This is a genomic window from Rhabdaerophilum calidifontis (genome assembly GCF_008641065.1).
GTDB lineage: Bacteria > Pseudomonadota > Alphaproteobacteria > Rhizobiales > Beijerinckiaceae > Rhabdaerophilum > Rhabdaerophilum calidifontis.
In genome coordinates this window covers 721956-776985 of record NZ_VTRS01000001.1, presented here as the reverse complement: position 1 = coordinate 776985, position 55030 = coordinate 721956, and the positions used below count along the sequence as shown (strand labels likewise).

The 55030-nt window shown below is 68.2% G+C and carries 56 protein-coding genes and 1 tRNA gene (2 of these 57 only partly in view); 27 read left to right on the top strand and 30 right to left on the bottom strand.

Annotated features, from left to right (window positions below; genetic code table 11):
- Window positions 1-702: the 5' end (the start) of an efflux RND transporter permease subunit gene (locus FWJ24_RS03790; protein ID WP_150286420.1), read on the bottom strand. The gene continues 2442 nt to the left of window position 1, outside the view; only the first 702 of its 3144 coding nucleotides appear in the window; the start codon lies at window positions 700-702; its stop codon lies off the left edge, out of view.
- 14 nt (window positions 703-716) lie between these two features.
- Window positions 717-1934 carry an efflux RND transporter periplasmic adaptor subunit gene (locus tag FWJ24_RS03785; RefSeq protein WP_150286419.1) on the bottom strand — a complete coding sequence of 406 codons (1218 nt, stop codon included), beginning with the start codon at window positions 1932-1934 and terminating at the stop codon, window positions 717-719.
- Window positions 1935-2123: 189 nt separating this feature from the next.
- Here FWJ24_RS03785 and FWJ24_RS03780 point away from each other — a divergent pair, with 189 nt between their 5' ends.
- Both FWJ24_RS03780 and FWJ24_RS03775 read left to right on the top strand, forming a co-directional pair.
- Window positions 2124-3536 carry a protein adenylyltransferase SelO family protein gene (locus FWJ24_RS03780; RefSeq protein ID WP_150286418.1) on the top strand — a complete coding sequence of 471 codons (1413 nt, stop codon included), beginning with the start codon at window positions 2124-2126 and terminating at the stop codon, window positions 3534-3536.
- A gap of 81 nt (window positions 3537-3617) precedes the next feature.
- A complete protein-coding gene (locus tag FWJ24_RS03775; protein WP_150286417.1) occupies window positions 3618-4070 on the top strand; it encodes an OsmC family protein in 453 nt (150 codons plus the stop codon).
- A gap of 3 nt (window positions 4071-4073) precedes the next feature.
- On the opposite strand, the gene FWJ24_RS03770 is transcribed toward FWJ24_RS03775, so the two are convergent.
- Window positions 4074-4149: transfer RNA gene (locus FWJ24_RS03770), tRNA-Ile, on the bottom strand.
- Between the two features lie 229 nt (window positions 4150-4378).
- Between FWJ24_RS03770 and FWJ24_RS14900 the strand changes: the two genes are divergently transcribed.
- Together FWJ24_RS14900 and FWJ24_RS03760 are read left to right on the top strand one after the other, a co-directional pair.
- Complete coding sequence (locus FWJ24_RS14900) at window positions 4379-4879, top strand: septal ring lytic transglycosylase RlpA family protein (protein ID WP_150286416.1); 501 nt, start codon at window positions 4379-4381, stop codon at window positions 4877-4879.
- Between the two features lie 74 nt (window positions 4880-4953).
- Window positions 4954-5565, top strand: a complete 612-nt coding sequence (locus tag FWJ24_RS03760; protein ID WP_150286415.1) for a TIGR02466 family protein — start codon at window positions 4954-4956, stop codon at window positions 5563-5565.
- A 50-nt stretch (window positions 5566-5615) separates the two neighbouring features.
- On the opposite strand, the gene FWJ24_RS03755 is transcribed toward FWJ24_RS03760, so the two are convergent.
- Together FWJ24_RS03755 and FWJ24_RS03750 are read right to left on the bottom strand one after the other, a co-directional pair.
- Window positions 5616-6011: an acyl-CoA thioesterase gene (locus FWJ24_RS03755; RefSeq protein WP_150286414.1), complete on the bottom strand. Its 396-nt coding sequence runs from the start codon at window positions 6009-6011 to the stop codon at window positions 5616-5618.
- Window positions 6012-6077: 66 nt separating this feature from the next.
- Window positions 6078-6464: a hypothetical protein gene (locus FWJ24_RS03750; protein ID WP_150286413.1), complete on the bottom strand. Its 387-nt coding sequence runs from the start codon at window positions 6462-6464 to the stop codon at window positions 6078-6080.
- A gap of 218 nt (window positions 6465-6682) precedes the next feature.
- Here FWJ24_RS03750 and FWJ24_RS03745 point away from each other — a divergent pair, with 218 nt between their 5' ends.
- Together FWJ24_RS03745 and FWJ24_RS03740 are read left to right on the top strand one after the other, a co-directional pair.
- Entirely contained in the window at window positions 6683-7324 is a 642-nt protein-coding gene (locus FWJ24_RS03745) for a TetR/AcrR family transcriptional regulator (RefSeq protein WP_150286412.1), read from the top strand.
- Between the two features lie 125 nt (window positions 7325-7449).
- Window positions 7450-7923: a DUF2852 domain-containing protein gene (locus FWJ24_RS03740; RefSeq protein ID WP_206110773.1), complete on the top strand. Its 474-nt coding sequence runs from the start codon at window positions 7450-7452 to the stop codon at window positions 7921-7923.
- Between the two features lie 60 nt (window positions 7924-7983).
- On the opposite strand, the gene FWJ24_RS03735 is transcribed toward FWJ24_RS03740, so the two are convergent.
- The 6 genes from FWJ24_RS03735 to FWJ24_RS03710 all read right to left on the bottom strand — a co-directional run bounded on the left by FWJ24_RS03735 (window position 7984) and on the right by FWJ24_RS03710 (window position 15233).
- Window positions 7984-8595 carry a LysE family translocator gene (locus FWJ24_RS03735; RefSeq protein ID WP_150286411.1) on the bottom strand — a complete coding sequence of 204 codons (612 nt, stop codon included), beginning with the start codon at window positions 8593-8595 and terminating at the stop codon, window positions 7984-7986.
- 144 nt (window positions 8596-8739) lie between these two features.
- Complete coding sequence (locus tag FWJ24_RS03730; protein ID WP_150286410.1) at window positions 8740-9885, bottom strand: glycerophosphodiester phosphodiesterase; 1146 nt, start codon at window positions 9883-9885, stop codon at window positions 8740-8742.
- The gene (locus tag FWJ24_RS03725) at window positions 9882-10538 is read right to left on the bottom strand and encodes a GNAT family N-acetyltransferase (RefSeq protein WP_150286409.1); all 657 of its coding nucleotides are present in this window, start codon (window positions 10536-10538) and stop codon (window positions 9882-9884) included. The genes FWJ24_RS03730 and FWJ24_RS03725 overlap by 4 nt, the downstream gene beginning before the upstream one ends.
- 16 nt (window positions 10539-10554) lie before the next feature.
- The gene (gene rpoD / locus FWJ24_RS03720; RefSeq protein WP_150286408.1) at window positions 10555-12558 is read right to left on the bottom strand and encodes an RNA polymerase sigma factor RpoD; all 2004 of its coding nucleotides are present in this window, start codon (window positions 12556-12558) and stop codon (window positions 10555-10557) included.
- A 190-nt stretch (window positions 12559-12748) separates the two neighbouring features.
- Entirely contained in the window at window positions 12749-14626 is a 1878-nt protein-coding gene (gene dnaG / locus FWJ24_RS03715; RefSeq protein ID WP_150286407.1) for a DNA primase, read from the bottom strand.
- Between the two features lie 154 nt (window positions 14627-14780).
- Complete coding sequence (locus FWJ24_RS03710) at window positions 14781-15233, bottom strand: GatB/YqeY domain-containing protein (RefSeq protein ID WP_150286406.1); 453 nt, start codon at window positions 15231-15233, stop codon at window positions 14781-14783.
- A gap of 155 nt (window positions 15234-15388) precedes the next feature.
- On the opposite strand from FWJ24_RS03710, the gene carA reads away from it, so the two are divergent.
- The 3 genes from carA (at window position 15389) to FWJ24_RS03695 (ending at window position 17742) form a co-directional block, all read left to right on the top strand.
- On the top strand, window positions 15389-16600 hold the full coding sequence (gene carA / locus FWJ24_RS03705; protein WP_150286405.1) for a glutamine-hydrolyzing carbamoyl-phosphate synthase small subunit: 1212 nt from the start codon (window positions 15389-15391) through the stop codon (window positions 16598-16600).
- A 56-nt stretch (window positions 16601-16656) separates the two neighbouring features.
- Window positions 16657-16983, top strand: coding sequence for a c-type cytochrome (locus FWJ24_RS03700; RefSeq protein WP_150286404.1), 327 nt, complete (start codon window positions 16657-16659; stop codon window positions 16981-16983).
- A 66-nt stretch (window positions 16984-17049) separates the two neighbouring features.
- Window positions 17050-17742: a class I SAM-dependent methyltransferase gene (locus tag FWJ24_RS03695; RefSeq protein WP_150286403.1), complete on the top strand. Its 693-nt coding sequence runs from the start codon at window positions 17050-17052 to the stop codon at window positions 17740-17742.
- Window positions 17743-17747: 5 nt separating this feature from the next.
- Here FWJ24_RS03695 and FWJ24_RS03690 read toward each other — a convergent pair whose 3' ends face one another.
- The 4 genes from FWJ24_RS03690 to FWJ24_RS03675 are packed head-to-tail and all read right to left on the bottom strand — an operon-like array spanning window position 17748 to window position 20815.
- On the bottom strand, window positions 17748-18191 hold the full coding sequence (locus tag FWJ24_RS03690) for a GtrA family protein (RefSeq protein ID WP_246155495.1): 444 nt from the start codon (window positions 18189-18191) through the stop codon (window positions 17748-17750).
- Window positions 18188-19240 carry a M48 family metallopeptidase gene (locus FWJ24_RS03685; protein WP_150286402.1) on the bottom strand — a complete coding sequence of 351 codons (1053 nt, stop codon included), beginning with the start codon at window positions 19238-19240 and terminating at the stop codon, window positions 18188-18190. Before FWJ24_RS03685 ends, FWJ24_RS03690 begins: the two co-directional genes overlap by 4 nt.
- A gap of 22 nt (window positions 19241-19262) precedes the next feature.
- Window positions 19263-19823, bottom strand: coding sequence for a LemA family protein (locus FWJ24_RS03680; protein ID WP_150286401.1), 561 nt, complete (start codon window positions 19821-19823; stop codon window positions 19263-19265).
- A 29-nt stretch (window positions 19824-19852) separates the two neighbouring features.
- Window positions 19853-20815, bottom strand: coding sequence for an OmpA family protein (locus FWJ24_RS03675; RefSeq protein ID WP_150286400.1), 963 nt, complete (start codon window positions 20813-20815; stop codon window positions 19853-19855).
- A 235-nt stretch (window positions 20816-21050) separates the two neighbouring features.
- Between FWJ24_RS03675 and carB the strand changes: the two genes are divergently transcribed.
- Entirely contained in the window at window positions 21051-24389 is a 3339-nt protein-coding gene (carB, locus tag FWJ24_RS03670) for a carbamoyl-phosphate synthase large subunit (RefSeq protein WP_150286399.1), read from the top strand.
- Between the two features lie 133 nt (window positions 24390-24522).
- Window positions 24523-24996: a transcription elongation factor GreA gene (gene greA / locus FWJ24_RS03665; protein WP_150286398.1), complete on the top strand. Its 474-nt coding sequence runs from the start codon at window positions 24523-24525 to the stop codon at window positions 24994-24996.
- 93 nt (window positions 24997-25089) lie between these two features.
- On the opposite strand, the gene FWJ24_RS03660 is transcribed toward greA, so the two are convergent.
- Complete coding sequence (locus FWJ24_RS03660; protein WP_150286397.1) at window positions 25090-25593, bottom strand: Lrp/AsnC family transcriptional regulator; 504 nt, start codon at window positions 25591-25593, stop codon at window positions 25090-25092.
- Between the two features lie 125 nt (window positions 25594-25718).
- On the opposite strand from FWJ24_RS03660, the gene FWJ24_RS03655 reads away from it, so the two are divergent.
- A complete protein-coding gene (locus FWJ24_RS03655; protein ID WP_246155494.1) occupies window positions 25719-26780 on the top strand; it encodes a mitochondrial fission ELM1 family protein in 1062 nt (353 codons plus the stop codon).
- Complete coding sequence (trxB, locus tag FWJ24_RS03650) at window positions 26777-27742, top strand: thioredoxin-disulfide reductase (RefSeq protein ID WP_425468889.1); 966 nt, start codon at window positions 26777-26779, stop codon at window positions 27740-27742. Before FWJ24_RS03655 ends, trxB begins: the two co-directional genes overlap by 4 nt.
- Window positions 27743-27760: 18 nt before the next feature.
- Here the strand turns inward: trxB and FWJ24_RS03645 are convergent, their stop codons facing one another.
- Complete coding sequence (locus FWJ24_RS03645; RefSeq protein WP_150286396.1) at window positions 27761-28576, bottom strand: RMD1 family protein; 816 nt, start codon at window positions 28574-28576, stop codon at window positions 27761-27763.
- A 145-nt stretch (window positions 28577-28721) separates the two neighbouring features.
- Between FWJ24_RS03645 and FWJ24_RS03640 the strand changes: the two genes are divergently transcribed.
- Window positions 28722-29612, top strand: coding sequence for a LysR family transcriptional regulator (locus FWJ24_RS03640; protein WP_150286395.1), 891 nt, complete (start codon window positions 28722-28724; stop codon window positions 29610-29612).
- A gap of 13 nt (window positions 29613-29625) precedes the next feature.
- Here FWJ24_RS03640 and msrP read toward each other — a convergent pair whose 3' ends face one another.
- The 6 genes from msrP to FWJ24_RS03610 form a co-directional block, all read right to left on the bottom strand.
- Complete coding sequence (gene msrP / locus FWJ24_RS03635; protein WP_150286394.1) at window positions 29626-30597, bottom strand: protein-methionine-sulfoxide reductase catalytic subunit MsrP; 972 nt, start codon at window positions 30595-30597, stop codon at window positions 29626-29628.
- Window positions 30598-30673: 76 nt separating this feature from the next.
- Complete coding sequence (locus tag FWJ24_RS03630; RefSeq protein ID WP_150286393.1) at window positions 30674-32359, bottom strand: AMP-binding protein; 1686 nt, start codon at window positions 32357-32359, stop codon at window positions 30674-30676.
- A gap of 147 nt (window positions 32360-32506) precedes the next feature.
- Window positions 32507-32752: an Ada metal-binding domain-containing protein gene (locus FWJ24_RS03625; RefSeq protein WP_150286392.1), complete on the bottom strand. Its 246-nt coding sequence runs from the start codon at window positions 32750-32752 to the stop codon at window positions 32507-32509.
- A complete protein-coding gene (locus FWJ24_RS03620; protein WP_150286650.1) occupies window positions 32745-33653 on the bottom strand; it encodes a DMT family transporter in 909 nt (302 codons plus the stop codon). Before FWJ24_RS03620 ends, FWJ24_RS03625 begins: the two co-directional genes overlap by 8 nt.
- A 96-nt stretch (window positions 33654-33749) precedes the next feature.
- On the bottom strand, window positions 33750-34649 hold the full coding sequence (locus tag FWJ24_RS03615) for a YcbK family protein (protein ID WP_150286391.1): 900 nt from the start codon (window positions 34647-34649) through the stop codon (window positions 33750-33752).
- Between the two features lie 30 nt (window positions 34650-34679).
- Window positions 34680-35882: a pyridoxal phosphate-dependent aminotransferase gene (locus FWJ24_RS03610; protein WP_150286390.1), complete on the bottom strand. Its 1203-nt coding sequence runs from the start codon at window positions 35880-35882 to the stop codon at window positions 34680-34682.
- 186 nt (window positions 35883-36068) lie between these two features.
- Here FWJ24_RS03610 and FWJ24_RS03605 point away from each other — a divergent pair, with 186 nt between their 5' ends.
- Both FWJ24_RS03605 and FWJ24_RS03600 read left to right on the top strand, forming a co-directional pair.
- Complete coding sequence (locus tag FWJ24_RS03605) at window positions 36069-37043, top strand: Bug family tripartite tricarboxylate transporter substrate binding protein (protein ID WP_150286389.1); 975 nt, start codon at window positions 36069-36071, stop codon at window positions 37041-37043.
- A gap of 99 nt (window positions 37044-37142) precedes the next feature.
- Window positions 37143-38297 carry a PQQ-dependent sugar dehydrogenase gene (locus FWJ24_RS03600; RefSeq protein ID WP_150286388.1) on the top strand — a complete coding sequence of 385 codons (1155 nt, stop codon included), beginning with the start codon at window positions 37143-37145 and terminating at the stop codon, window positions 38295-38297.
- A gap of 8 nt (window positions 38298-38305) precedes the next feature.
- Here FWJ24_RS03600 and FWJ24_RS14695 read toward each other — a convergent pair whose 3' ends face one another.
- Entirely contained in the window at window positions 38306-38569 is a 264-nt protein-coding gene (locus tag FWJ24_RS14695) for a SemiSWEET transporter (RefSeq protein ID WP_342788593.1), read from the bottom strand.
- 343 nt (window positions 38570-38912) lie between these two features.
- On the opposite strand from FWJ24_RS14695, the gene FWJ24_RS03590 reads away from it, so the two are divergent.
- A complete protein-coding gene (locus FWJ24_RS03590; RefSeq protein WP_150286386.1) occupies window positions 38913-40985 on the top strand; it encodes a methyl-accepting chemotaxis protein in 2073 nt (690 codons plus the stop codon).
- Between the two features lie 80 nt (window positions 40986-41065).
- The gene (uvrB, locus tag FWJ24_RS03585) at window positions 41066-43780 is read left to right on the top strand and encodes an excinuclease ABC subunit UvrB (RefSeq protein WP_150286385.1); all 2715 of its coding nucleotides are present in this window, start codon (window positions 41066-41068) and stop codon (window positions 43778-43780) included.
- A 24-nt stretch (window positions 43781-43804) separates the two neighbouring features.
- On the opposite strand, the gene FWJ24_RS14690 is transcribed toward uvrB, so the two are convergent.
- Complete coding sequence (locus tag FWJ24_RS14690) at window positions 43805-44983, bottom strand: extensin-like domain-containing protein (protein WP_206110772.1); 1179 nt, start codon at window positions 44981-44983, stop codon at window positions 43805-43807.
- A gap of 146 nt (window positions 44984-45129) precedes the next feature.
- On the opposite strand from FWJ24_RS14690, the gene FWJ24_RS03575 reads away from it, so the two are divergent.
- Both FWJ24_RS03575 and FWJ24_RS03570 read left to right on the top strand, forming a co-directional pair.
- Window positions 45130-45366: a DUF2798 domain-containing protein gene (locus FWJ24_RS03575; RefSeq protein WP_150286384.1), complete on the top strand. Its 237-nt coding sequence runs from the start codon at window positions 45130-45132 to the stop codon at window positions 45364-45366.
- Window positions 45366-46625 (top strand): amidase, encoded by a 1260-nt coding sequence (locus tag FWJ24_RS03570; RefSeq protein ID WP_150286383.1) that lies wholly within the window; start codon window positions 45366-45368, stop codon window positions 46623-46625. Before FWJ24_RS03575 ends, FWJ24_RS03570 begins: the two co-directional genes overlap by 1 nt.
- Window positions 46626-46969: 344 nt before the next feature.
- On the opposite strand, the gene FWJ24_RS03565 is transcribed toward FWJ24_RS03570, so the two are convergent.
- A complete protein-coding gene (locus FWJ24_RS03565) occupies window positions 46970-47293 on the bottom strand; it encodes a hypothetical protein (protein WP_150286382.1) in 324 nt (107 codons plus the stop codon).
- Between the two features lie 157 nt (window positions 47294-47450).
- Here FWJ24_RS03565 and FWJ24_RS03560 point away from each other — a divergent pair, with 157 nt between their 5' ends.
- The 5 genes from FWJ24_RS03560 (at window position 47451) to FWJ24_RS03540 (ending at window position 50573) form a co-directional block, all read left to right on the top strand.
- The gene (locus FWJ24_RS03560; protein WP_166443574.1) at window positions 47451-47738 is read left to right on the top strand and encodes a PepSY domain-containing protein; all 288 of its coding nucleotides are present in this window, start codon (window positions 47451-47453) and stop codon (window positions 47736-47738) included.
- A gap of 199 nt (window positions 47739-47937) precedes the next feature.
- Window positions 47938-48387, top strand: a complete 450-nt coding sequence (locus FWJ24_RS03555) for a hypothetical protein (RefSeq protein WP_150286380.1) — start codon at window positions 47938-47940, stop codon at window positions 48385-48387.
- The gene (locus tag FWJ24_RS03550) at window positions 48387-49046 is read left to right on the top strand and encodes a ribonuclease T2 family protein (RefSeq protein WP_150286379.1); all 660 of its coding nucleotides are present in this window, start codon (window positions 48387-48389) and stop codon (window positions 49044-49046) included. Before FWJ24_RS03555 ends, FWJ24_RS03550 begins: the two co-directional genes overlap by 1 nt.
- A gap of 9 nt (window positions 49047-49055) precedes the next feature.
- The gene (locus tag FWJ24_RS03545) at window positions 49056-49895 is read left to right on the top strand and encodes a 23S rRNA (adenine(2030)-N(6))-methyltransferase RlmJ (protein WP_150286378.1); all 840 of its coding nucleotides are present in this window, start codon (window positions 49056-49058) and stop codon (window positions 49893-49895) included.
- A 69-nt stretch (window positions 49896-49964) separates the two neighbouring features.
- On the top strand, window positions 49965-50573 hold the full coding sequence (locus FWJ24_RS03540) for a glutathione S-transferase N-terminal domain-containing protein (protein WP_150286377.1): 609 nt from the start codon (window positions 49965-49967) through the stop codon (window positions 50571-50573).
- 117 nt (window positions 50574-50690) lie between these two features.
- Here the strand turns inward: FWJ24_RS03540 and FWJ24_RS03535 are convergent, their stop codons facing one another.
- Together FWJ24_RS03535 and FWJ24_RS03530 are read right to left on the bottom strand one after the other, a co-directional pair.
- Window positions 50691-51338: an outer membrane protein gene (locus FWJ24_RS03535; RefSeq protein ID WP_246155492.1), complete on the bottom strand. Its 648-nt coding sequence runs from the start codon at window positions 51336-51338 to the stop codon at window positions 50691-50693.
- 235 nt (window positions 51339-51573) lie between these two features.
- Window positions 51574-52209 (bottom strand): outer membrane protein, encoded by a 636-nt coding sequence (locus tag FWJ24_RS03530; protein WP_150286376.1) that lies wholly within the window; start codon window positions 52207-52209, stop codon window positions 51574-51576.
- A gap of 256 nt (window positions 52210-52465) precedes the next feature.
- Here FWJ24_RS03530 and FWJ24_RS03525 point away from each other — a divergent pair, with 256 nt between their 5' ends.
- Together FWJ24_RS03525 and FWJ24_RS03520 are read left to right on the top strand one after the other, a co-directional pair.
- Window positions 52466-53266 carry a glycosyltransferase family 2 protein gene (locus tag FWJ24_RS03525; RefSeq protein ID WP_150286375.1) on the top strand — a complete coding sequence of 267 codons (801 nt, stop codon included), beginning with the start codon at window positions 52466-52468 and terminating at the stop codon, window positions 53264-53266.
- Window positions 53263-54021 carry an SDR family oxidoreductase gene (locus FWJ24_RS03520; RefSeq protein ID WP_150286374.1) on the top strand — a complete coding sequence of 253 codons (759 nt, stop codon included), beginning with the start codon at window positions 53263-53265 and terminating at the stop codon, window positions 54019-54021. The genes FWJ24_RS03525 and FWJ24_RS03520 overlap by 4 nt, the downstream gene beginning before the upstream one ends.
- A 32-nt stretch (window positions 54022-54053) precedes the next feature.
- Here FWJ24_RS03520 and pgeF read toward each other — a convergent pair whose 3' ends face one another.
- A complete protein-coding gene (gene pgeF, locus FWJ24_RS03515) occupies window positions 54054-54821 on the bottom strand; it encodes a peptidoglycan editing factor PgeF (RefSeq protein ID WP_425468888.1) in 768 nt (255 codons plus the stop codon).
- Between the two features lie 22 nt (window positions 54822-54843).
- Window positions 54844-55030 carry the 3' end of a class I SAM-dependent methyltransferase gene (locus FWJ24_RS03510; RefSeq protein WP_150286373.1) on the bottom strand. It continues 905 nt past the right edge of the window, so only the last 187 of its 1092 coding nucleotides appear in the window; its start codon lies beyond the right edge, outside the window; the stop codon is at window positions 54844-54846.

The following is a 55030-nucleotide window of genomic DNA, read 5'->3' as shown; positions in this document are numbered from 1 at the left end:
GAGCTTCGAATCGGTCTTGATCGTCAGCTCGCGCTGGTTCGATGTCAGCCGCCCGCCCGGGAGATCGACATTCTGCCGCCTGATCGCCTGCTCGACCTCCAGCACCGTGACGCCGCGCGCCGCGAGTGCGGTGCGGTCGATCTGGATGCGCATGGCGAAGCGGCGCTCGCCGCCGATATTGACGCTCGCAACCCCGGGCACCGTCGCCAGCCGGTCGACCACCACGCGACGCAGGAAATCCGTCAATTCGAGCGCGTCGAGATTGTTCGAGGTGACGCCGATCCACATGATCGCCTGGGCGTTGGAATCGATGCGCTGGATGACCGGCGCGTCGGCTCCGTCCGGTAGCCGCGCCAGCACCCGGCCGACGCGGTCGCGCACATCGGCCGCCGCCGCATCGGGATCGCGCCCGACATCGAACTCCACCGAAATCGAGGAACGGTCGTTCTGCGAGAAGGACGAGATGTTGGTGATGCCCTCGATCCCGGCGACGGCGCGCTCGATCACCTCGGTGACGCGGCTTTCGATCACCTCGTTCGAGGCGCCCTTGTAAGCGGTCGAGATCGAGACGACCGGAGGGTCCACGGCCGGATATTCGCGCACCGGCAGCGCGGAAAGCCCCGCGAGCCCCGCCACGCAGAGCAGCAGGCTGATGACGCTCGCAAAGACGGGGCGCTGGATGGTGAGGTCCGAAACCTGCATGGCTGCCTCCCGCCTTACGCCTTGCGATCCGGCCCGGGCGGCGGCACGCTCCCCGCCGCCGGCGCCGAACCGGGCGGCCCGAAGGCCGGCCGGGTCTGCACCGGAACGCCCTGGCGCACGCGCTGCACGCCGCGAACGACGATCACGTCGCCGGCGGCGAGGCCGTCGAGAATCTCGACCTTGCCGTCCTGCCGCTGGCCGATCGTCACGACACGGCGCTCGACCCGGCCGTCGCGGACCCGGAACGCGATCTGCCGCGGCCCCTCGGCGACGATCGCCTCCTCCGGCGCAAGCACGGCGTTCTCGCGCGTTGCGACGCGCAGCCGCACGGTCATGAACATGCCGGGCTTGAGCGCCTGGTCCGGATTGGGGATCACCGCCGTCACCCGCGCCGCGCGCGTCACGGTATCGATGCGGGTATCGATCACCGAAACCGTGCCGGAGAAGGCACGGCCGGGGAAGGCGACCGATTCCGCCGCGACCGGACTGCCGACCGCGATCCGGGCGATCAGGGTCTCCGGCACCGCGAAATCGAGCCGCATGCGGGAGATGTCGTCGAGCGTGGTGATGGTGACCTTGCTATCCACCGCCGCACCGAGCGAAACCTGCCGCAGGCCGACGCGCCCCTCGAAGGGCGCGCGCAGGATGAGATCGTCGAGCCGCGCGGCGGCAGAACGCTCCCGCGCCTCGGCAGCGACGACATCGGTCTCCGCCGTCTTGACCTGCGCCGTCAGGTCGGCGACCTGCGCTTCCGTTCCCGCCCCGGTCTGGCGCAGGGCGAGCGCGCGCTGGAGCTTCTGCATCGTCTCCTCGCGCTTGGCGCGGGCGGTGGCGATCGCGGCGCGCGCGGCTTCGAGATCGGCGCGACGCTCGGCGACATCGAGGCGGACGAGTTCATCGCCCGCCTTGACCGATTGGCCTTCCTCGAAGCTGATCCGATCGACAATGCCGGAAACCTTGGCGGTCAGCGCCACCGATTCATAGGCGCGGATCGTGCCGACGGCCTCGGTCGTCTCGACGATGGCGCCGGTCGCGAGCGTGGCAACCTCGACGAGCACCGGCCCGCCGCCGCCCGGCTGGCCCTGCCTCGACCCGGTCGACGGCTTTGCAGCCAGAAATCCGAACCCCGGCACCTGCGCCAGAACCGGCGCGACGCGGGTCCATTGAGACCAGCCGAGCGCCGCCGCGCCGCCGACAAGGGCGAGCACGGCGATCTGAGAACCAAGCCGCATAAAGCTCTCCTGACATGGCGCGGGCCTCGCCCCCCGGCGACCCCGCGCGCATTGCCATTCCTGGCGTTCCCGTCCGCATTTTCATCTAGAGCGGACGGGCGGCAAAGGAAACCAAAATCCGGTGCTTTTGTCCGATGGATCAGACATGCGCGCCTCACCCGGCCGCAGCCATGCGCTATATGGTCAGGCATGACAGAGAATGCCGCCTTTCGCCCTGAAACGATCCACGCTGCGCTCGGCCCGGATTTCTACGATATCGTCGCCCCGGCGCCTTTCCCGGCCGCGATTCTGCGCTTCCGCAACACACGCTGGGCGGCGCGCTGCGGGCTCGGCGCGCTCGATGAAGCGCGCTGGATCGCGCATTTCGCGCGCTTCGAGCCCTTGCCCGGCAGCTTCGCGGCGCCGCTGGCGCTGCGCTATCACGGCCATCAGTTCCGCGCCTACAATCCCGAACTCGGCGACGGGCGCGGCTTCCTGTTCGCACAGCTCCGCGACGATCGCGGCCGGCTGCTCGATCTCGGCACCAAGGGGTCCGGCCAGACGCCCTATTCCCGCCGCGGCGATGGCCGGCTCACGCTCAAGGGCGGCGTGCGCGAGGTGCTCGCCACCGCGATGCTGGAGGCGCTCGGCGTCGAGACCTCGAAGAGCATGTCGCTGATCGAGACCGGAGAGGCGCTGCTGCGGAACGACGAGCCCTCGCCTACGCGCGCCGCGGTGCTGGTGCGGCTCTCGCATTCGCATCTGCGGATCGGCACCTTCCAGCGCCTGCTGGCGCAGAACGATTCCGAGGGCATGGCGCGGCTCCTCGCGCATGCGGTGACGCATTACCTGCCGGAAGCCCGCCGCGGCACGATGGCCGAGGAGGCCGCGGCCTTTCTGGAGGCAGTCGCCGCGCGCGTGGCGCGGATGACGGCGCAATGGTTCGCCGCCGGATTCGTCCATGGCGTGCTCAACACCGACAACATCAACATCACCGGCGAGAGCTTCGATTACGGCCCCTTTCGCTTCCTGCCGCATTACGAGCCCGGCTTCACCGCCGCCTATTTCGACGAAACCGGGCTCTATGCCTTCGGCCGCCAGGCGGAAGCGATGGCCTGGAACCTCGCGCGGCTCGCGGAATGCCTGCTGCTCCTCGCTCCGATCGCGGCGCTGGAACCGGCGCTCGCGCGGTTCCCGGACCTGTTCCGGGCCGCTCTGCGCACGGCGCTGTGCCGGCGGCTCGCGCTCGCCCCGGCTGGCGATACAGCGGATGAGGCGCTGATCCGGGCGCTGTTCGCCTTCCTACATGCGACGAAGGCACCGTTCGAGGGGGTGATGTTCGATCTCTATGGCGGCGCCACCCGCCTGCCCAAGGCGCTGGCCGGGCCGCGCGCCGCCTTCTATGCGCATGCCGGCTTCGCCGCGTTGCGTGCCGCGCTCGAAAACCATGCCGCCTTGCCGGCGGAGGCCCCCTATTTCGAGCGCGACGCGCCGATCACCCTGCTCTACGACGAGATCGAGGCGCTCTGGGCGCCGATCGCCGCGCAGGACGATTGGAGCGCCTTCTCGGAGAGGCTCTCCGCCATCGAGACATTGCGTCAGGCCTATCGCCTTGCGGATTGACGCGTTTTTCGCGGCGTTCGCGGCTTCCCTTCCGCCATGCCGCCGGGCTAGCCTCGCCCGGCGAAATGGAGGGAGACCGGCATGAAGGCACGGGCGAAGCTCATCGAGGGCATGACCTTTCTCGGCGAGGCCGGCAGCGGCCATGGCCTCGTGATGGACGGGGCGCCCGAATATGGCGGCCGCAATCTCGGCTTCAGGCCGATGGAGCTGCTGCTCGTCGGCCTCGCCGGCTGCACCGCCTTCGATGTCGTGCTCATCCTGCGCAAGGGCCGCGAGGTGGTGGCGGATTGCGTGGTCGAGGTTTCGGCCGAACGCGCCGCCGAGGACCCGAAGGTGTTCACGCGGATCCATCTCAGCTACCGCGTCGCCGGCCACGGCCTCACCGAGGCCAAGGTGAAGCGCGCGATCGAGCTTTCGAAGGAGAAATACTGCTCGGCCTCGATCATGCTCGGTGCGACCGCGGCGCTGACGCATGAATTTACGATCGAACCCGCCTCTGACGGCGCCGGATCGGCCCCGGCCGGAAAACCGTGAAGCTGGTGGGCCCGGCAGGACTCGAACCTGCAACCAGACCGTTATGAGCGGCCGGCTCTAACCATTGAGCTACAGGCCCGGCGCGGCGGCGCACCGCCGCGCGGAATGCGCGTTTGTCGCGTGAAGCGCCGGCGCGCGCAAGAGCCCGGCGCGAGATCGCCTCCCGGAAGACCGGACGCGCCCCATATAAGGCCGGACGCGCCCCATTGAAGTCGAGATCCCGCCCCATTCGACCGGCAAACGCGCCCCCCCGCCGGCGGCCCAGCGAATCAGCGCCCCGGCCAAACGCGAAAGAGGGGGTTTCAGCAATGAAACGAATCGCGCTTGCGGCCCTGGCCGCCCTTTCCGCCGGCGCTGCCCGCGCCGAGACCATCGGCCATGCCAGCTATTACGGCCGCGAACTCGCCGGCCGCAAGACCGCCTCCGGCGAACGCTTCGATCCCGGCGCGATGACCGCGGCGCATCGCAGCCTGCCCTTCGGAACCCGGCTCCGGCTGACCCATCTCCGGACCGGCCGGACCACGATCGTGCGCGTCAACGACCGTGGCCCCTTCGTGCGCGGTCGCGTGCTCGATGTCTCGCATGGCGCGGCGCGCGCCCTCGGCTTCGCCGGGCAGGGCACGGCGCTGCTGCGCATCGAGCCGCTCGGCCGCGGCTTCACGGCCCGCGCCGAGGATCCCGCCCCCGCCCCGCGCGCAGAGACGGGCCTGGCGGAGGCGGCTGAGCACGCGCCCGGACCGGGCTCCGGCGCCGACAACAACCCCCGCCGGCTCGATGCCGCGCGGCTGATGGCGCCTTCGGCGAAATAGCCGAGAGCGGGCCGCAACACCGGGCCGAGAAGCCGGGCGATGACGCCCCGGCATCGCCATGCTATCGGGCGGGGATGAGCGAGATCCTGTCCCTCTTCCCCACCCGCCTCTACCGTGCCGAACTCGACGCCCCGGCCCTGATCGCCGAGCTGGAGGATGCTGCCCGCGCCCTGGCGCTCGACGATGAAGCCGGCCGCAAATGGTGCCGCAAGAACGGCTATCCCGGCTATACCTCCTATGCCTCGCTTGATGATCTCCCCTGGCGCTTTCCCGCCTTCAAGACGCTGGCGAAGAGCCTTGACCGGCATGTCGCGGCCTTCGCGAAGCACCTCGAATTCGATCTCGGCGGCGGCAAACTGGCGCTCGACGCGCTCTGGGTGAACATCCTGCCGGAGGGCGGCTTCCATGCGGCGCATATCCACCCGCTGAGCGTGATCTCGGGCACCGTCTACGTCGCCTTGCCCGCAGGCGCGGCGGCGCTGCGCCTCGAGGACCCGCGCCACGCGATGATGATGGCCGCCCCGCCGCGCAAGGCGAAGGCCGCGCTCGAGAACCGCGCCTTCGTCTCCGTCGATCCCCGACCCGGCACATTGCTGCTCTGGGAAAGCTGGCTGCGCCACGATGTGCCGGTCAACCGCGCCGCCGAGGAGCGGATCTCGGTCAGCTTCAACTACAACTGGGTCTGAAGCCGCAGGCCGGGCGTGGGGCGGCGGCCGGCACGCGCGCCCCCGGCGGTCTAGCCGCCGTCTTGCGGCACCGGGCGCGGCCGGCCCGCATCATCCACCGCGACGAAGGTGAAATCGGCATCCGTCACCAGTTCCATCGCCGTGGTCATGAAGCGCTGCGCCCAGGCCTCGATATGGATCTTCATGGAGGAGCGGCCGATGGCGCCGATCTCGGTATAGACACAGAGCACGTCGCCCACCTTCATCGGCTTCAGGAAGGTCATGGAATCGACCTTCACCGTCACCACCCGGCCGCGCGTGCGCTCGACCCCGGCAATGCCGCCGGCCTGGTCCATCCGCGCCATCACCCAGCCGCCGAAAATATCGCCATTGGCGTTGGTATCGGCCGGCATCGCGATCATGCGCAGCGTCAGCGTGCCACGCGGCGTCTTCGATGTCTCCTGCATGCCACCCCCCGATCCTCCCGATGGCCGAGGCTTGGACGAGCGCAGCCCCGGGGTCAAGCGGCCGGATCAGGCCGGCGGGCGGCGGACGATCCCGTCCTTGATAAAGACCCGGAACGGCGTGATGCCGGAGGCGGATCCATCCTTCGCGCGCCAGCGGCCGTTGATGCAGAGCACGCCGCCGCCAGTGATCGGCACCGCGTCGAACTCCACCTCGTTGCGAAGCGGCTCGGAGCCGGGAGCCGGCAGGCGCACGGTGAAATCGGTCCGGCACAGCACCCCGTCCACCACCGGGTGATAATCATCGATCATGACCCCGCCGCCGCCGGTCGATTCAAACGGGTTGGTCAGCACCGGCCATTGCGTGTAATCCTCGGCGGGGCGCGCGACCGCGGCGAGGAGCGCCGTCCCCATCGCGAAGGCTGCGGGCGCCGTGACAAACCAGAATCGTCCCATGTGAACCTCCCTGGCCCAGCGCGCGGGATGCCGTGATGCGCGATCTGCAAGCCTCTACGACGCAGAACCACGGCCGGGCTGCGGCGGATGTGCGACCTCACACCTTCGTGATGATGCGGTGGCGATCCGGACCGCGCGGCAGCGCGCGCCATTGCGCCGGGGCGCCGAATTGCCGATAAGCAAGGCTTGATCCGGGCACCGCCCTCAAGCGAACATCCATGAACTGGGACCAGACCAACCCCAAGTCGCGGCGCGGCTATCACCACGGCAATCTGCGCGAGGCGCTGATCGAGGCGGCGATGCGGCTGATCGGCGAGAAGGGCGCTGCCGGCTTCACCATCGCCGAAGCCGCGCGCGCCGCCGGCGTCTCTCCCGCCGCGCCCTACCGCCATTTCCGCGACCGCGACGAATTGATGGCCGACATCGCCCGGCGCGGCTTCGAGAGCTTCGCCGCCGCGCTGCGCGCTGCCTGGGATCGCGGCCGCCCGACCCCGCGTGAGGCACTGATGCGCCTCGGCGCCGCCTATCTCGCCTTCGCGCGCACGGAACCGGCAACCTATGTCGCCATGTTCGAATCCGGCCTCGCCATGAGTCGCCATCCCGGCCTGCACGCCGCCGCGGAAGACGCGTTCTCGGCGCTGCGCGAGGCCTGCGAGACGATCATCGCCGATATCCCGCCCCCGCGCCGCCCGCCGGCGCTGATGATGGCGCTGCATGTCTGGTCGTTGAGCCACGGCATCGCAAGCCTGTTCGCGCGCGGCGACGTGGCCCGGCGCCCGCTGCCGATGGCACCCGAGGAATTGCTGGAGGCGGGCGTTCTGGTCTATCTCGACGGCCTTGGCGTGCCGGAGCGGCGCTGAGCCCGAACCTTACCGCGATTTCATGCGGACGCCCTTGACGGAAGCCCGACGCGATGGCACATATGTAAATGTGATTTACATTCACATATCGGACGGCAGTGCCGCCCGCACGAAGGAGACGGTCCATGGTGGCCATCGTGGCGAAACTCGACGATTGGGGAAAGCCGGCCTGGATCGCCGCGATGATCCTCGGCTTCATCGTCTTCTGGCCGATCGGCCTGGCAATTCTCTTCTACATGATCTGGAGCGGACGCATGGGATGCGGTTATTCGGGTGCCTGGGGCGAGAGCCGGGCGGAACGCTGGGAACGCAAGATGCAGCGGATGCAGGAAAAGATGGCGCGCTGGCAGCAATTCCGCGAGCGCGCCTTCGGCAGCGGCGCGGGCTTTGCCTCCTCCGGCAACCGCGCATTCGACGAATATCGCACGGAGACGATCCGCCGGCTCGAGGATGAGGCGAAGGAATTCCGCGATTTCCTCGACCGGCTGCGCCATGCCCGCGACAAGGCCGAGTTCGATCAGTTCATGACCGATCGCCGCAACCGGCCGGCCTCCCCCGAGGAGCCGCGCGGCGACGACGAGTCCCCGCGCAACGGCTGACCCCTGCGGCTGGCGCGCGAGCGGCCGGGCGCCCCGCCCGGTCGCCTCCCCTCGGGCGGATTACCGCTCCGTGACCGCGAGCTTCGCGCCGAGCGCCACGAAGGCCGCAGCGAAGCTCCGCCGCAGCCACGCCATCACCGCCGGGCGGGTGACGACGTAATCGCGCATCGCCGCCGCGAACAGCCCGTAAAGCGCGAAGACCGCGAAGGTCACGCCCATGAAGGCGGCGCCGAGCGTCAGCATGTCGAGAAGCGGGTGAGCGGCCTTCTTGTCCATGAATTGCGGCAGGAAGGCCACGAAGAAGATCGAGAGCTTGGGGTTGAAGAGGTTGAGCGCCACCCCGTCCACCATCACCCGAAGCACGCTGCGCGGCCGCGCATCGGCGTCGATCCGCATCGCGCCCTGCTGGCGGATGGTCTGCCACGCCATGAAGAGCAGATAGGCGACGCCGGCATATTTCACGAGATCGAACAGCAGCGCGCTCGCATGCAGCAGCGCCGCAAGGCCCATCATCGCCGCGAGGAGATGGGGAATGATGCCGAGCGTTGAGGCGAAGGCCGCGATGACGCTCGGCCGGGCGCCGCGCCCGAGCCCGGTGGCGATCGTGTAGACCGCGCCGGTGTCGGGCGAGGCGACGACGATGAAAGTGGTGATCCAGAATTCCAAAGACATGGCCGGGATCCGAAACGGTGACGATTACGTCAGCATTCCAGCCCCCGGCCCTTTTGTCGAGCAGCCGGGCCGGGTGATGCGATTGAACGCGGCCGCCCGCCCCGGATTCCTTTTCGTCGCCCGCCCTGCGATCGACAAAAGGCTCTAGCGCGCCTTCACCGCATGGTCCGGATGGTCGGAGAACAGCCCGTCGACGCCGAGCGCGAAGAAGGTCTTGTATTCCGCCGCCGGATCGCCCTTGAAATTCGAGGCGAGGCGGCGCGGCTCGGAGCGGAAGGTCCAGGTATGGACGAAGAGCCCGGCGGCATGAGCGTTCTTCACGACATCGGTCGCCGGGTTGAGCACGCGGTCCTGCTCGTCGATCTTGCCGTCGCCGTTGAGATCCTTCGGCTTGCCGTCGGCGCCGATCTCCTGGCGGCCGGCGAGGATATAGACCTTCCACGGCCCGACACCATCGGCATAGGTCCGGATTTCCTTGAGCCCTTCCGGCGTGACGAGATCGGCGAAGGTCCGCTTGTCGCCCGTGACCACGAAATCATAGGGCCGGTCATAGGGCGCGGCGAGCACGACCTTGCCGTCCTTGTCCACATCATCGGCATCGACGAGCTGGACGAGGCGGACATTGGTCTTGCCGCGCAGGTATTTGAGGTTGGCGGTCTCGAAGCTCTGGATGATGACCGGCGCATTCTTCTCGGTCCAGCCGGCGGCCTTGAGCTGCTCGACGAGCCGATCCTCGAGCGGCAGACCAAGCGCCGCGTGCAGCGTCGGGTGCTTGGTCTCGGGATAGACGCCGATCGTGCGGCCGGTGCGCGCGCTCTCGGCCTTGGCGAGATCGATCACCTCCTGGAAGGTCGGGATCTGGAACTTGCCGTTATGCGCCTGGTCGCGCTCCTTGAGCGGCTGAACGGCGCGCAGCGTCTTGATCTCGGCGAGGGTGAAATCGAAGGCGAAGAAATCCTCGGTCTCGACGCCGTCGACCTTCACCTTGCGCTTGCGATTGGCGAATTCCGGCTTCGTGGCGACATCGGTCGTGCCGCCGAGCATGGGCTCGTGACGGGCGATCAGCACGCCGTCCTTGGTCGCGACGAGATCCGGCTCGATGAAATCCACGCCCAGTTCGATCGCCTTGCGATAGCCTTCGAGCGTATGATCCGGCAGATAGCCCGGCGCGCCGCGATGGCCGATGATGATCGGCGGCTTGCCGTCGAGCGTCTTCATCTGCGCGAGGCCGGGCGTCGCGGCGAGCGCCGCGAGCGCCACCGAGGCCAGGAGAGATTGACCGGATATCATGTTCTTCCTCCAGATCGGCGCGGCGAAACCCGCCGCGCGGGCCGGGCGGTTCTGGCGCCGTGATGTGACGGCAGGATGAAGGCCGGCAGGGGCGCGATCCGGATGGCCGGATGCGCCGCCTCAGGAGGCGGCAAGGTCACGCTCGCGGTAGAGGAGCGCGGCCCGGCTCCCCACAAGCCGCCAGAGCAGGGGCCGACGCATCCGGACCACGCGCAGCCCGTAGGCCTCATAGAGCCCTTGCGCCGCCGCCTCGTTCGGGTCCGTCGAGGTGTAGAGGCGCAGGAAGCGCCGCCCGCTCGCCCGCGCCTCGGCAGCGCGAGATCCATCAGCCGCCGCCCGAGGCCACAGCCGCGCCGCTCTGGCGCGACACAGAACCAGCCGAGCCAGTTCGCCTCGTGCCGGTCTGCCACCTGGGCGTAGAGCCCGACCATGCCGACGACCCGCTCCTCCGCCACCGCCAGCCAGAACCGCCCGTAGCGGGTGCCGTCCAGCCTGAGCAGCCATTCCCAGCGCGTCTGGAAGACGCGCAGGCTCAGGCGTTCCGTCGGGTCCTGCGCGGGGAAGACGCGGTCGACAAGCTCGATCGCCGCGCGACGGCGGGCTTCCGAGAACGGCTCGATGACGATCGCCCCGGCCGAACCCTGCCCGGACATGCCCCTTCCGCCGCGATCAATTGTCCAGGAAGCTGCGGAGCTTCCGCGAACGGCTCGGATGCTTCAGCTTGCGCAGCGCCTTGGCCTCGATCTGGCGGATGCGCTCGCGGGTGACCGAGAATTGCTGCCCCACCTCTTCGAGCGTGTGATCGGTGTTCATGCCGATGCCGAAGCGCATGCGCAAGACGCGCTCCTCGCGCGGGGTGAGCGAGGCGAGCACGCGCGTCGTGGTCTCGCGCAGGTTCGACTGGATCGCCGCGTCGATGGGCAGGATCGCGTTCTTGTCCTCGATGAAATCGCCGAGATGGCTGTCCTCCTCGTCGCCGATCGGCGTTTCGAGGCTGATCGGCTCCTTGGCGATTTTCAGAACCTTGCGCACCTTCTCGAGCGGCATGGCGAGCTTCTCGGCCAGTTCCTCCGGCGTCGGCTCGCGGCCGATCTCGTGCAGCATCTGGCGCGAGGTGCGGACGATCTTGTTGATCGTCTCGATCATGTGCACGGGAATGCGGATGGTGCGCGCCTGATCGGCGATCGATCGCGTGATCGCCTGCCGGATCCACCAGGTTGCATAGGTCGAGAACTTGTAGCCGCGGCGATACTCGAATTTGTCGACCGCCTTCATCAGACCGATATTGCCCTCCTGGATGAGATCCAGGAATTGCAGGCCGCGATTGGTGTATTTCTTGGCGATGGAAATGACGAGGCGGAGATTCGCCTCCACCATCTCCTTCTTCGCCTGCCGCGCCTCGCGCTCGCCCTTCTGCACGGTGAGCACGATCTTGCGGAACTCGCCGATCTCGAGCCCGGTCTCGGAGGCCAGCGCCTGGATCTCGCCGCGGATGTCGCGGATGCGCTCGAGCTCGTGGGCGACGAACTCCTTCCAGCCCTTGGTCGCGAATTTCGAGATCCGGTTGGTCCATTTCGGATCGAGTTCCGCGCCCTGATAGTTCTTCAGGAAATCCACGCGGTCGACGCCATAGCTCTCCGCGAGCCGCAGAAGCCGGCTTTCCAGCCCGATCAGCCGCTTGTTGATGTCGTAGAGTTGCTCGACCAGCGCGTCGATGCGGTTCTGGTTGAGCGAGAGCGACTTCACATCGACGATGATCTCGTCCTTGAGCTTCTTGTATTTGCGCTCCTGGGCCGGCGAGAGCTTGGTCGATTGCAGCTTGTTCTCGATATCCTGGTCCTGGAGGCGGCGGAGCTTCTTGTAATTGTCCGCCACACGGCCGAAGGTTTCGAGCACCTTCGGCTTCAGCTCGGCCTCCATCGCCGAGAGCGAGACGCCGCCATCGAATTCGTCATCGAACGCATCCGCTTCCGCGGCGCTTTCGCCATCGCCTTCCTCGCCCTCGGCGCGGGCCTTCGGCGCGTCGCCGAAATCCTCCGGCGCACCCTCACCCTTCGGCGCCCCCTTGCCGTCCGGGCCGGCATAGGTCGCTTCGAGATCGATGACCTCGCGCAGGAGCGTCTTGCCTTCCTCCAGTTCGTCGCGCCAGATGATGATCGCCTGGAAGGTCAGCGGGCTTTCGCAAAGCCCGGCGATCATCGCTTCGCGGCCGGCCTCGATGCGCTTGGCAATGGCGATCTCGCCCTCGCGCGAGAGGAGTTCGACCGAGCCCATCTCGCGCAGATACATGCGCACCGGGTCATCCGTACGGTCGAGCGGCTCGGAGGCGCGTTCCGACTTGACGATCGCCTTGGCGGTCGGCTGCACTTCGTCGGATTCATCGGCATCATCATCCGCGGCCTCGACCGCAGCCTCGCCCTCCTCGGCTTCCTCGTTCTCGACGACATTCACGCCCATCTCGTTGAACATCGCGTAGATGTCCTCGATCTGGTCGGAATTGACCTCCTCCTGCGGCATGACGGCGTTGATCTCGTCGATCGTCACGTAGCCGCGCTTCTTGGCAAGCTTGATCAACCGCTTGACGGCGGCGTCGGAAACATCGATCAGCGGGGCATCGGGGGCTTCGCCACCCTGGTTCGTGGCTTCGTCTTTTTTGATCGGTTTCGTTGCCATTCCGTCCGGTCCTGCTGCCACGCTGGCTTCGGCATGCCGCTCGCGAACACGCGAAACGCGCGAAAGCGCCCTGTAGCGCGCGCCGCTTAATGTTCCATTATCCAAGGTGCGTGGGCATGCAACCCTCGCACCGCATCAAACTCGCCGTTCCGGCCCCCTCCGGGAAACGCCGCACCGCACCCCGGCCCGATCATTCGAGCATGGCCTCCCGGCGCTGCACGAGCGCCTTGAGGCGCTCGAACCTCTCCTCGCCCCCGTTCGCGGCAAAATCAAGAGAAACGGAATCGATCTCGCTATTTAGGAACGATTGCCGCGCCTGCAAGTGGGCTGCCTCGCGCCAGGCGGAAATCGCATGGGCAAAGGCGATATCGGGCCGTGTCCAGGTTTCGGCGCCGGCCGCCGTCTCGATCAGCGCCAGTTCGGGATCGAGCCCGCCGGCCGCCAGCGCCGACCGCAGCGAGGCGGGCCCTTCGGTCGAATACGGGCTCGCCTCCCCGGCATGCCCGGCCGCCCAATCGAGCAGCGCCGCGCGCAGCCGCCGCGCCGCAGCGCTCTCCAGCAGCAATTCTGCGAGCGTTTCCGCTTCGATCTCGACAATGCCGGGATGATGCACGGCGCCGAGGATGAGAGCGGCCTCGCGCCGCGCAACCGGCCCGCCCGCCGCGAAAAGCGGGTTGCGCCGCAACCGCTCGCTGGCCGCGAGCGGCACCGGTTCCGGGCCGCCGCGGAACCCGCCTGCGCGGGCAGGCCCACCCCGCCAATCCCCCTCGCCGCGCCGCGCCCGTCCGACGACGGGCGCGGGCCGGAACCGCGCGGCGAGCTTCTCGCGCATCGCCTGACGGTAATGGCGCTTGAGATCCTCGTCGCCGATCTGCGCCACCGCGCCATAAAGCCGCTTCTCGCACTCGGCCCGCTGTTCCGGGGTCTCGAGCGGCCCGCGCTCGATCTCGCGCTCGAACAGCACGTCGGCCAACGGGCGCGGCGCCGCGAGCGCTGCGCGCAGCGCCTCCGGCCCCTGGGCGCGCAGCAGGTCGTCCGGATCCTGCCCGCCGGGCAGGAAAGCGAAGCGCAGCGTGCGCCCCGGCCCGACTTGCGGCAGCGCGACATCGATCGCGCGATAGGCCGCGCGCAGCCCGGCCTTGTCGCCGTCGAAACACAAAACCGGCTCCGGCGCCATCCGCCAGACGAGCGCGAGCTGCGCCTCGGTCAGCGCCGTGCCGAGCGGCGCGACGACATGGGGAAGGCCGGCGCGATCGAGCGCGATGGCATCGACATAGCCCTCGACGACGAACAGCGTCCCCGCCGCATGCGCGGCCTTGCGGGCGCGGTCGAGATTGTAGAGCGTCGCGCCCTTGTGGAAGACTGGCGTCTCGGGCGAGTTGAGATATTTCGCCTGCGCGTCCTTCTGGAGCGCCCGGCCGCCGAACGCGATGGCCCGCCCCTTGATGTCGCGGATCGGGAACATCACCCGATCGCGGAACCGGTCATAGGCGACGGGATTGTCGTCGAGCCGGATCAGCAATCCCGCCTCGACCATCACCTCGACCGAAACGCCCTTTTCCGCGAGATGATCGCGCAGGCCATGCCTTTCCGGCGGCGCATAGCCGAGGCCGAAGCGCTCGGCCACCTCGCCCGCAAGCCCGCGCGCCGCGAGATAATCGCGCGCCTCGCGGCCTCTGGGCCCACGAAGCTCCACCCGGAAATACGCCTCCGCCAGCGCCAGCGCGTCCATCAGCCCGAGGCGGCGCTTCTCGTGCATCTCGGTCTCGGCGCTTGCGCGTGGCAACGCGACCCCGGCCTCGCCGGCGAGGCGCTCCACCGCCTCGCCGAAGGACAGCCCCTCGGTCTCCATGACGAAGGTGAAGATGTCGCCGTTGCGCCCAGACGAGAAATCGAACCAGGCCTGCTTCTGGTCGTTGACGAAGAAGGACGGCGTGCGCTCGGCGTTGAAGGGCGACAGCCCCTTCCATTCCCGCCCCGCCTTCCTGAGCTGCACGCGCCGCCCCACGACCACCGAGGCCGGCAGCCGCGCCTTGATCTCCTCGAGGATGGAAGGCGGGTAGCGCATGGAACCGAGCTTTACGACCTTCCGGAACAGCGCAAGCAGCCCCCCCGAAATCCCCGTTATCCACAGGGCTGCGGCGATTGCATGTGCGCCAGCGCACCAACGCAAAGCTGCATCAACGCGCTGATATTGAAGGCGGATCCGAAATTCGGCAGCCTCAGCCGGACAGGGCCGCCTTCACCAAACCGCTTGCCTTGCCGAAATCCATCTGCCCGGCGAATCGCTCGCGCAGCAGGGCGATGACCTTGCCCATATCCTTCATGCCCTGGGCGCCGGTCTCGGCGATCGCGGCGGCGATCGCGACTTTCGTCTCCGCCTCGTCGAGCTGCCGCGGCAGGAAGGAGGTTATGACGGCGATCTCGCTCTCCTCGTTCTCGGCGAGTTCTGGCCTGCCATTCTCGCGATAGATCGCGGCGGATTCCTGGCGCTGCTTGATCATCTTCTGGAGCAGGGCGAGGATCTCCTCGTCGCTCGCTTGCGCCCTGCCGGCACCGCGCGCCTCGATATCCTTGTCCTTGATCGCGGCCTGGATCAGCCTCACCGCACCGAGCCGGGCCTTGTCCCCGCTCTTCATCGCATCCTTGAGGGCGGTGGTGAACTGCTCGCGCATCGTTTCTCCTCGCATTTCCGGCGGAAATGCCCCATGCATTCCGGCGCGGGAATTGACCTCCCGCGCGCCCTTCACTAACGAACGGCAACATTTCGGCGCCCTTCCGGCCCTTCCGCGTCGCGGAAGGCCTGGCGCCCGACCATCGAGCAAGTGCCATGACGAGCCCGGACCTGCAATCCGAAAATCGCGAAGCCGCGCCCGCCCCCTGGACCGAATGGCGCCCCACGGCGCTGCTGGTGCTGGCGGATGGCACGATCATCGAGGGCACCGGAATCGGCGCCGAAGGCACCGGGCGGGGCGAACTCTGCTTCAACACCGCGATGACCGGCTATCAGGAGATCCTGACCGACCCGTCCTATCTGGGGCAGATCGTCACCTTCACCTTCCCCCATATCGGCAATGTCGGCGTGAACGAGGAGGATGTCGAGACGGTGAACATGGCGCGTCGGGCCGCGACCGGGCTCGTGCTCGCCACCGACATCACCGAGCCCTCGAATTACCGCGCGACGCGGCATTTCGACGAATGGCTGAGGACGCGCGGCATCGTCGGCATCGCCGGCATCGACACGCGGGCGCTGACGGCGCTGATCCGCGATCACGGCATGCCGAACGCCATCGTCGCGCATGATCCAGAGGGGCTGTTCGACCGCGCGGCCCTCAGGGCCGAGGCGAAGGCCCTGCCGGCAATGGCCGGGCTCGATCTCGTGCCCCATGTCACCGGCGCGCAGCGCTATGAATGGTCCGAGACGAGCTGGGCCTGGCCGCGCGGCTACGGCACCCAGCAGGCGCCGGAATTCCATGTCGTGGCGCTCGATTACGGCGTGAAGCGCAACATCCTGCGCCTGCTTGCCGATCGCGGCTGCAAGGTGACGGTGCTGCCGCCGGATGCGCCCGCCGAGGACGTGCTGAAGCTGAATCCGGACGGCGTCTTCCTCGCCAACGGCCCCGGCGACCCGGCCGCGACCGGCACCTATGCGGTGCCGACGATCCGCGCCATTCTCGATGCCCGCATTCCCACCTTCGGGATCTGCCTCGGCCACCAGATGCTGGCGCTGGCGCTCGGCGCCCGGACGATCAAGATGCCGCAGGGGCATCACGGCGCGAACCACCCCGTGAAGGAGCACGCCACCGGCAAGGTCGAGATCGTGTCGATGAATCACGGCTTCGCGGTCGATGCCGCGACGCTGCCGGACATCGCCGAGGAGACGCATGTCTCGCTGTTCGACGGCTCGAATTGCGGCATCCGCCTGAAGGACCGCCCGGCCTTCTCGGTGCAGCAGCACCCGGAAGCCTCGCCCGGCCCGCAGGACAGCCATTACCTCTTCGACCGCTTCGTCGCGATGATGCGTGAGAGGAAGCGGGGCTAGATCAAGGCCCGCCCGCCCGGCTGGTGCCATGATGCGCCGGTATTCCGGAGGCGCGCATGTGGGGTCGCATTCTCCTGCTCGGGCTGATCGGGGCCGGGCTCATCCTTCTCTCGCTCAAGGCCTTCGCGGCCGGTGACGCGCGACGCGGCGGGGAGATCGCCGCCGATCAATGCGGGCGCTGCCACGCCATCGGCCGCACCGGCACGAGCCCGCTTGCCGCGGCACCGCCGCTCCGGGTGATCGCGCGCCGCTGGCCGCCCGAGCAATTGCAGGAAGCCTTCGCGGAAGGGGTCGTTACGGGCCATACCGCCATGCCCGAATTCCGGTTCGAGCCCGGCGAGATCGACGATCTCATCGCCTATCTCCGGCGCCTGCGGCGCTAGCCCTCCCCTTTCGCGCCGAATTGCCGTAAAGCCGCACGGAGCGGGGCGCGAAGGGCCGGAACGGGCATGAAAAGCTGGATCGAATACTGGAATTCCGAGACGCCGATCTATGTCAGCGCCCGGCACAAGGCGCTGCATTACCGGCTGATCGCCACCGGAATCCGCGACCTGATCCTCGATCCCGGCATCGACGCGCTCGATTACGGCTGCGGGGAGGCGCTCTCGGCCGATCTGGTGGCGGCGCGCTGCCGGCGCCTGATCCTCGCCGACGCGGCGCCGAATGTCCGCGCACGGCTGACGACCCGCTTCGCCGGGGAGCCGGCGATCCGCGTGGCCGCCCCGGAGGAGATCGCGGCCCTGCCGGCGGAGAGCCTCGATCTCGTCATCGTCCATTCGGTGGCGCAATACGTGCCGAGGCCGGATTTCGCCGCGCTCGTCCGCCAGCTCGCCGGCACCCTGCGCCCCGGAGGGCGGATCGTGATCGGCGACATCCTGCCCCCCGATCTCTCCGCCGTGACGGATGCGCGCGCGCTGCTCGCCTTCGGCTGGCAGGGCGGGTTCCTGCTCCCGGCGCTGCTCGGCCTCGTCCGCACCGCCCTTTCCGATTACCGGACGCTCCGCGCCGATCTCGGCCTCACCCATTACACCGAGGCCGAGATGCTGGCCGTGATCGAGGCGACCGGGCTCACCGCGCGCCGGCTCGAGAAGAATCTCGGTCACAACCAGGCGCGGATGGCCTTTGTCGGCGCGAGGCTCTGAGCCGGTCAGGCCCGATCGCGGAAGCTCCAGTATTTGTGCGCGAAGAAGCTCCAGACGAGCACGATCCCGGTCGTGATCCCCTGGAGCAGCAGGTAATGCCAGCCGAGCCCGCGCGTCATGAGCCACATCAGCAGCCAGGTCAGCCCCGCGCCGAGCAGCGCGACGATGGCGAAGCGCCAGAGCGCATCGAGATGGCCGCGCGCCGCATCATAGGTGAATGCGCGGTTGAGCATGTAGGAGACCGCCCCGCCGGCGAGATAGCCGGCACCGGCAGCGGAGGCGGAATCATAGAAGAACGCCTCGACCAGCAGGACGAGCAGGCCGTAATGCACGATTGCGGCAACGATGCCGACACCGAAAAAGGCGCGGAACTGGCGCGCGAGCCGCCCGGCCCGCGCGAGAACCCCGCCGGGCATCCCGGCCCCGGCACCCCCCTCATCCGGGCTCATGTCCCCGGTCCCCGCGCCCATGGGCCGCGCCTCTCGACGATCTGCGCCACGGATTGCCGATCCTCGACGCGCGGCGGCTCCGCCTGCGGCACCCGCCCGCCGGCATAGGCCTGGAGCGCGTTGAGGCGTTTGGCGATCGAGGGATGCGTCGAGAATATGTCGGCGAAATCGTCCGGATCGTTCTCGATGCACATATCCATGATGCCGGAGGGCACGCCGTCGATATCGGCGCGGCCGGAGATCTTCAGCAGCGCCGAGATCAGCGCATCGGGGTTCTTGGTCAGCTCCACCGCGCCGGCATCGGCGAGATATTCGCGGCTGCGCGAGAGCGCGAAGCGGATCAGCACCGCGAACAGCCAGGCGAGGAGCAGGATCGCGATCCCGACCACCACCGCAAGCCCGCGCCCCGACCCGCGATCGTCATCGCCGGAACCGCCGCCGAAGCGCAGCCGCGAGCGCACCAGCATCTCGCCGAAGAACGAGACCACGCCGGCGATCAGCACCGCGACGATCATCAGCCGCACATCGCCGTTGCGGATATGGGTCAGCTCATGCGCGATCACCCCCTCGAGCTCGGCATCGTCGAGCGCCTCCAGCAAGCCGGAGGTGACGGTGACGGTGTATTGGTTCTCGTTGACCCCGCTTGCGAAGGCGTTGAGCGCCGGCGTTTCGAGAATCTGGAGCCGCGGCACGGTCATGCCGCGCGAAATGCAGAGATTCTCGGTGAGGCGGTAAAGACGCGGATTCGATTCCCGCGTCACCGGCACCGAGCCCGTCGCCCAGGCGACGAGCGCCGTGTTGAGCTTGAAGCCGACCAGAACCCAGAGCCCGGTCGCCGCGAAGGCGATCGGCAGATGAAGCCACATCTGCTGGAAGGCGAGCCGCACCAGCACCGGGAACGGCGCCCGGTAGAGCTGCGCATCCATCAGCAGCGTCGCCCCGAAGGTCACCATCGCCACGAGCACGAAGAGGCCGGCGATCAGGAAGGCCGATCGCCGGCGGTTGGCGCGGATATGGGTGTAGAGCCCGAAGGCTTCGCCGATCGGCATCACCCGCCCCCGCCGGCCGCGGTCAGAACTTGACCTGCGGCGGCGCGTCGAGCCTCACGCGCTCGGTCTCGCCCACATCGAAGAACGGCCGCGGGAAGAAGCCGAAGCTCTTGGCGAAGAACACCGCCGGGATCGATTGCACCGCCGCGTTGAATTCGCCGACGGCGTTGTTGAAGAAGCGGCGGGCGGCGGCGAGCTTGTCCTCGATATTGGAGAGCTGCGCCTGGAGATCCAGGAAGTTCTGGTTGGCCTTGAGGTCGGGATAGGCCTCGGTCAGCGCCAGCAGCCGGCCGAGCGCGCCGGAAAGCCCCTTCTCGGCCGCGGCCATGGCCTCGGGGCCCTGCGCCGAGATCGCGGCATTGCGCGCCTGGATCACGGCCTCCAGCGTCTCCTTCTCGTGCTTGGCATAGCCCTTCACGGTCTCGACGAGGTTGGGGATCAGGTCGTGGCGCTGCTTGAGCTGCACATCGATATCCGCGAAGGCCTGGTTCGCGCGCTGGTTCATGTTGACGAGGCCGTTATAGACCCCGAACAGCCAGAGCACGATCAGCACGATGACGCCGAGTACGATCCAGAATTCCATGGCGGTTCTCCCTCTGCCCGTGGATGCGGCTAGCATTTGACGATCTCGACCCGGCGGTTGAGCGCCTGCCCGGCCTCGGTGTCGTTGGTGGCGACGGGCGAGGCCATGCCGGCCCCGAAGGCGGTGAGGCGGCCGGCGGCGATGCCGGCGCCGGTCAGCGCCCGCACGACCGATTGCGCGCGCCGCTTCGACAGATCGACATTGTAATCGAACCCGCCCTTGGCATCGGTGTGGCCGGTGACGACAATCGCGATCTCCGGATTGGCCTTGAGGAAGGCGATGATCGCCTCGATCTGCGGCCGGGATTCGGGGCGGATATCGGCCTTGTCGAACTCGAAGGTGATGCCGTAGAGCGCCGCGCGGCCCTGGCTGTCGAGCGCGTTCTTGATCGCGCCGGCATCGAGCACCTTGATCTTGTCGGTCTCCATCGCCTTCGTCTCGACGACATCGACCAGGGTCCGCACCTCCTGCCCCTGCTCGACCGACAGGATGGCGACGACGGCCTCCGCGCCGTTCACGTCCTTCCGGCGCGCGGCAAGATAGGTCTGGTTCTCCCAGTTCGGCGGCAGGCCCGAGCCCTTGACCTGTTCGGTAACCGCAAACCAGAGTTCGGCCCCGCCGCATTCGCCGGTGCGGCAGAGGATGAGCGTCTCGAAGCCCTGGCCCTCCAGCCGCTGCTGGTAATTGCGCACGACCTCCAGCGACGATCGCCCGAACGGCCCGCGATAAAGCTGTCGGAGGGCGCGCCCCTTCATGAGCAGCGAATTCTCGTCATCGAGCTGCTTCTGGTTCCGCACCCGCTTCACGGGGATGCGGATCTCGTCGTAATCGCGCGGCTTGTGGAAGGCGATGACCGACCCCTCGTAGCGCCCGGCGAGCGGATGGTCGCGTGAGCCCTTGATGTCCGGCGGCAGGGTCTGGGCAAAAGCCGGCAGCGCGCTCAGGGCAAGAAGAAGGGCAGACGCGAGGCGCGGCAGATGGATAGGCTTCATCGGTCTCTCCAAGGCAGGCGCGGCAATGTCGCAAAGAATTGCCGCGAGGAAAAGCGTTGCCGCCCCCGCGTGACAGGGCGATGTCGCGCGCGCCGTGCGCAGGCGCACTTTCCCCTTGGCCCCCGGCCCGCGCTTGGCTATAGCGGCGCTTCAGCACATCATCCCCTCAGGTCCCGCCGCCCGCGCCATGCCCTGCGCGCGGATTTCCCGGGTCGCGCCGAAGAAAAGCCGGATCATGCCGAAACGCCAGGATATCCACACGATCATGATCATCGGCGCCGGGCCGATCGTCATCGGGCAGGCCTGCGAGTTCGATTATTCCGGCACGCAGGCCGTGAAGGCGCTCAAGGCCGAGGGCTACCGCATCGTCCTCGTCAATTCCAACCCCGCGACGATCATGACCGATCCCGATCTCGCGGACGCGACCTATGTCGAGCCGATCACGCCCGAGATCGTCGAGAAGATCATCGCGCGTGAGCGGCCGAAAACCCCGGCGGGGCGTGTCTTCGCGCTGCTGCCGACCATGGGCGGCCAGACGGCGCTCAATTGCGCGCTCGCGCTCGAAAAGAACGGCGCGCTCGCCCGCCACGGGGTCGAGATGATCGGGGCCACCGCGCATGCCATCGACAAGGCGGAGGATCGCGAACTCTTCCGCGAGGCCATGACGAAGATCGGGCTGGAAACCCCGCGCTCGCACCATGTGAAAACGCTCGGCGCCGCGCTCGACGCGCTCGCCGATATCGGCCTGCCGGCGATCATCCGGCCCTCCTTCACGCTCGGCGGCACCGGCGGCGGCATCGCCTACAACAAGGAGGAGTTCATCGACATCGTCGAACGCGGCCTCGATGCCTCCCCCACGAACGAGGTCCTGATCGAGGAGAGCGTCCTCGGCTGGAAGGAATACGAGATGGAGGTCGTGCGCGATCGCGCCGACAATTGCATCATCGTCTGCTCGATCGAGAACATCGACCCGATGGGCGTGCATACCGGCGATTCCATAACCGTCGCGCCGGCGCTGACGCTGACCGACAAGGAATACCAGCGCATGCGCGACGCCTCGATCGCGGTCCTGCGCGAGATCGGCGTCGAGACCGGCGGCTCGAACGTGCAATTCGCGATCAACCCGGCCGATGGCCGCATGATCGTCATCGAGATGAACCCGCGCGTCTCGCGCTCCTCCGCCCTGGCCTCGAAGGCAACCGGCTTTCCCATCGCCAAGGTCGCGGCCAAGCTCGCGATCGGCTACACGCTCGACGAAATCGACAACGACATCACCGGCGGGGCGATGCCCGCCGCCTTCGAGCCGACGATCGATTACGTCGTCACCAAGATCCCGCGCTTCGCCTTCGAGAAATTTCCCTCGACCGATCCGAATTTCGGCGTGCTGACCACCTCGATGAAATCGGTCGGCGAGGCGATGGCGATCGGCCGCACCTTTCACGAGAGCCTCCAGAAGGCGCTGCGCAGCCTCGAGACCGGCCTCGACGGCCTCGACGAGGTCGAGATCGAGGGGCTCGGCAAGGGCGACGACAAGAACGCCATCCGCGCCGCGATCGGCACCCCGATGGCCGACCGGCTGCTCAAGGTGGCGCAGGCGATGCGCCTCGGCTTCACCAATGCGGAGATCCATCAGGGCTGCCGGATCGACCCCTGGTTCCTCGACCGGCTGCGCGAGATCGTCGATATGGAGGCGCGCGTGCGCGCGCACGGCCTGCCGAAGGACGCCGCCAATTTCCGCGCGCTGAAGGCCATGGGCTTCTCCGACGCGCGCCTCGCGGCGCTGGCCGGGCTCGACGCGGCCGGCGTGCGCGCGCGCCGCCACGCCCTCGGCATCCGCCCGGTCTACAAGCGCATCGATACCTGCGCGGCGGAATTCGCCTCCCCCACCGCCTATATGTATTCGACCTACGCCCCGCCCTTCGCCGGCCAGCCGGCGGATGAGGCCCGGCCGAGCGACCGCAGGAAGGTGGTGATCCTCGGCGGCGGGCCGAACCGCATCGGCCAGGGCATCGAGTTCGATTATTGCTGCTGCCACGCCGCCTTCGCGCTGAAGGATGCCGGCTACGAGACCATCATGGTCAATTGCAACCCCGAGACGGTCTCGACCGATTACGACACCTCCGACCGGCTCTATTTCGAGCCGCTGACGGCGGAGGACGTGCTCGAGATCCTCGATCGCGAGCGCGCGGCCGGCACGCTGCACGGCGTGATCGTGCAGTTCGGCGGCCAGACCCCGCTCAAGCTCGCCGGAGCGATCGAGGCCGCGAAGGTTCCGATCCTCGGCACCTCGCCGGATGCGATCGACCTCGCCGAGGACCGCGACCGCTTCAAGCGGCTGCTCGACAAGCTCGAGCTCAAGCAGCCCAAGAACGGCATCGCCTATTCGGTCGAGCAGGCGCGGCTCGTCGCCGCCGATCTCGGCTTCCCCTTCGTCGTGCGCCCCTCCTACGTGCTTGGCGGCCGCGCCATGGCGATCATCCGCGAGCGCGAGGCCTTCGACGATTATCTCCTCGGCACCCTGCCCTCGCTGATCCCCTCCGACGTGAAGGCGCGCTACCCGAACGACAAGACCGGGCAGATCAACACCGTGCTCGGCAAGAACCCGCTGCTGTTCGACCGCTACCTCGCCGACGCGATCGAGGTCGATGTCGATTGCCTCTCGGACGGGAAGGACGTCTTCATCTGCGGCATCATGGAGCATATCGAGGAGGCGGGCATCCATTCGGGCGATTCGGCCTGCTCGCTGCCGCCGCGTTCGCTGGCGCCGGAAACCATCGCCGAACTCGAACGCCAGTCGCGCGCCATGGCGCTGGCGCTCCAGGTCGGCGGGCTGATGAATGTGCAATTCGCGATCCAGAACGGCACGATCTACGTGCTGGAGGTCAATCCGCGCGCCTCGCGCACCGTGCCCTTTGTCGCCAAGGTGATCGGCGAGCCGATCGCCAAGATCGCGAGCCGGGTGATGGCCGGCGAGAGCCTGGCCGGCTTCGGCCTCAAGCCGAAACAGCTCAACCATGTGGGCGTGAAGGAATCGGTGTTCCCCTTCGCGCGCTTCCCCGGCGTCGACACCGTGCTCGGCCCTGAAATGCGCTCGACCGGCGAGGTGATCGGGCTCGACCGCTCCTTCGACGTCGCCTTCGCGAAAAGCCAGCTCGGTGGCGGCACCAAGGTGCCGAAATCCGGACGGGTCTTCGTCTCGATGCGCGATGGCGACAAGGAGCGCATCCTGCCCACGGTGCGCATGCTCGTTGCGGAAGGGCTGACCCTCGTCGCGACCAGCGGCACGCAGCGCTTCCTCGCCGAGCACGGCGTGCCCTGCGAGCGCATCAACAAGGTGCTCGAGGGGCGGCCGCATATCGTCGATGCGATCAAGAACGGCTCGATCGCGCTCGTCTTCAACACCACCGAGGGCGCGCAGGCGCTCTCCGACAGCCGGTCGCTCCGCCGCGCAGCCCTCTTGCACAAGGTGCCGTATTATACCACCTTGGCGGGGGCGGTGGCGGCCGCTGAAGGGATCCGCGCTTATCGGGCCGGCGATCTCGAGGTTCGCGCGTTGCAGGATTACTTCGGTTGAGCACCCCGCCTGCCTGGACGGCGGCCGGATCAGGCTCCAGAGGCCAGCCGGCGCGTTCATGCACTTGGAATAACACCTGTTTCCCCGCCCGCGGCAGCGCTTGGCGGGGAATGTCTTTAAGGAGAATGCGAGGATGGAACGCATCCCCATGACCGCCCGCGGCTTCAAGGCGCTGGAGGATGAACTCAAGCACCGCCAGACCGTGGAACGCCCGCGGATCATCCTGGCGATCCAGGAAGCGCGCGCGCATGGCGACCTGTCCGAGAACGCCGAATACTCCTCCGCCAAGGAAGCGCAATCGCTGAACGAAGGCCGGATCGGCGAACTCGAAAGCCTGATCAGCCGCGCCGAGATCATCGAGATCTCGAAACTCACCGGCTCGACGATCAAGTTCGGCGCCACGGTGAAGCTCGTCGACGAGGAAACCGAGGAGGAAAAGACCTATCAGATCGTCGGCGATGTCGAGGCTGACGTGCGCTCCGGCCGTGTCTCGATCTCTTCGCCCATCGCCCGCGCGCTGATCGGCAAGAAGGTCGGCGACCAGGTCGAGGTCAACACCCCCGGCGGCGGCAAGAGCTATGAGGTCGTGGAGGTCGCGTTCCGCTAGCGCGGGACCCGACCTGCGGATGAGATCGAGACCGGCCGCGCCGGTTTCCGGTGCCGGCCATGCCTTGAATCGGCCGCCCCGATCGGCATGCGTCTAGGCTGGCGGCGCCGCGGGTTCGGGGGATCCGGCGTCGATCGGCACCAGACCCTCGTCCTTGACCTTGGAGAGCGCCAGCGCCGTGCGGACATTGCGCACATTGGGCAGCGCCGTCAGCTCGCCGACGAAGGTCTGGAGGCTCGCCAGGTCCTCGGTCACGCATTTCATCAGGAAATCGATCTCGCCGGAAAGGGTCCAGCATTCGCGGATATTGCGCCAGCCAGCGATCCGCGCCTGGAAGGCGGCGAGATCGTTCTCGGCCTGGCTCGCGAGATTGACGAAGGCGAAGCACACGACGGGAAAACCCAGGCGCGGCGCGTCGAGAATCGCGCGATAGCCGCTGATCAGCCCGGCATCCTGGAGGGCATGGACGCGGCGCAGGCAAGGCGGCGGCGTCAGCCCGACGCGGCGGGCGAGTTCGACATTGGTCAGCGCGCCATCGGCCTGCACCTCGCGCAGGATCTTCCAGTCGATGGCGTCGAGCGTGACCGTGCGGCTCATGGCTTGGCTGGTTCCTGTTGGCGGTGGCCGGGACGACGCCGCCGCGGGTGGACTTCGCCCCGGCGCGGGACGATAACCGGCCGGAAGCCCTAGCCAAATCCTCGCCGAACGGCAACCCGAAGCCCGTGAGCCACGCCATCTCATCCGTCGCCCCCCCCGCCGCCTCGCCGGCCGATCTGCCGGCCGCCCGCGCCGCGCTGGCCGGCGCGCGGGCCTGGCTCGTCACCGACGGCAAGGCCGGCGATCTCGCCCATTGCCTCGGGATCGCCGAGCGACTCGGCCTCGCCGCCGAGAGCCGGATCGTCGCGCCGCGCCCGCCATGGTCCTGGGCGATGCCGCATCTCTGGCGCTGGCCGGCGCTCGGCATCGACCCCGCCGAGGCGCCGGGCCGGGCCGGCGGGCCGCTCGCCGGGCCGATGCCCGACCTCGCCATCGCCTCCGGCCGCCGCGCCGCCGCCTATCTCCCGGCGATCAAGCGCGCGGGCGGCGGGTGGACCTTCACGATCTTCCTCAAGGATCCGCGCACCGCACCCGCCATTGCCGATTTCCTGTGGGTTCCGGCGCATGACCGGCTGCGCGGCGCCAATGTGCTGACGACCGCGCTCTCCCCGCACCGGATCACCCAGGAGGCGCTGGCGGCGGCACGCGGGGCGCTCAGGCCGGAAATCGCAGCGCGGACGCCGCCGCGCGTGGCGGTGCTGATCGGTGGCAATTCGCGGGACTTCCGGTTCGGAGAAGGCGACATCGCGCGCTTCGCATCGCAGCTCGCAGCCCTGGCCGGCACCGGCGCGCGGCTGATGGCGACGACCTCGCGGCGCACGCCCGCGGCGCTCGCAGAGGCCGCGCGCGCCGCGATCCTGGCCTCGGGCGGCTGGCTGTGGGACGGAACCGGCGAGAACCCCTATCGCGATCTGCTCGCCGGCGCCGATGCGGTGCTGGTGACGGCGGATTCGGTCAACATGATCGGGGAGGCCTGCGCCACCGGCCGGCCGGTGATGGTGTTCCGCCCCACCGGCCGATCACGAAAAATCGACCGCTATATCGGCGAGCTTGAAGCCGCCGGCGCGGTTCGCCCCTTCTCCGGGCGCCTCGAAACCTATACCTATCCGCCCATGGACGCGACACCGGCCATCGCGGTCGAGATCGCACGGCGCTATCTTCGGTTCAGGCAGGAACAGGGATCATGAGCATGGCCAGGCACGCGAAGATCATCATCATCGGCTCGGGGCCTGCGGGCTACACGGCGGCGATCTACGCGGCGCGCGCGATGATGGCGCCGCTGCTGATCTCCGGCTTCGAGCCCGGCGGCCAGCTGATGATCACCACGGATGTCGAGAATTACCCCGGCTTCGCCGAACCGATCCAGGGGCCGTGGCTGATGGAGCAGATGAAGGCCCAGGCCGAGCATGTCGGCGTGGACATGGTGTCGGACCATATCACGGCCGTGGACCTGAAGAGCCGCCCCTTCCGCCTCTCGGGCGATGGCGGCGCGGCCTATACCTGCGACGCGCTGATCATCGCCACCGGCGCCAAGGCGAAATGGCTCGGCCTGCCGAGCGAGGAGCATTTCAAGGGCTTCGGCGTTTCGGCCTGCGCCACCTGCGACGGCTTCTTCTACCGCAACAAGGATGTCGTGGTGGTCGGCGGCGGCAATTCCGCGGTCGAGGAGGCGCTCTACCTCGCCAATCTCGCGCGGCGCGTGCGGGTGATCCATCGCCGCGACAGCTTCAAGGCCGAGCGCATCCTCCAGGAGCGCCTGTTCGCCCATCCGAAGATCGAGGTGATCTGGGATTCCGCCATCGAGGAAATCCTTGGCCAGGAGACGCCGCGCGGGGTCACCCATGTCCGGGTCCGCAACGTGAAATCCGGCGCGCTCGACGATATCGCCACGGACGGCGTGTTCATCGCCATCGGCCACGCCCCGGCCTCGGCACTGTTCGCGGGCCAGGTCGAGATGAAGGAGAACGGCTATATCCGAGTCGTTCCCGGCACGACGCAGACCAATATCCCCGGCGTCTTCGCGGCCGGCGATGTGGCGGACGATGTCTACCGCCAGGCTGTGACCGCTGCCGGCCTCGGCTGCATGGCGGCGCTGGAGGCCGAGCGCTTCCTCGCCGCCGCAGCGCCGCGCCGGATCGCGGCCGAATGAACCGGCCGGCGCGGCGGCTCAATGCGCCGCGCCCTTCCACATCTGGTAGAAGGTGATCAGGATCTCGAACACGATCAGCGCCACGATCGCCATTTCGAGCCGCAGCGAACGCTCGGTATCGAGAAGATCGGTCAGGGCCGTCGCGGTCTCGCCGATCACCTCGAGCTTGGCTTTCAACGCCCCGGCGCGCTCGCGAAGCTCGAACTCGTCCTCGACGCGGGCATAGAGCCGTTCGAGATCCGGCCGGTCCCACAGCACATCCGGCTTCTCCTCGACCGCGACGCGGCCGACGACGCGCTGGCGCACCAGCAGCGCCGCGCCGATCTTGCGCAGCATGACACGGCGCTTGGCCGGCACGCGGCCGCTTTCGGCGAGGCGGCGCGCGAAGGGATCGAGATCGTCGATGACCTGCGCGACGTCGCGCTCGTCCGAGGCGAGCGCCACGCTCTTGGCCAGCGCATCGGCGATGACGAGCGCGCGTTCCGGCGAGAAGGCGCGGATATGGACCGCGCCGCCGACGATCGCATCCTCGCGATCGGAACCGAGCACGAGCTGGATCGTCTCCTCCTCGCGATCGGCGCGCGTGCGGGTGATGAGCGGGTTGAGCGCCGTCAGCGCCCGCTCCTCCTCGAGCGGCGACAGCCCGAACAGCACCGCCACACCGAACCGGAAGATGACGATGAAGCCGGTCTCGCCCTCGGCGAAGGCGACGGGGTTGCCCGAGACGAGATCAATTCGTTCGAGCCGCAGCGTCTCGATCCGCTCGCCGAGCTGGATCGCCCGCACCGTCAGCCGCCGCCCCGTATCGGGCATGCCCTCGTTCCGCTCGGCCATCCGGCCCCCCTCTCGCTCCGCCGGGTTCGCTGCCGGCAAAAACAATGCGAAAGCATCTCGAAATCGCAAGGTCGCCATGCTATTAACGCATGGCACGCCGCGTCCAGCCGGGCTGAGGCGCATCGCTCAAGGGAAGGACTGAGCCTTGGACTGGGATCGCGTTCGGATCTTCTACGCCGCCGCCGAGGCCGGGAGCCTCACCCGCGCCGGTGAAATCCTGGGCCTGTCGCAATCGGCCGTCAGCCGCCAGGTTTCGGCGCTGGAAGCGGAACTCGACGTCTCGCTTTTCCACCGCCATGCCCGGGGACTGGTGCTGACCGAACAGGGCGAGCTCCTTTACCGCACCGCGCGCGAACTTGTCACCAAGCTTGAGCAGACCCGCGCCTCGCTCTCCGACAGCCGCGAGAAGCCGAACGGCGAACTCAAGATCACCGCCAATGTCGCGCTTGGCGGCAAATGGCTGACGCCGCGCCTCGCCGAATTCCTCGACATGTATCCGGATATCCGGCTCCAGGTGATTCTCACCGACGACGAGCTCGATCTTGCGATGCGCGAGGCGGATGTCGCGCTGCGCCTGCGCGCGCCGCAGCAGGCGGACCTGATCCGCCGCCGGCTTTTCGCCGTCCACTTCCATGTCTATGCCGCGCCGGATTACCTCAAGCGCTTCGGCGCGCCGCGGGTCATCGGCGATCTCGACGAACACCGGCTGGTGGCGTTCGGCGGCGATATCCCGAGCTATCTCTCCGACATCAACTGGCACTGCACGGCCGGCCGGGAGCGCCGCGAGCCGCGCCAGCCGGTGCTCGTCGCGAATTCGATCACCGCCCTGCTCCAGGCCGCGATCAGCGGCGCGGGGATCGCGGTCCTGCCGGATTATGTCGTCGACCATTCCTCGACGCTGGTCCAGCTCCTGCAAGGCGAGACCATGCCGCATCTCGATTGCTATCTCGTCTACCCGGAGGCGCTGAAGCAGGTGGCGCGGGTGCAGGTCTTTCGGGATTTCCTCGTCGGCAAGGCCCAGCGCTGGGTGTATTGAGGGCCGTAGCCCCTCACGCCCAGAGCCGCTCCCGCTCCAGCCCCGTGTAGAGACCGGCGACGAATTCGCCATAGCCGTTGAAGAGGCGGCTCGGGATGCGATCATTGGTGCCGAGCACGGTCTCGCTCGCCTGGCTCCAGCGCGGATGCGCGACCTCCGGGTTCACATTGGCCCAGAACCCGTATTCCGAAGGCTGGAGCGCCTCCCACAGCCCCTTCGGGCGCTCGGCGACGAAGCTGATGCGGCGGATCGACTTGATCGACTTGAAGCCGTATTTCCACGGCAGCGCCAGCCGGATCGGCGCGCCGAACTGCTTCGCGAGCGGCTTGCCATAGGCCCCGGTGACGAGAAAGGCGAGGTCGTTACCGGCCTCGGCCATCGTCACCCCCTCGACATAGGGCCAAGGATAGAAGGGCGCGCGCTGGCCCGGCGCCATCTTCGGATCAAGGAAGGTTTCGAAACGCACGTATTTCGCCGAACCGAGCGGCTTGGCGTAATCGAGCAGCGCCCGGAGCGGAAAGCCCGACCACGGCACGGTCATCGACCAGGCCTCGACGCAGCGGAACCGGTAGAGCCGCTCCTCGCGCGGCATGGCCAGGATCAGTTCGTCGATCCCGATCTCGAACGGCTTCTCGACGAGCCCGTCGATCCGCAGCAGCCAGGGGCGTGTCTGCAATTGCTGGGCGGCCGCCGCGATGCTCTTCGTCGTGCCGTATTCGTAGAAATTGTTGTAGTTCGCGGCGATGTTTTCGGCCGTCAGCGGCCGCTCGACCGCATAGGCCGCGTTGCGCGGATAGGGATGAAGCGCATCCGTCGTCGCCTGGTCCCGGGCGCGGGCGGGGCGAAGCGACAGCGCGGTCGCCGCGCCGGCCCCGACGAGCAGCGTCTGGCGCCGCGACAATCCCGGCCGCGCCGCTTGCATCACGGCCTCCGGCGTCGCGGCGGATTCCGGCAATTCCCAACCCTTGCGGCGGAAATAATGCATGGCGCTTCTCCCGGTTCTGACCGAGAGAAGGCTAGAGCAACGCCCGACACGAGCAAGTCACGTTGGCGTCAGCGCCTCAGGCGGCGGGTTCGTCGCGCAGCATCCGCCGCAGAACCTTGCCGACATTGGTCTTCGGCAGGCTGTCGCGGAAATGGATGATCTTCGGCACCTTGTAGGCGGTGAGCAGATCGCGGCAATGCGCGCGCACGGCCTCGGCGCTGAGATCGGGATCCTTCTTGACGATATAGGCCGCCACGGCCTCGGTCGATTGCGGATCGGGCACGCCGATCACCGCGACCTCGAGCACGCCGGGATGCTGTGCGATCACCTCCTCGACCTCGTTCGGATAGACGTTGAAGCCCGAGACGAGAATCATGTCCTTCAGGCGATCGACGATCCTGAAACTGCCGTCTTCCTGCATCACCGCGATGTCGCCGGTGCGGAAATAGCCATCCGGCGTCATCACCTTGGCGGTCTCGTCCGGCCGCTGCCAATAGCCGACCATCACCTGCGGGCCACGAACACAGATCTCGCCCGGCTGGCCGGGCGGAACGGACTTGCCCTCCGCGTCGCGCAGGTCGACATCGGTGGAGGGCATCGGATAGCCGATCGTGCCCGAGAATTCCTCGAGATCCGGCCGGTTGATCGTGACGACGGGCGAGGTTTCGGAGAGGCCGTATCCTTCCACGATCGCGCAGCCGGTGACGGTCTTCCAGTTCTTCGCGACGGCGCTCTGCGTCGCCATGCCGCCCGAAACCGAGAACCGCAGCTGGCTGAAATCCACCGTGCGGATCTCGGGATGGTTGGCAAGCGCGTTGTAGAGCGTGTTCACGCCCGACATCAGCGTGAAGCGGGTCGATTTCAGGATCTTGATGAAGCCGGGAATGTCGCGCGGATTGGCGATCAGCAGGCAGCACGCCCCCATCCGCATCATGAACAGGCAGCAGCAGGTGAGCGCGAAGATGTGATAGAGCGGCAGCGCCGTCACCATCACGTTGTCCGGCACCTTGCGCAACGCCCAGCCGAGCCAGAGATCGCATTGCACGACATTCGCCGCGACATTGGCATGGCTGAGCGTGGCCCCTTTCGAGACGCCGGTCGTGCCGCCGGTATATTGCAGGAAGGCGATGTCGTCGCGCGTGATCTCGACCGGGCGCATCCCGGCATGGCGGCCGGCGCGGATCACCTCCCCGAACGGCGTGGCACCCGGAATCGTATAGGGCGGCACCACCTTCTTCACGTGGCGGGCGACAAAGGAGATGATCTTGCCCTTGAAGCCGAGAAGATCCCCGGCCGAGGCGACGACAACCTTCTTCAGTCCGGTATGCGGCAGCGCCTCCGCGACGACGGCCGCGAAATTCTCGAGCACGAACAGGATCGAGGCGCCGGAATCGTTGACCTGATGGGTCAGCTCCCGCACCGTGTAGAGCGGATTGACATTGACGACCGTGAACCCGCCAAGCAGCGTGCCGAACAGCACCGCCGGATAGGCCATCACGTTCGGCATCATGATCGCGACACGGTCGCCCTTCTTCAGGCCCTGCGCCTGGAGCCAGCCGGCCACCGCGCGCGCCTGAACTTCCATCTCGCCATAGGTGAGCTGCTTGCCGAAGCTCTCGAAGGCCGGTTTGTCGGCATGCTCGCGGAACGCCGTCGAGAGCATCTCCGCGAGCGTCGGCAGCCGCGCGATATCGATCTCGGTCGGCACAGAATTCGGGTAATGCGCGAGCCAGGGGCGCGCTTCCGCATGGCCGTCTGCCATTCTCTTTCCTCCCCGCGCCGGCATGCCGGTCGCCATGTCCCGGCCTTGGCGGCCGATTGTTCATATGTGAACTTCTAGGTCTTACGCGGGGAATCGTAGAATGTCCAGCCGATCTGGCAAGCGGAAAGGGCACGCCGGCAGGCGTGCTCAGGGCCGGCAGCGCAGGCAGGGGCGATGGCCGGCCGCGAGGCATTCGGTGCGGGTCGCGAGGAAGCGGACATTCTCGCGCCGGGGCCGCGCCGGGCAGGAGGGCCGGCAGAAGATCCCCGTGGTGCGGACCGCGACGAAGAACGCACCGTCCGCGCGGCGGTCGCGGGCGCGCCATGCCGCCTCGCGCGCCTCCTCGCCGGAAAACGGCGTCCCGCCGGGCGGGACGGCGACGGACTCAGCCATGGGGCGCACCTCTTCCGGAAAGGACCGAGACCAGCCGCCCGTCAATGACGAGCAGCCCGAGCCCGATCACCGCGAAGCCGGCGATCTCACGGAGATCGAGCCGCTCGCCGAGGAAGGCGATGCCGAGCAGAATCGCCGAGCACGGGATCAGCAACGTCACCAGCGAGACATTGGTCGCCCCGGCGCGCGCGAGCAGCCGGAAGAACAAGGTATAGCCGCCCGCGGTCGAGACGAGCGCCAGCCCCGCCAGCGCGGCGAGGGCGGCGGCGCTCGGCGCCGGCAGAGCCTGCGGCATGTCGACAGCGAATGCCAGCGGCACCATCACAAGGGCCGAGAGCGTGAGCTGGCCGGCCGCCACCACCATCGGTTCGAGCCCCATCCGTACGAAGCGCCGGCCGAAGATCCCGGCGAAGCCGTAGGAGATGGTCGCGCCGATACAGGCGGCCTGGCCGATAATCGCCCCGCCGGCGAGAAGGTCGCGCCCCGAGAACAGCACAACCACGCCCGCGAAACCGAGCAGAATACCGAATGCCTTGCGCGGGCCAATCTTCTCGTCCGCGGTGAGAACATGCGCGATCAGCATGGTGAAGATCGGTGTCATCGCGTTGAGGATCGAGGCGAGGCCGCTGTCGATCAGCCCCTGCCCGAACACGATGAGGTTGAACGGAATGAGGTTGTTCAGCACGCTCATCACCAGGAACGCAACCAGCGCCTCACGCGCACGCGGGAAGGTCAACCCCGCCCCGCGCAGGAAGAGATGCAGCGCCAGCGCCGCGAGCGCCACCCGCGCCGCGACGATGGTGAAGACCGGCAATTCCCGCACCGCGATGCCGTTGAACAGGAAGGACCCGCCCCAGGCCAGCGAGAGCAGCAGCATCAGCCCCCAATCGTCGCGGGACATGGGGCGGGAGGGTTGCGTCTGGATCATGGGACTCGCGGGAAAAGGGTTCGATCCCCATTCCTCGCATGCCGGCGCCGGCGCCGCCACCCGATTCCGTCAGCGCTGCGCGAAGCGGAACCGCCGGCCGCATTGATACCAGTTGCGCGGCTCGCCGACATCGATATGCACCGATTTCGTGTGGCAATAGGTGCCGACACCGCCGGCGCCTGGCAGGGTGCGGAGGAATTTCGCGAGCCGCGCCCGCTCGATCCCCGGCACGAAGAAATCCGCTGCCATGCAGCGCCGGTGCAGGCTGCCGCGCCGCCCGCGATTGCGCTGGCCCGAGGTGATGACCGGCGTGGCGCCGAAATGCTCGCCCGCGACACGCACGAGGCTCATGACCTCCGGCCTGAGGCAGGCGAGATCGACGGCATCGGTCTGCTTCTCGACATGGGTCGGCTCGGGCGCCTGCGCCTCCTCGGCCTCGATCTCCTCGGTCGTCGCGGGCTCGGCGATCGGCGGCGCGAAGGCAACGACGAGGTTGGGCCGATCATCGACCACGATTTCCCGGCCCGGCTCGGCCGGCGCGGCCTCGGCCGGGCGCGACGCGTCCGCGCTTGCGGCGGGCGGAGAGACTGGCGCGGCCTCCTCCGCCGCGGCTTCATCGGTCGCGACAGCCGGCGGCGTGGCGGCAACCGGCCGCTGCGGCGGCAGCGGCGCGGCAACCGGCGCGGCCGAGGCCGTTCCGGGGCCCGGATTCGCGGCCGGCACGGGAGGAACGGCGGCGGGGGACGGGCTTGGCCGGCGCGGCGGCAAGGGCGCGGCAACCGGCGCAGCCGGCACGGCGGGCGCCTCCGGCTCCGTCACGGCTTCCGGCTCGTCATCCTCGACCGGAAAGATCTCGGCATGCATCGGCCGCTCCTGGGCATCGAGCCGGAGCGGCGCGCCGAGAAGCGGCACACCGAGAAGCAGCAGGACGGCAAGGCGCCGGCAGGCAAACGGAATCACGGACTTCATGTCGCTCCGTTTCGCCCGCCGCCGTCCGCGTCAGCCGATCTGGGCGCAGAAGCGCTGGATGCGGCGGCAGGCTTCCTCGAGTTTGTCGTTCGAGGTCGCGTAGGAGACGCGGAAATTCGGCCCGAGCCCGAACGAGGAGCCGTGCACGGTCGCAACCCCCTCGGTCGCGAGCAGTTCCATCACGAAATCCTCGTCGTTGGCGATGATCTTGCCCGAGGGCGCCTTCTTGCCGATGAGCCCCGCGCAGGAGGGATAGACGTAGAACGCACCCTCTGGTTTCGGGCATTTGATGCCGTTCGCCTGGTTCAGCATCGCCACGACGAGGTCGCGGCGCTCCTCGAAAGCCTTCTTGCTGCGCGGGATGAAATCCTGCGGCCCGTTCAGCGCCTCGACCGCCGCCCATTGCGCGATCGAGCAGGCGCCGGAGGTCTGCTGGCCCTGGATCATGTCCATCGCCTTGATGAGCGGCTCGGGCCCGGCCGCGTAGCCGATCCGCCAGCCGGTCATCGCATAGGCCTTGGAGACGCCGTTCATGGTGAGCGTGCGCTCGTAGAGGCCGGGCTCGACCTGCGCCGGGGTCGTGTAGACGAAATCCCCGAACACGAGATGCTCGTACATGTCGTCGGTCAGGATCCAGACATGCTTGTGCTTCATCAGCACATCCGTGAGCGCCTTGAGTTCGCTCCTGCTATAGGCCGCGCCGGACGGATTCGACGGCGAGTTGAACATGAACCACTTGGTGCGCGGCGTGATGGCGCGGTCGAGCTGCTCGGGCGTGAGCTTGAAATTGTTCTCGATCGTCGTCTCGACATAGACCGGGGTGCCGCCGCAGAGCAGGATCATCTCCGGATAGCTCACCCAATAGGGCGCCGGGATCACCACCTCGTCGCCGGGATTGAGCGTGGCCATGAAGGCGTTGAACAGAACCTGCTTGCCGCCGGTGCCGACGATGGTCTGGGACGGCTTGTAATCGAGCCCGTTCTCGCGCCTGAACTTGGCGGCGATCGCCTCGCGCAGCGGCACGATGCCGGCGACCGGCGTATATTTGGTCTCGCCGCGCTGGATCGCCGCGATCGCCGCATCCTTGATGTTCTGCGGCGTGTCGAAATCCGGCTCGCCGACCGAAAGCGAGATGACATCCTTGCCTTTCGCCTTCAGGTCGCGCGCCATCTGCGTCACCGCGATGGTCGCGGAGGGCTTGATGCGGGAAAGGGCGTCGGCAAGGAAGGCCATGATCTCGTCTCTCCGATCCGGGTTCGGGGCACGGGGCCCCGCCCCGCCAGACTTCCCAACGGGGCCGGATCGCTTTATGTGTCTTGCATCGTGCCTTCAAGAACAAAGCAGGCGAAAAAACGGCCGAGGCGCGCCGAATTCCGCCGCGAGCACCGGCTCCGGCACAACCGTTCCCTGGAGATTCCCATGCTCGATCGTCGCCGTCTGCTCCTCGCCGCCGCGGGCACGTTCGCAGCGCCCGCGATCCTGCGCGCGCAGGGCGCGTTCCCATCCCGGCCGGTCACGATCGTCGTGCCCTACCCGGCGGGCGGGCCGACCGACGCCATCGCCCGCATCGTCGCGCAGGCGCTGGAACCGGGCTTCCGGCAGAGCGTGATCATCGAGAACAAGGCTGGCGCCTCGGGCGCGATCGGAACCCGCGCCGTCGCTACCGCGGAGCCCGACGGCCACACGATCGTGTTCGGCAACAACCAGACGCATGGCAACAACATGTTCCTGATGAAGGAGCCGGGCTACGACGCGATCAAGGATTTCGCGCCGCTCGCCGGGGTTGGCGCCTTCCCGCACGCGCTGGTGGTCAAGAACGCGCTTGCGGCCAAGACCCTGCCGGATCTGATCGCGCTCGCCAAGGCGCAGCCCGGCAAGCTCAATTACGGCTCGACCGGCAACGGCTCCGGCTCGCACCTGTCCATGGAACTGCTGATGAAGCGCACCGGGATCGCCATGCAGCATGTGCCCTATCGCGGCGCGGCGCCCCTGGTGCAGGACCTCATCGCCGGAACGATCGACGTCTCGCTCTCGACGCTGCCGAGCGTGCTCAAGCAGGTCGAGGCCGGCCAGATGCGCGCGATCGGCATCGCCAGCGCCGCCCGCGCGCCGCAGCTCAAGGATGTCCCGACCTTCCGCGAGCAGGGGGTGAGCAACGCCGATGCCGAGAGCTGGGCGGCGTTCTTCGCGCCGGTCAAGGTGCCGGCGCCGATCGTCAAGACGCTGTCGGACGCGATCGTCGCCGCGCTCAAGACCCCGGCCGTGGCCGAGAAGATCACCGCGCTCGGCTTCGCGCTCAATGTCCGCGCTCCGGCGGAATTCGCCCCCTATCTCCGGCAGGAGATCGATACCTGGGCGGAGATCATCAAGGCGGCGGGCATCCCGCCGGCCTGAGGCCGACCGGCCCGGACCGCAGAGCCCGGAGCCGGGCTTGCGGAAATGGCGGGCTCCCCTAGCTCCCCGGCAATCCCGGACCCAGCGCACGGAGCCGCCATGCCCCGCCTCTCCCCTCTCGTCCGCCTCGCCTCTCTCGCCGGCTGCGCCACGGCCGGGCTCGTGCTGGCCGGGCTGGCATTACCCCTCCCCGTCGGCGCCGCGCCGGCGGACGAGCCGCGCGTCGAGATCGTCGTTAGGGGGCTCGCCAATCCCTGGGGGCTCGCCTTCCTGCCCGATGGCCGGGCGCTGGTGACCGAGCGGCCGGGGCGGCTCAGGATCGTCAACCTGCGCACCCGCACGCTGTCGGGGCCGGTCGCCGGGGTGCCGAGGGTCGCGGCCGGCGGCCAGGGCGGATTGCTCGGGCTCGCGCTGCATCCGCAATTCGTCGCCAGCCGCGAGATCTTCCTCTGCTTCGCGGAGCCGCGCGAGGATGGCACCGGCACCGCCGTTTTTCGCGCCAGGCTCTCGGCGGATGGCGCAAGCCTGGAGGAGGGGCGGGTGATCTTCCGCCAGATGCCCTCCGGCAACACGACCCGGCATTTCGGCTGCCGGCTCGTCTTCGACCGCGCCGGCCATCTCTTCGTGACGCTCGGCGATCGCGGCAATCGCATGGCCGAGGCGCAGGACCTTTCCGGCCATATCGGCAAGGTGGTCCGCATCCGTGTCGACGGATCGCCTCCGCCCGACAACCCCTTCCTCGACCGCCCGGAGGCGAAGCCGGAAATCTGGTCCTATGGCCATCGCAACATCCAGGGCGCGGCGCTGCATCCCGAGACCGGCGCGCTCTACACGGTGGAGCACGGCGCGCGCGGCGGCGACGAGGTGAACCGCCCCGAGAAGGGCAGGAATTACGGCTGGCCGGAAATCACCTACGGCGTCGATTATTCCGGCGCGCGGATCGGCTCCGGCACCCGGCGCGACGGCATGGAACAGCCGCTCTATTACTGGGACCCCTCGATTGCCCCGTCCGGCGCGGCCTTCTACACGGGAGACAGGTTCCCCGCCTGGCGCGGCCATCTGCTGGTCGGCGCGCTGGCCGGCTCGCTCCTCGCCCGGCTCGAACTGCGCGACGGTCGCATCGTCGGCGAGACCCGTTACCTCGAATCGCTGCGCGAGCGCATCCGCGACGTCGTCGTCGGGCCGGACGGCTATCCCTATATCCTGACCGATTCCGGCGACGGGATGCTCGCGCGGCTGGTGCCGAAAGGCTGAGCCCGGCCTCAGCCGTGCCGCAGCTTCAGGCCGAGAATGATCACGACCAGGATGAAGGTCACCGTATTGGCGCCGATCAGCGGCCAGGAGCCGATAAGCAGGCCATAAACCAGCCAGAGCCCGATCCCGAGCGTTAACATCAGATACATGATCAGCGACAGAGCGCGCGTGTCGCGCGTGCGGATGACCTTGAGTGCCTGCGGCACCCAGCACAGGGTTGTGATGGCCGCGGCGAGGGAGCCGATCAGTTCGATGGTCGCGGAGGAGAGCAAGGCGGCCTCAGGGGCGGACAGGGACGCCCCCTCCTGCCGCGGCGGATGATTCGCCGCAAGCCCGGCAAGGATCCGGAAGCCATGTGTGCGATATCCCGTGGTCGGCGCGCACCTGTTTGCGCCAGCGCAAGACGCAACCCACCCGCCGTGCCGAGACATCGCGCCGCATCCCGTTGCAATCGCACGGAATTTCAACCTGCAGGACGTAAATCAGGGACGATACAGATCGGCGTAACCCGTTACGAGAGAAACATAATTCAATCTCGTGCCGATCTGCGCGCAAGGCTTTTTTAAACGCTGCCTGGCTACATCGAATACCACCGTTCCAAGATCCGGACCCGCCATGCAGAAGCTCTCGATCCGGCAGATCCTGCTCATTCTCCTGCTCCTCCCGGTGCTTTCCGCCGCCGTGAGCTTCTCGGTCATCCTGCCCGACGCTGTCCAGCGCGTCACCGAGGCCCGAACCTTCGAGCGGGGCGTCTCGACCATGCAATCCGCTGCCGATCTCGTGCATGCGCTGCAATCCGAGCGCGGCGCCTCGATCGGTTCCGTCGTCGCCACCGAGAACCGCAGCATGCACCGGACACGGGTCGCCAACCAGCAGACCGCTTCGGACGCAGCGCTCAAGGCCTTCATCGAACGTCTGCAGATGGCGCGCGCCGATGCCGGACTCGCCGCCCGCACCGACGACCTCGCGGAAGGGCTGAAATCGATCAACGAGGATCTCAACGCGATGCGCGAGCGCGTGTTGACCGGCGCGGCGAGCGTTGCGGACACGATCGATTTCTACGGCAATGTCATCAAGCGGCTGATCCAGGGCATCGAGACGATGACCAACAGCCCGATGGCCGGCGAGATCGCCGCCAAGCGCGATGCGCTGCAAAGCCTGATGCTCGTCAAGGAATTCGCCGGCCTCGAACGCGCAACCGGCAACGCGCTGCTCTCCGCCGGCAGCTTCGACCTTGAACTCGCGCTGCGTTATATCGGGCTTGTCAGCGTCCAGCGCTATTTCCTCGACCAGCTTCAGCAGACGATGAAAAGCGCGGGGTTCGACAATACCCTGGCGGCGATCCCCGAAACGCTGAAGGAACGCTACGAGGCCGCCCAGGGTGACATCATGGCGAACGCCGTCGCCAACAGCGCCAATTTCGCAACCACGCCCGCCGAATGGTGGAAGGTTTCGAGCGAGCGTCTCGATGCCATGAAAGGCGTCGAACAGGAGGTGATCGGGTTCATCGCGCGCACAAGCCAGGCCAGCGGCGAGAAGGCGATGGGCGAGGCCGTGTTCACCGTGGCGCTTCAGGCCGGTGCGGTGGTGATCGGGCTCGTTGCGACCCTGCTGATCGGCGCGAGCCTGTCCGGCCCGATCCGCCGCGCCGCCGACGCGCTCGACCGGGCGATGCGGGGCGATCCGACCGTCGAGGCGCCGCCGCTGATGTCGGAGCGGAGCGAGATCGGCAAGATCTCGAACGCGGTCGGCCGCTTCATCGCCGCCAATCGCGAGCGGGAAATGCTGGTTGCGGAGCGCGAGCAGGCCAATGCCCGTCTTGCCGAGCAGCGGACGGCGATCCTCGGCGAGATGGAGCGGGAAATGGGCGCGGCGACGGCCGGCGTCACCGGCGCGCTCGACAGCGCCAGCGCCGCGCTCCAGCAGCGCGCCGGCGAGATGATGGCCACCATCGCCGCAGTGCGCCAGGCGCAGGACGAAGCCCAGAGCGCCGCGGACGAGACCAGCACCAGCGTGCGCGAGGTCTCCCGGCTTTCGGACGAACTCGCGCAATCCATCGCCGAGATCGCCGCGCAATCGGAGCGCACCGCCCAGCTTACCCAGGATGTGCGCGGCCGCGCCGAGCGGGCCCGTGCCGCCGCGCAGGCCTTCGAGGATGTCGCGGGCTCGATCGCCTCGATCACCGATCTGATCAATGCGATCGCCGGCCAGACCAACCTCCTCGCCCTCAACGCCACGATCGAGGCCGCCCGCGCCGGCGAAGCGGGCAAGGGCTTCGCGGTCGTCGCCGGCGAGGTCAAGGGCCTTGCGGCCCGGACGGTCGATGCGACCCGCACGATCGAGGCCAAGATCGGCGAGCTGAAAGCGATCGCCCGCGACGCCTCGACCCAATCGGAAGCGCTGTCGAGCGATGTCGGCACCATCGAGGGCCTGAACGCGACCATTGCCTCCGCGGTGCACCAGCAGCACATGACAGCCGACAATTTCTCGCAGCAGATCCGCACCCTGGCCTCGGGAGTCGCGGCGGTGGCCGAGCAGGTCACGACCATCGCCCGGCTCGGGGCCGATGCCGTAGCCGCGGCGCGCGGGGTGCGCGAGGTGTCGGGCGAGATGGAGCAGACGACCGGAATGCTTGCCCGCACGCTACCGGAAATCATTGCCGAGACCACGCGGCGGATGTCCGCCTGAGGTGCTCTCCTGACAGGGCCTGACAGGTCGCGACGCGCCGATCTCTTGCCGCTCGGGATGCGCCGCGCCATTTTGGCGCCATGGCCAAAGCTCCGAATCCTCCGCGCGGGAAAGCCTCGAAGCCTGAACTGCACCCGCTCGATCCGCATCTCGCGGCCCTGCTCAACCCGGCGCTGAACCAGCCCGGCCGGTCGCAGAGCATTCCGCGCGGGATGGCCGAGGCTGCGCAGGCCGGGTTCGCGCCCGAGGCCGTCCAGGGCGTCGACGCTGCGCTCGCCGCAGCGCTCGGCCTGCCGCAGGAGGCGCCGCCCGCCTCGCGCCGACGCCGGAGCGAGACCGAACCCGCGACCTATGCCGCGATCGCTGGCGCCAAGCCGCGCCGCGTCATGCAGGGCAATGTCGTTCCCCTGCCGGAGGAGATGAAGCTCGGCGGCGGGCTCGACGGCCTCTCGGAGGCCGATGCGCTCACCTCGTCGGGCGGCGTGCAGGCAACGCTCGACGCGCTCAAGACCCTGCTCGCGGAGGGCAATCCGCTCTTCAAGAACAAGAAGCTCTGGGTGCCGCACCGCCCCGAGCGACCGGCGAAATCCGAGGGCGGCATCCGTTTCGTGATGAAGGCGCCGTTCGAGCCGCGCGGCGACCAGCCGGAGGCGATCCGGCAGCTGGTCGAAGGCATCACCCGGGCGAACGAGCGCGACCAGGTGCTGCTCGGCGTAACCGGTTCCGGCAAGACCTTCACCATGGCCAAGGTCATCGAGGAGACGCAGCGCCCGGCCCTGATCCTCGCACCGAACAAGACGCTCGCGGCCCAGCTCTATTCCGAGTTCAAGAGTTTCTTCCCGGAGAACGCGGTCGAGTATTTCGTTTCCTATTACGATTACTACCAGCCGGAAGCCTATGTGCCGCGCACGGATACCTATATCGCCAAGGAATCGACCATCAACGAGGAGATCGACCGGATGCGGCACGCGGCCACCCGCGCGCTGCTCGAACGCGACGACGTGATCATCGTCGCCTCGGTCTCCTGCATCTACGGCATCGGTTCGGTCGAGACCTACACGGCGATGAGTTTCTCGGTCGAGGTCGGCGAGCGGATCGAGCAGCGGCAATTGATCGCCGATCTGGTGGCGCTCCAGTACAAGCGCACCCATGGCGATTTCGCGCGCGGAACCTTCCGGGTGCGCGGCGACGTGATCGAACTCTTCCCGGCCCATCTGGAGGATCGCGCCTGGCGGATCGGCCTGTTCGGCGACGAGGTCGAGACGATCGCCGAGTTCGACCCGTTGACCGGGCACAAGAACGCGGACCTCAAATTCGTGAAGGTCTACGCCAATTCGCATTACGTGACCCCGCGCCCGACCCTCGACCAGGCCATCCGGGGCATCAAGGCGGAGCTGAAGGCCCGCCTCGAGGAGCTGAACCGCCAAGGCCGCTATATCGAGGCGCAGCGGCTCGAACAGCGCACACAATTCGACCTGGAGATGCTTCAGGCGACCGGGGTATGCCAGGGTATCGAGAATTATTCCCGCTATCTCACCGGCCGGAAGCCCGGCGAGCCCCCGCCGACATTGTTCGAATACCTGCCCGACAACGCCCTCGTCTTCACCGATGAGAGCCATGTCACAGTGCCGCAGATCGGCGGCATGTATCGCGGCGATTTCCGCCGCAAGGCGACGCTCGCCGAATACGGGTTCCGCCTGCCCTCCTGCATGGACAACCGCCCCCTGCGCTTCGAGGAATGGGACGCGATGCGGCCCCAGACCGTGCATGTCTCGGCGACGCCCGGCGGCTGGGAGATGGAGCGCACCGGCGGGGTGTTCGTGGAGCAGGTGATCCGCCCCACCGGGCTCATCGACCCCGAGGTGATCATCCGTCCGGCCCGCAGCCAGGTCGACGACCTGCTGGGCGAGGTCCGCGAGACGAGCCGCGCCGGCTACCGCACCCTCGTCACCGTGCTTACCAAGCGCATGGCCGAGGATCTGACCGAGTATCTGCACGAGCACGGCATCCGCGTCCGCTATATGCATTCGGATGTCGATACGCTCGAGCGGATCGAGATCATCCGCGATCTCCGCCTCGGTACCTTCGACGTGCTGGTCGGCATCAACCTCCTGCGCGAGGGGCTCGATATTCCCGAATGCGGGCTGGTCGCCATTCTCGACGCCGACAAGGAGGGCTTCCTGCGCTCGGAGACCTCGCTGATCCAGACGATCGGCCGCGCCGCGCGCAATGTCGATGGCCGCGTGATCCTCTATGCCGACCAGACCACCGGCTCGATGGCCCGGGCAATCGCCGAGACCAATCGCCGCCGCGAGAAGCAGCGGCGCTACAACGCTGAGAACGGCATCACGCCGCAGAGCGTCAAACGCGACATCGAGAACATCATCAACAGCCCCTATGAGCGCGACCGGGTGACGATCGACAAGGGCGCCGCCGACAAGGCGATCTCGATCGGTCACAATTTCGAGGCCGTGCTCGCCGATCTCGAGAAGCGCATGCGCGCCGCTGCCGCCGATCTTGAATTCGAGACGGCCGCGCGGCTGCGCGACGAGATCAAGCGGCTTAAGGAGACGGAGCTGGCGGTTTACGAGGAACCGACTGCCCGGCAGGGCAGGGTCACGGCGAAGGCCGGCAAGGCCGGTGCCTCGCAATATGGCGCGGCGGCCAACCTGCCGCCCAGCCGCGCCAGGAAGCCCGATCTCGACGCGATGGGCCCCGGCACCGATCGCGAAGTGCCGCTCTCCGGCCAACCGCGCCCGAAGGGCGGCGGCAGACCCATGCGCCGACGGCGCTAGAGCGACCGGCCCGCCTGCGGAAGATCAGCGCCCGGCGGGATCGTAGCCGATACGCGGCGGCGGTTTCTGCGCCGGTGCCGCGGCGCGCGGCGGCGCGGGGAGCACCGGCGTCGTCGCCGCCGGCATCGGCTGCGACAGGCCCGGCCCGCCGCGGGCGCGCGGGCGGGGAAGGTCGGCGACGGAGCCGGTGAGATCGAAGGCGCTGGGGTCGAATTCAGGCTCGTCCTCGCGGAACTCGCCGCCCTGAAGGTCGAAGCGGGCATTCTCCTCGCGGCGGCGGGCATCGAGCGCCGCGCGGTCGACCGTGGCGATGGCGGGCGGGCGCGGCGGCGGATTGGGCTGGGAAAGCCCGTGCTGCGCGAGCGGCGTGCCGGACATCGGTGCGCGCTGGTGATAGGCGTAGAGATTGGGTGGCCCGCCCGGCATCACGCCGGGACCATAGGTGCCCGGAAGCGGCCGCTGCGGCGCCGCCACCTGCGGCCTGCAATAGCGCCGTCGCCCGGCCGCGTCGTGGCGGGCGAGATCGAGATGGAAATGGTCGTAATGCAGCGCGTCGGAGCCGGGGCCGAGCACGGTCTTGAAGCGTTCGCAGGCGCCGTGCAGCACGTCGCGCAGGAAGCCCTGCTCCTGCTCGGTGCCGCGCCAGCCGCCCTTGACCGTCACGACAGAGCCGTCGTTGAGCACGAAGCTCATCACGTCGATCGCATTGCCGAAGGCATGCTCGGAGAGCCGCGCGTTCTGGCGATGGTTGCGGCGGCGGCAGGCATAGGATCCGGCGGTGCGGATCTCCCGCACCCCCTGCCCGAACCAGGCGAGCGCCGCCGGCTGCACCGAGCCCGCGATCCAATCATCGGTCCAGGCGACCATGGGGCAGCCGAGCGTCGCCTCGGGCTTGAGGACGGTGAGGTTCAGCACCCCCTTGGCGAAACCCTGTGCGCTCTGGCCGGCACTCGAGGCCAGCGCCAGTGCGATCTGGCCGGTATCGTTCTCGAAACCGGTCACCTTGAAGGGCATGTCGGCGCCACAGGGGCCAGGCCCGTCGATCGGCTTCGCGGGGCGGATGACGGAGCTCGGCCGCACGATGCCGGCGCGCATGCAGGCGGCCTCGGCCTCGCCGCGCCAGGGTTCGCGCGGCTCGAAGGGCCGGAACCCGCAGCCGGCCAGAAAGGCGCCGAGCCCCGCCGCAACGGCAAGGGCCCGCATCGCGCGCGATCTCGGAACCGGGGGATGGACATTGCGCAACATTCGCGAAAAATGACGCGATCCCGGTAACCTTCCGTTAAGAGAATGGGTTACGGAATTGCTAACGGCCGCGCCGTGCGGCCCCATCCGGATCGGGACGAATCTCCATGGAAGGCAAAGCGAAGTATATCTTCCCGGCGCTGCTCTCGGGCGTCATGGCGTTCCTGATGACGGCGGTCATCACCTTCATCAATCTCGGCATGCCGCCGGATTTCGTCGCGCGCTGGCTGCGGGCCTTCCTCATCGCCTGGCCGCTCGCCTATTGCGCGGCGCTGATCGCGGCGCCGATCGCTCGGCGCGGCACCGCCCTGATCGTCGCCCGGCTGGAGGGACGGAAATCGTGATGCGCGCCCGCGATCTCGCCGAGGCGGTCGATGCCGGGGATTTGACGCCGGCGGCGCTCGTCGAACTCGCCGCGGAACGGATCACCACCTTCGAGCCGGACATCCGGGCCTTCGCCCATCTCGATCTCGACGCGGCGCGGCTGCGCGCGGCGCGGATGACCACACGCGAGGGTCTGTTCGGCCTGCCGATCGGCGTCAAGGACATCATCGAGACCGCGGCCATGCCGACGGGCCACGGCTCGCCGCTCTACACGGGCCACCAGCCGAAAGCCGATGCCGCAATCGTCGTGATGGCCGAGGATGCCGGCGGCATCCTGATCGGGAAGACCGCAACGACCGAGTTTGCCTATCTCGAACCCGCGCCGACACGGAACCCGCATGATCCGGCCCGCACGCCCGGCGGCTCCTCCGCCGGCTCGGCGGCCGGTGTGGCGGCCGGGCTGATGCCCCTCGCCCTCGGCACCCAGACCGGCGGCTCGGTCATCCGTCCCGCGAGCTTCTGCGGCGTCGCGGCGGTGAAACCCTCCTATCGGCTGCTGCCCATGGCCGGAGTGAAGCCCTTTGCCCCGCTGCTCGACACGCTCGGGCTGTTCGGCGCCCGCGTCGTGGATGTCGCGTTCGGCCTGGCGGCGATCAGCGGCCGGCCGCTCGACGTCGCCGGGCAGGATTTCGGCACCCCGACCTTCGGCGTCACGCGCCTGCCCTTCGCCGGCGCGGCCGCGCCGGAATCCGAGGCGGCACTGCTGGCGGCGATCCGCGCCATCGAGGCGGCCGGCGGCCGGGTGGTCGAGCTCGGTCTGCCCCCAATTCTGGCGGAAGCCCATGCCGCCCACCAGATCATCAACAATTACGAGGGCGCACTCGCGCTGGCCTACGAGCACCGGCGCCGGCGCGAAAGCCTCTCGCCGATCCTGCTCGCGGCGCTCGACGCGGGGGCAGCGATCCCGGTCGCGGAATTCGACGCCGCTAGGTCCCGCGCCAATCGCGCCCGCAAGGCGACGCAGGACCTGTTTGCGGCAGTCGACGTGCTGCTGACCTATTCCGCGCCAGGCGCCGCGCCGGGACCGGAAACCACAGGTGACGCGCGGTTCAACAAGCTCGTGACCCTGCTCGGCCTGCCTGCGGTCAATGTACCGCTCCACCGGCACGAATCCTTGCCGGTCGGTGTGCAGGTGATCGGGCGCTTCGGCGACGATCTGCGTGCGCTCGCCGCCGCAGCCTGGCTCGAGGCGCGGGCCTGTCCCGCCGCAGGCTCATGAAAACCTGTTGAAAATCGACGAAATCGCGGGCTGGGGCCGTTAACGCTGCCGCAATGCGGCGACGAATGCCCATTGCCAAGTCCTTAATGGAGGGTAAAGTTGAGCCGTCTTCCGAAAGGGGAGGTCGGATATGAGCGCTGCCCTGCGTCTGGATTTTCTGGCGTTCGTCGCGTCCTTCGCGCTGCTCGTGGCCATTGTCTTCGGGCTGGTCTGATCCGGCGGCGGCCAGATCGGCCTGCCCCCATATGCCGGTTTTGCCTCTCCCGGTTTTGCCCAAGCCGGTTTTTGTTCGGGTATCCGCCATGCACGGAAGGCCGATGCTGCCGGACGGGAGGTTCTGCCACTCAGCTTTCCGGGCAAAGCGACCCCGTCGCCTGCCATGACGTCACGTTGAGATCCATCGCGCAGCGGAACAGCCGCGTGCCGAGGCAGATCTCCGCCCCGAGCGCGTGGCTGACACCGCCCGCGCGGCAGGTGCATTGAGGCATCGCGGCAGCAAGGAGCGGCAATGCGCCCTGCCCTGCATGCCTCTCGCGCGATCCGGGATCATTCGCCGGCCCCACGCGCGTGTCGGCGCCCTTCGCGGACAGGCCGGCACCCGCCAGCATCGCGGCGGCGAGCGCCGCGGCCCTGCGCATCGGCGTGCCTCGGAAGCGGGCCGGGGCCATCTTCCCCTCCTTCAGGTCGGGAAGAAATCTTTACCACATCTTGCCGTGATCGTCGAAAGACGACCGGCCGCGCCAATTGCAGCGAACCGCGTAACACCGCATTAAGGCACACAATCTAAAGGTGCATCGCCTTTCAATTCCTGAGATGGAATGTTCGATGCGAGTGCAGCGTTATCGTGCGACGGCCTGTTCGATCCTTTTTGCTCTGATCTCCGCATGGCCCGCCGAAGCGGGCCGGGCACTCGACTACAACCCCCATTGCGCCGCCCCGCCGCGGACCGCCTGGCTCTCCTCCGCCGAGATCAGCGACAGGCTGCGCGAGGTCGGCTACGAGCTGATGCGCGTGCGCCTCGACGATCGCTGCTACAAGCTGATGGTGCGGGACGGCATCGGCCAGATCCGTGATCTTGTCGTCCATCCGGTGACCTTCGAGATCATGCGCTGACGCGCCCGTCCCGGTTCCGCCGGGGCGGCGATCCATCCTGAACCGGGCGCGCGCGATCGTCGACGACCGATGGCGTGCCGCGCACGCGACAGGCGCCCGGATTCGCACGGCCCGCCCCCCGCGCCCCTTGACCGCCGCGCTGGCGGGCGCGAAAGCTCTCGCATCCGTCAACGGCCGGCCATCCTTCAGGAGAAGATCCATGCGGCACGTCACGTTCCCGGCTTTCGCGGCCCTGATCGCCGCGCTTCTCACCCTGCCGATGCCCGGCGCCGCACGCGAGGAAATCCCGGCCGAGACGCGCGAGCGGCCCTGGTCGGCCCAGCTCCCCGCCTGCGACGATGCGCGCGTGCTCGGGCGGATCCAGTCGAAATTCTCCGAGGCCGAACGGCGCTACTGGAACAGCCCGGCCGAGATCGTCGGCTTCGACAAGGTGCGGCAGGCCGCCTTCCGCCCGCACGGGCTCGACCTGATCCCGCGCCGCTATTGCCAGGCGACCGCGATCATGCATGACCGGCGGCGACTGGTACTGCGCTACGCCGTGATCGAGGATGCCGGCCCGGTCGGCCTGTTCGACGATGTGCAGTTCTGCCTCGACGGGTACGACCGCAACTATACCGCCATGCCGGGCTGCTACCGGCTCGACCGCTGATGCGGCGTTCTGGCCTCGCAGGGCTGCTGCTGGCATTCGTCGCCAGTGCGGCGGCGGCCGAGCCGCGCGAGGATCGCGGCGCGCCTGCGGGGCGGTTCGATTTCTACGTGGTCTCGCTCTCCTGGTCCGCGACCTATTGCGCGCTGACCGGCGAGCGGCGCGGCGACACGCAATGCGCGCCGGGCCGCAATCCCGGTTTCGTGCTGCACGGGCTCTGGCCGCAATACGAGCGCGGCTACCCGGCCTATTGCCGACCCGAGGGGCGAAGCCCTTCCCGCGCCGCGATGGAGATCGCGGAACGCGTCTATCCCTCCTCCGGCCTTGCGCGCCATGAATGGCGCAAGCACGGCACCTGCTCGGGGGAAAGCCCCGGCGGCTATTTCGAGGCCTCCGCCGCGGCCCGCGCCAGAATCCGGGTGCCGGAGGCGCTGGCCGCGCCGCGCGAGGACCGGCGCTGGGGCGTGATCGAGATCGAACGCGCCTTCGCCGAAGCCAATCCCGGCCTGCGCCCGGACATGATGGCCGTGACCTGCACGCGCGGCCAGATCGAGGAAATCCGCCTCTGCCTGACGCGCGACCTGCGCGCCTTCCGCGCCTGCGAGGAGGTCGACCGCGATTCCTGCCGCGCCCGCGACGTGCTCGTTCCCGCGGCGCGCTGATTACGGCCCGTGAATTACCGTCACGCCTTCCATGCCGGGAATTTCGCCGATGTGCTGAAACATGCCGCGCTGATGCGCATCCTCGCGCATCTCGCCCGCAAAGAAGCGCCGTTCCGGGCGATCGACACCCATGCCGGCGACGGTTTCTACAGCCTGCGCGCCGATGCCGCCCTGCGCACCGGCGAATGGATCGAGGGAATCGGTCGCCTCGACCGCCCGCTGCCTCCCGCCGCCGAGGCAATGCTCGAACCCTATCGCGCCGCCCTGGCCGAACTCGCCCCGCTCGGCGATACCTATCCCGGCTCGCCGGCGCTGATCCGCCACGCCCTGCGCATGCAGGACCGCGCGGCCTTCAACGAATTGCATCCCGACGCCGCCGCGCGATTGCGGGCCTTGATGGCGCGCGATTCCCGGATCGCGCTCACCGCGCTTGACGCCTACACCGCCTGGAAGGCGCAGCTGCCGCCGAAGGAGCGGCGCGGGCTCGTGCTCGTCGATCCGCCCTTCGAGCAGCCGGGCGAATTCGAGCGCATGGCCGCGGGCGCGCGGATCATGGCGCGCAAATGGCCCGGCGGCACGCTGATGCTCTGGTATCCGATCAAGGATATCGCCGCCACCCGCCGCTTCGAGGGCGAGATCATTGCTTCCGGCATGCCGAAACTGCTGGTGCTGGAACTCCATGTCGATGCCGCCGATGCCGCGGGGCCGCTCGCCGCGACCGGGCTCGTGATCGCCAATCCGCCCCACACCCTCCGGGACGAGATGGCCGCGCTCCTCCCCGCTCTTGCGGATCGGCTGGCGCGGCGCGACATCGCGCGCTGGCGCGCCGAATGGCTGACGGAACCGTGACGCCGGCGCGATTGCCTTCGCGCCGGCCGCCTGCGAAGCTGCGGCGCTTCCCTCATAAACGGATCGATCATGCTCAAACTTCACTCGTCCTCCACCTCGCCCTTCGGCCGCAAGGTGAAGGTCGCGAGCCTCTTCACCGGCCATGCGGGCCGGATCGAGATCCTCGCCGCCGACACGATGAACCCGGACGATCCGCTCAGGAAAGACAACCCGCTCGGCAAGATCCCCTGCCTCGTGCTGCCAGACGGCTCGACGCTCTACGATAGCCGCGTCATCATCGAATATCTCGACCACGAGGCCGGCGACGGCCGGGTCATCCCGACGCAATGGCCGGAGCGCCTCGCCGCGCTGAAGCTGCAGGCGCTCGGCGACGGCATCATGGACGCGGCGATCCTCCAGCTCTACGAGGGCCGCTTCCGGCCCGGCGAGCGGCACGAGCCCGCCTGGCTCGCGCATCAGGGCGGCAAGGTCGAGCGCGGGCTCGCGGTTCTTGAGGCAGACCCGCCGAAGGCGAGCGCCCTTCCGCATGTCGGGACGATCACCATCGCCTGCATGCTCGACTGGCTGGATTTCCGGTTCTCGACGCTCGCCGGCGGCAAATATCCGCGCCTTGCCGCCTTCCGCGCCGAATTCGCGGCCGCAATCCCCGATTTTGCGAAGACCGCGCCAAAGGCCTGAGCGCGGCCACACACGAAAAAGGGTCCGGTTTCCCGGACCCTTCCTCGCCCCCTGACGATTCGATGAACCGATGCGGGCCTGACGCGGAAACGGGCGGCGCAGGGCGCCCGGCTGGCGTCAGAACTTGTAGTTCACGCCGGCGCGGATGATGCCGATCTCATGCCCGACCTTGGCCGTGCCGACATTGTCCTTCTCGAGATCCACATAGAGGCCCTCGATGCGCGCGGTCCAGTTGTTGGTGAAGGCGTATTCCACGCCGCCGCCAACCGTCCAGCCGATGCGGGTCGTGTCGCGCGAGCCGACGCCCGGGATCGAGACATCCGAACCGCCATAGGCGAGACCGCCGGTCACGTAGGGCATGAACCGGTCGACCGCGAAGCCGACGCGCGCCCGCACCGTGCCGAGATAGTTGAGATCGGCCTTGGAGGCGCCGGCGCCGATGCCGGGGCCGCGCGAATTGAGATCGGTCCAGGACAGATCGGCCTCAAGGCCGAGCACGAGACGGTCGATCTGGTGGTTGTAGCCGATCTGGGCGCCGCCCACGAACCCGTCGGGATCGTTGAAGCCGCCGGCGCCGGTGCTGGTCGTCGAGCCGAAGCCGTAGCCGGCATGGGCGCCGACATAGAACCCGGTCCAGGTGAAGACCGGCACGGCCGAGAAGGCCGGGGCAACCGGCGCCGACTTGCGCGGCAGATCGGCGGCCATTGCGGTGGTTGCGAGAAGCGCAGCCCCGAACAGGCCGGTCATCAAGCTCTTCATGGTCATTCTCTACTCCTGATGTCGCATGGCCGGCCCAGCCCCTATGGATGTCCGGCCCCGGACCCCGCTGCCCGCGAAGCCCGCTGAGAGTGGAGAGGTTCATCCTCGCGGATGCCCCCGCCGCTCAACGCCCCCTCTTCCTTCCGGCGGGATTGGGAATTTTGATGGCAATGCCACCATAATCCCGCCACGTTTTCGTCAATTCCGGCCCTTCCTCCGAGGAATTGTGGCAGCCGGTCGATCAGAACCGATAATTTACGCCGACCCGTAGCTGATTTGTCACAATGTTCGCATCCCGCGTGGTCGGTTGAACATTGTAGGTTTCCGATCCGAAGCGGAAATGCAGGAACTGGACATTGGCCGAGATCTTGTCGGTGAGCATCATTTCGCCGCCGATACCGATCACATAGCCGAAATGGGTGTTGTCCGCGCGCGTGCCGCCGGATTTCAGCGTCGCATTGGTGAAGGCGAAGCCGCCGGTGATGAAGGGCAGGAAGCGTTCGAACGCATAGCCGAGGCGGGCGCGGCCGGAGCCGAGCCATTTCTGCTGGAAGGTCTCGCTGAAGGCGCGATAATCGACATGGCCATAGGCGAGATCGAGTTCACTGCCATAGACGAACTGGCCGGACTGGAAATTGATGCCGACCTGCCCGCCGCCGACGAATCCGTCGAGATCCGCCGACCGCGTGCGCCCGAACCCGTAACCGAGATGCAGGCCGCCGTAAAAGCCGGCCCAATTGCTCGTCATCATCGGCATCGAGGCGCCAGCCGGAGCGCTGCGCGTGCCGGGAAGATCCCCGGCGAGAACCCGCGCGCCCGGCCCGAGCGTGGCGACGAGCGCGACGACGCTGATGAGCGGCTTCAGGATGCGGCGCATTCCGGTTCTCCTTCCTGATCGCACATGGGTGAGGCGCGACCTATCGCCTCCTTATCATGCGCGGCCGGAGACCTGAACGAATGCTTCCAGGAACAGAAAAAATTCTATTAAAGTACGGTAATTACTGTTAATGTTAATGAGATCATAACAGGATTACATTCACGGGTTTCAACAGCATCAGCCGCGGCATCGCAGCGGCTTGCCAATCGCCGGCGCAGGGTGCACATCGCTCGCGGCTTTTCTTGCAGGACCCGCCGTGACACCGCTGCCGCTCTCGATCTTCCTGATCGCCCGCAACGAATCCGACCGCCTGCCCCGGACGCTGCGGGCCGTGCGCGGGCTTGCCGCGGAGCTGATCGTCGTCGATTCCGGCTCGACCGACGATACAGTCGCGCGGGCCGAGGCCGAGGGGGCGCGCGTCGTCTTCAATGCCTGGTCCGGCTACGGGCCGCAGAAGCGCTTCGCCGAGACGCAATGCCGGGAGCGTTGGCTGCTCAATCTCGATGCCGACGAATGGGTGCCGCCGGAGCTTGCCGCCGAGATCCGGGCGCTGTTCGCGCATGGCGAGCCGGCGGCCGATGCCTACGAGATCCGCATTGCCGAAGTCTTTCCCGGCGAGGCTGCGCCCCACCGCTTCGCCTATGCGCTGGCGCCGGTGCGGCTCTACCGGCGCGATCGCGGCAGCTATTCCGCCTCGCCCGTGCATGACAGGGTCGATCTCCAGCCCGGCGCGCGGGTGGCGCGGCTCAGGGGCGTGATCCACCATTTCTCCGTCCGCTCGATCGGCGATCAGATCGGCAAGCTCAACGCCTATTCGGATCAGCAGGTCGCCGATCTCGCGGCACGCGGCAAGACGATCCCGGTCTGGCGCGTGTTCGTCGAATTCCCGGCGGCCTTCCTCAAGGCCTATCTGCTGCGCCGCCATGCCATGCGCGGCGTCTATGGCTTCATCACCGCGATGAACTACGCCTTCTTCCGCTGGCTGCGCGTCGCCAAGGCCTATGAGCAGCGCCGGCGCGCGGCGCAGGCGGCCCGACGGCCGGGGGACGGGGCATGAGCGCATCACCCGGCCCGGCGCTCGTCACCGGCGGCGCCCGCCGCCTCGGCGCCGCGATCGCGCGCGCGCTGGCCGCGCATGGCCATCCGGTGGTGATCCATTGCCATCATTCGCGGGCGGAGGCAGAGGCGCTCGCCGCAGAAATTCGCGCTGCCGGCGGCGCGGCCGCAATCATTGCCGGCGATCTCGCCGTTCTCTCCGGCCTCGCGGCGCTCCATGCCGAAGCGGCGCGCGCCTTCGGCCCGCCGCGCCTGCTCGTCAACAACGCCTCGATCTTCCTCGCCGACACGATCGCCGATGTCACGCCGGAAGGGTTCGAGACCAATCTTGCGGTCAATCTCGCGGCCCCGGTCCTCCTCGCGCGGGCTTTCGCGGAAGCCCTTCCGGATGGGGAGGACGGCGCGATCGTCAATGTGATCGACCAGCGCGTGCTGCGCCCCGATCCGCGCTTCCTCTCCTACACGCTTGCGAAATCGGCCCTGTTCACCGCAACGAAGACCCTGGCGCAGGCGCTGGCGCCGCGCATCCGCGTCAATGCGATCGGCCCCGGCCCTACCCTTCCGAGCATCCATGAAGGCGAGGCCGGCCTCATGCGCGAGGCGCAGGGAACGCTGCTGGGCGAAGTGGTCGACCCGGCGGAGATCGCCCGCGCGGTTCTCTACCTTGCCGCCGCGCGGCATGTCACCGGCCAGATGATCGCGGTCGATTCCGGCCAGCATCTCGGCTGGCGCACGCCGGATACCGGCGAGACCTGAGGCCGGGAAAGGGCCGTCAGGATTTCACCGCTTCAGAGCACGATCGCCGCGATATGCCGGCCATAATCGGCCTCGCCGCGATGCGTCTTGCGCCGGTAGGAATAGAACCGCGTCTCGTCCGCATAGGTGCAATGCGCGAGATCGTCGATCGCGGCGATGCCGGCATGTTCGAGCCGCGCGCGGAGATAGCCCGGCAGATCGAAATGCGGATGGCCGGGGCGCGCACCCTCCCGGAAGAAGCGCGCATTGGCGGGATCCTCGGCACGGAACCGTGCCTCGAATTCCGGCCCCACCTCGTAATGCGCCTGGCTCAGCATCGGCCCGAGCGCGGCGAGGATGCGCGCCCGCCGCGCACCGAGCGCCTCCATCCCGTCGAGCGTGGCCTCCAGCACGCCGCCGAGCGCGCCCTTCCATCCGGCATGGGCGGCGCCGATCACCCGCGCTTCCGGATCGGCGAATAGGACCGGGCCGCAATCCGCCGTTCCGACGCCGATCGCGAGCCCCGGCCGTTCCGTCACCATGGCATCGGCGCGGGGCCGGCTGGCGGAATCCCAGGGGGCGACGACCGGTACGGCAAGCGCCGAATGGATCTGGTAGAGCGAGAGCAACCTCTCGGGCCCGACGCCGAGATGGGCCGCCATCCGCGCGCGGTTCTCGGCCACATCGGCGGGATCGTCATCCGAGCCGAGGCCGCCATTGAGCCCGCGATAGAGCCCCCGCGAAACCCCGCCCTCGCGCGTGAAGAAGGCGTGCCGGAACCCGGCCCGGTCGAGCAAGGCGGAGCGGAGGGGCGCGAGCATGGGCATCTCCATCGGCTTGCCGTCACGCGAGCAGCGGGTCGGCCAGATCAAATCCCGGCGGCGGCGGCAGGCCGGGACTGGTGACCGCCAGCGCCTTGAACAGCATGCCCATCGCGCGCGGGCCGGTGCCGACAAGCCGTTCGACCGCCGCGTCGATCGCCGCCGGATCCTCGGCATTGCGCTTGAGGATCTCGGCGCGGTGGCGGATG

Bases quoted from the DNA above. Each gene is read 5' to 3' on its own strand.
- FWJ24_RS03615 (WP_150286391.1), bottom strand. From the start codon at position 34,649: ATGAAGTCCGTGATTCCGTTTGCCTGCCGGCGCCTTGCCGTCCTGCTG.
- FWJ24_RS03550 (WP_150286379.1), top strand. From the start codon at position 48,387: ATGCGGCGTTCTGGCCTCGCAGGGCTGCTGCTGGCATTCGTCGCCAGT.
- FWJ24_RS03620 (WP_150286650.1), bottom strand. From the start codon at position 33,653: ATGTCCCGCGACGATTGGGGGCTGATGCTGCTGCTCTCGCTGGCCTGG.
- FWJ24_RS03725 (WP_150286409.1), bottom strand. From the start codon at position 10,538: ATGTCCGGGCAGGGTTCGGCCGGGGCGATCGTCATCGAGCCGTTCTCG.
- FWJ24_RS03780 (WP_150286418.1), top strand. From the start codon at position 2,124: ATGACAGAGAATGCCGCCTTTCGCCCTGAAACGATCCACGCTGCGCTC.
- FWJ24_RS03755 (WP_150286414.1), bottom strand. From the start codon at position 6,011: ATGCAGGAGACATCGAAGACGCCGCGTGGCACGCTGACGCTGCGCATG.
- FWJ24_RS03690 (WP_246155495.1), bottom strand. From the start codon at position 18,191: ATGAGCCCGGATGAGGGGGGTGCCGGGGCCGGGATGCCCGGCGGGGTT.
- rpoD (WP_150286408.1), bottom strand. From the start codon at position 12,558: ATGGCAACGAAACCGATCAAAAAAGACGAAGCCACGAACCAGGGTGGC.
- FWJ24_RS03630 (WP_150286393.1), bottom strand. From the start codon at position 32,359: ATGGCAGACGGCCATGCGGAAGCGCGCCCCTGGCTCGCGCATTACCCG.
- FWJ24_RS03660 (WP_150286397.1), bottom strand. From the start codon at position 25,593: ATGAGCCGCACGGTCACGCTCGACGCCATCGACTGGAAGATCCTGCGC.
- FWJ24_RS14900 (WP_150286416.1), top strand. From the start codon at position 4,379: ATGAAACGAATCGCGCTTGCGGCCCTGGCCGCCCTTTCCGCCGGCGCT.
- pgeF (WP_425468888.1), bottom strand. From the start codon at position 54,821: ATGCTCGCGCCCCTCCGCTCCGCCTTGCTCGACCGGGCCGGGTTCCGG.
- FWJ24_RS03695 (WP_150286403.1), top strand. From the start codon at position 17,050: ATGAAAAGCTGGATCGAATACTGGAATTCCGAGACGCCGATCTATGTC.
- FWJ24_RS03730 (WP_150286410.1), bottom strand. From the start codon at position 9,885: ATGATATCCGGTCAATCTCTCCTGGCCTCGGTGGCGCTCGCGGCGCTC.
- FWJ24_RS03570 (WP_150286383.1), top strand. From the start codon at position 45,366: ATGCGCGCCCGCGATCTCGCCGAGGCGGTCGATGCCGGGGATTTGACG.
- FWJ24_RS03575 (WP_150286384.1), top strand. From the start codon at position 45,130: ATGGAAGGCAAAGCGAAGTATATCTTCCCGGCGCTGCTCTCGGGCGTC.
- FWJ24_RS03740 (WP_206110773.1), top strand. From the start codon at position 7,450: ATGGTGGCCATCGTGGCGAAACTCGACGATTGGGGAAAGCCGGCCTGG.
- FWJ24_RS03555 (WP_150286380.1), top strand. From the start codon at position 47,938: ATGCGGCACGTCACGTTCCCGGCTTTCGCGGCCCTGATCGCCGCGCTT.
- carA (WP_150286405.1), top strand. From the start codon at position 15,389: ATGACGAGCCCGGACCTGCAATCCGAAAATCGCGAAGCCGCGCCCGCC.
- FWJ24_RS03565 (WP_150286382.1), bottom strand. From the start codon at position 47,293: ATGGCCCCGGCCCGCTTCCGAGGCACGCCGATGCGCAGGGCCGCGGCG.
- trxB (WP_425468889.1), top strand. From the start codon at position 26,777: ATGAGCATGGCCAGGCACGCGAAGATCATCATCATCGGCTCGGGGCCT.
- FWJ24_RS03600 (WP_150286388.1), top strand. From the start codon at position 37,143: ATGCCCCGCCTCTCCCCTCTCGTCCGCCTCGCCTCTCTCGCCGGCTGC.
- FWJ24_RS03685 (WP_150286402.1), bottom strand. From the start codon at position 19,240: ATGCCGATCGGCGAAGCCTTCGGGCTCTACACCCATATCCGCGCCAAC.
- FWJ24_RS03675 (WP_150286400.1), bottom strand. From the start codon at position 20,815: ATGAAGCCTATCCATCTGCCGCGCCTCGCGTCTGCCCTTCTTCTTGCC.
- FWJ24_RS03625 (WP_150286392.1), bottom strand. From the start codon at position 32,752: ATGGCTGAGTCCGTCGCCGTCCCGCCCGGCGGGACGCCGTTTTCCGGC.
- FWJ24_RS03710 (WP_150286406.1), bottom strand. From the start codon at position 15,233: ATGCGCGAGCAGTTCACCACCGCCCTCAAGGATGCGATGAAGAGCGGG.
- carB (WP_150286399.1), top strand. From the start codon at position 21,051: ATGCCGAAACGCCAGGATATCCACACGATCATGATCATCGGCGCCGGG.
- FWJ24_RS03680 (WP_150286401.1), bottom strand. From the start codon at position 19,823: ATGGAATTCTGGATCGTACTCGGCGTCATCGTGCTGATCGTGCTCTGG.
- FWJ24_RS03750 (WP_150286413.1), bottom strand. From the start codon at position 6,464: ATGGGACGATTCTGGTTTGTCACGGCGCCCGCAGCCTTCGCGATGGGG.
- FWJ24_RS03560 (WP_166443574.1), top strand. From the start codon at position 47,451: ATGCGAGTGCAGCGTTATCGTGCGACGGCCTGTTCGATCCTTTTTGCT.
- FWJ24_RS03530 (WP_150286376.1), bottom strand. From the start codon at position 52,209: ATGCGCCGCATCCTGAAGCCGCTCATCAGCGTCGTCGCGCTCGTCGCC.
- uvrB (WP_150286385.1), top strand. From the start codon at position 41,066: ATGGCCAAAGCTCCGAATCCTCCGCGCGGGAAAGCCTCGAAGCCTGAA.
- FWJ24_RS03520 (WP_150286374.1), top strand. From the start codon at position 53,263: ATGAGCGCATCACCCGGCCCGGCGCTCGTCACCGGCGGCGCCCGCCGC.
- greA (WP_150286398.1), top strand. From the start codon at position 24,523: ATGGAACGCATCCCCATGACCGCCCGCGGCTTCAAGGCGCTGGAGGAT.
- FWJ24_RS14690 (WP_206110772.1), bottom strand. From the start codon at position 44,983: ATGCGGGCCCTTGCCGTTGCGGCGGGGCTCGGCGCCTTTCTGGCCGGC.
- FWJ24_RS03760 (WP_150286415.1), top strand. From the start codon at position 4,954: ATGAGCGAGATCCTGTCCCTCTTCCCCACCCGCCTCTACCGTGCCGAA.
- msrP (WP_150286394.1), bottom strand. From the start codon at position 30,597: ATGCATTATTTCCGCCGCAAGGGTTGGGAATTGCCGGAATCCGCCGCG.
- FWJ24_RS03735 (WP_150286411.1), bottom strand. From the start codon at position 8,595: ATGTCTTTGGAATTCTGGATCACCACTTTCATCGTCGTCGCCTCGCCC.
- FWJ24_RS03535 (WP_246155492.1), bottom strand. From the start codon at position 51,338: ATGACCATGAAGAGCTTGATGACCGGCCTGTTCGGGGCTGCGCTTCTC.
- FWJ24_RS03590 (WP_150286386.1), top strand. From the start codon at position 38,913: ATGCAGAAGCTCTCGATCCGGCAGATCCTGCTCATTCTCCTGCTCCTC.
- FWJ24_RS03610 (WP_150286390.1), bottom strand. From the start codon at position 35,882: ATGGCCTTCCTTGCCGACGCCCTTTCCCGCATCAAGCCCTCCGCGACC.
- FWJ24_RS03700 (WP_150286404.1), top strand. From the start codon at position 16,657: ATGTGGGGTCGCATTCTCCTGCTCGGGCTGATCGGGGCCGGGCTCATC.
- FWJ24_RS03785 (WP_150286419.1), bottom strand. From the start codon at position 1,934: ATGCGGCTTGGTTCTCAGATCGCCGTGCTCGCCCTTGTCGGCGGCGCG.
- dnaG (WP_150286407.1), bottom strand. From the start codon at position 14,626: ATGCGCTACCCGCCTTCCATCCTCGAGGAGATCAAGGCGCGGCTGCCG.
- FWJ24_RS03605 (WP_150286389.1), top strand. From the start codon at position 36,069: ATGCTCGATCGTCGCCGTCTGCTCCTCGCCGCCGCGGGCACGTTCGCA.
- FWJ24_RS03645 (WP_150286396.1), bottom strand. From the start codon at position 28,576: ATGGCCGAGCGGAACGAGGGCATGCCCGATACGGGGCGGCGGCTGACG.
- FWJ24_RS03745 (WP_150286412.1), top strand. From the start codon at position 6,683: ATGAACTGGGACCAGACCAACCCCAAGTCGCGGCGCGGCTATCACCAC.
- FWJ24_RS03540 (WP_150286377.1), top strand. From the start codon at position 49,965: ATGCTCAAACTTCACTCGTCCTCCACCTCGCCCTTCGGCCGCAAGGTG.
- FWJ24_RS03775 (WP_150286417.1), top strand. From the start codon at position 3,618: ATGAAGGCACGGGCGAAGCTCATCGAGGGCATGACCTTTCTCGGCGAG.